Source organism: Pseudomonas sp. 3JA (assembly GCF_036961705.1).
GTDB lineage: Bacteria > Pseudomonadota > Gammaproteobacteria > Pseudomonadales > Pseudomonadaceae > Aquipseudomonas > Aquipseudomonas fluorescens_Q.
On record NZ_JBAMDJ010000002.1, the window covers coordinates 1 to 57149 of the forward strand.

General features: G+C 58.7%; 52 protein-coding genes and 4 pseudogenes. 43 read left to right on the forward strand and 13 right to left on the reverse strand.

The genetic code is table 11. From position 1 onward, the window contains the following. Nucleotides 1-48 precede the first annotated feature (48 nt). Together V7773_RS01545 and V7773_RS01550 are read right to left on the reverse strand one after the other, a co-directional pair. Entirely contained in the window at nucleotides 49-1596 is a 1548-nt protein-coding gene (locus V7773_RS01545; protein WP_336071931.1) for an acyl-CoA synthetase, read from the reverse strand. Between the two features lie 74 nt (nucleotides 1597-1670). Next, nucleotides 1671-3119, reverse strand: a complete 1449-nt coding sequence (locus V7773_RS01550; RefSeq protein ID WP_336071933.1) for an aldehyde dehydrogenase family protein — start codon at nucleotides 3117-3119, stop codon at nucleotides 1671-1673. Between the two features lie 143 nt (nucleotides 3120-3262). Between V7773_RS01550 and V7773_RS01555 the strand changes: the two genes are divergently transcribed. Genes V7773_RS01555 through V7773_RS01575 form a run of 5 tightly spaced genes read left to right on the forward strand, consistent with a single transcriptional unit; the run spans nucleotide 3263 to nucleotide 7452 of the window. Continuing rightward, nucleotides 3263-4414, forward strand: coding sequence for an acyl-CoA dehydrogenase family protein (locus tag V7773_RS01555; RefSeq protein WP_203417420.1), 1152 nt, complete (start codon nucleotides 3263-3265; stop codon nucleotides 4412-4414). Nucleotides 4415-4440: 26 nt separating this feature from the next. Beyond that, a complete protein-coding gene (locus V7773_RS01560; protein ID WP_336071937.1) occupies nucleotides 4441-5847 on the forward strand; it encodes a phytoene desaturase family protein in 1407 nt (468 codons plus the stop codon). Beyond that, nucleotides 5844-6551, forward strand: coding sequence for a hypothetical protein (locus tag V7773_RS01565; RefSeq protein WP_336071939.1), 708 nt, complete (start codon nucleotides 5844-5846; stop codon nucleotides 6549-6551). The genes V7773_RS01560 and V7773_RS01565 overlap by 4 nt, the downstream gene beginning before the upstream one ends. After that, on the forward strand, nucleotides 6548-7183 hold the full coding sequence (locus V7773_RS01570) for a cytochrome c oxidase subunit 3 (protein ID WP_336071941.1): 636 nt from the start codon (nucleotides 6548-6550) through the stop codon (nucleotides 7181-7183). The genes V7773_RS01565 and V7773_RS01570 overlap by 4 nt, the downstream gene beginning before the upstream one ends. Beyond that, entirely contained in the window at nucleotides 7180-7452 is a 273-nt protein-coding gene (locus V7773_RS01575; RefSeq protein ID WP_170861999.1) for a cytochrome C oxidase subunit IV family protein, read from the forward strand. Before V7773_RS01570 ends, V7773_RS01575 begins: the two co-directional genes overlap by 4 nt. Before the next feature lie 115 nt (nucleotides 7453-7567). Here V7773_RS01575 and V7773_RS01580 read toward each other — a convergent pair whose 3' ends face one another. The 4 genes from V7773_RS01580 to V7773_RS01595 all read right to left on the reverse strand — a co-directional run bounded on the left by V7773_RS01580 (nucleotide 7568) and on the right by V7773_RS01595 (nucleotide 11245). Then, nucleotides 7568-7888 carry a 2Fe-2S iron-sulfur cluster-binding protein gene (locus V7773_RS01580; RefSeq protein ID WP_336071944.1) on the reverse strand — a complete coding sequence of 107 codons (321 nt, stop codon included), beginning with the start codon at nucleotides 7886-7888 and terminating at the stop codon, nucleotides 7568-7570. Between the two features lie 31 nt (nucleotides 7889-7919). Further along, the gene (locus V7773_RS01585) at nucleotides 7920-9155 is read right to left on the reverse strand and encodes an NAD(P)/FAD-dependent oxidoreductase (protein ID WP_336071946.1); all 1236 of its coding nucleotides are present in this window, start codon (nucleotides 9153-9155) and stop codon (nucleotides 7920-7922) included. Nucleotides 9156-9490: 335 nt separating this feature from the next. Beyond that, nucleotides 9491-9985, reverse strand: coding sequence for an aromatic-ring-hydroxylating dioxygenase subunit beta (locus V7773_RS01590; RefSeq protein ID WP_092225420.1), 495 nt, complete (start codon nucleotides 9983-9985; stop codon nucleotides 9491-9493). Beyond that, nucleotides 9986-11245 (reverse strand): aromatic ring-hydroxylating oxygenase subunit alpha, encoded by a 1260-nt coding sequence (locus V7773_RS01595; RefSeq protein WP_092225418.1) that lies wholly within the window; start codon nucleotides 11243-11245, stop codon nucleotides 9986-9988. 417 nt (nucleotides 11246-11662) lie between these two features. Between V7773_RS01595 and V7773_RS01600 the strand changes: the two genes are divergently transcribed. The 15 genes and pseudogenes from V7773_RS01600 (at nucleotide 11663) to V7773_RS01665 (ending at nucleotide 23011) form a co-directional block, all read left to right on the forward strand. Further along, the gene (locus V7773_RS01600; RefSeq protein ID WP_336071952.1) at nucleotides 11663-12313 is read left to right on the forward strand and encodes a TetR/AcrR family transcriptional regulator; all 651 of its coding nucleotides are present in this window, start codon (nucleotides 11663-11665) and stop codon (nucleotides 12311-12313) included. Nucleotides 12314-12330: 17 nt separating this feature from the next. After that, nucleotides 12331-13221: a fatty acid desaturase gene (locus V7773_RS01605; protein WP_336071954.1), complete on the forward strand. Its 891-nt coding sequence runs from the start codon at nucleotides 12331-12333 to the stop codon at nucleotides 13219-13221. 14 nt (nucleotides 13222-13235) lie between these two features. After that, on the forward strand, nucleotides 13236-13397 hold the full coding sequence (locus V7773_RS01610) for a rubredoxin (protein WP_072339421.1): 162 nt from the start codon (nucleotides 13236-13238) through the stop codon (nucleotides 13395-13397). Nucleotides 13398-13512: 115 nt separating this feature from the next. Beyond that, nucleotides 13513-14352: pseudogene (locus tag V7773_RS30320) on the forward strand (MCP four helix bundle domain-containing protein); the annotation flags it as partial. A 78-nt stretch (nucleotides 14353-14430) separates the two neighbouring features. Next, nucleotides 14431-15210: a methyl-accepting chemotaxis protein gene (locus V7773_RS30325; RefSeq protein WP_442963438.1), complete on the forward strand. Its 780-nt coding sequence runs from the start codon at nucleotides 14431-14433 to the stop codon at nucleotides 15208-15210. A 275-nt stretch (nucleotides 15211-15485) separates the two neighbouring features. After that, on the forward strand, nucleotides 15486-16223 hold the full coding sequence (locus tag V7773_RS01620; RefSeq protein ID WP_092142536.1) for a hypothetical protein: 738 nt from the start codon (nucleotides 15486-15488) through the stop codon (nucleotides 16221-16223). A gap of 117 nt (nucleotides 16224-16340) precedes the next feature. Next, a complete protein-coding gene (locus V7773_RS01625) occupies nucleotides 16341-16994 on the forward strand; it encodes a cytochrome c oxidase subunit 3 family protein (RefSeq protein WP_336071959.1) in 654 nt (217 codons plus the stop codon). Nucleotides 16995-16998: 4 nt separating this feature from the next. Beyond that, entirely contained in the window at nucleotides 16999-17280 is a 282-nt protein-coding gene (locus V7773_RS01630) for a cytochrome C oxidase subunit IV family protein (RefSeq protein WP_336071961.1), read from the forward strand. Between the two features lie 98 nt (nucleotides 17281-17378). Continuing rightward, a complete protein-coding gene (locus V7773_RS01635) occupies nucleotides 17379-18452 on the forward strand; it encodes a phosphotransferase (protein ID WP_336071964.1) in 1074 nt (357 codons plus the stop codon). Between the two features lie 102 nt (nucleotides 18453-18554). Continuing rightward, the gene (locus V7773_RS01640; RefSeq protein ID WP_092142549.1) at nucleotides 18555-19499 is read left to right on the forward strand and encodes a DUF7064 domain-containing protein; all 945 of its coding nucleotides are present in this window, start codon (nucleotides 18555-18557) and stop codon (nucleotides 19497-19499) included. Nucleotides 19500-19837: 338 nt separating this feature from the next. Then, nucleotides 19838-20566: a hypothetical protein gene (locus V7773_RS01645; RefSeq protein WP_158265798.1), complete on the forward strand. Its 729-nt coding sequence runs from the start codon at nucleotides 19838-19840 to the stop codon at nucleotides 20564-20566. After that, nucleotides 20563-21183, forward strand: a complete 621-nt coding sequence (locus V7773_RS01650) for a cytochrome c oxidase subunit 3 family protein (RefSeq protein WP_336071968.1) — start codon at nucleotides 20563-20565, stop codon at nucleotides 21181-21183. Before V7773_RS01645 ends, V7773_RS01650 begins: the two co-directional genes overlap by 4 nt. Before the next feature lie 3 nt (nucleotides 21184-21186). Then, on the forward strand, nucleotides 21187-21462 hold the full coding sequence (locus V7773_RS01655; protein WP_072339448.1) for a cytochrome C oxidase subunit IV family protein: 276 nt from the start codon (nucleotides 21187-21189) through the stop codon (nucleotides 21460-21462). 716 nt (nucleotides 21463-22178) lie between these two features. Then, nucleotides 22179-22583, forward strand: a complete 405-nt coding sequence (locus tag V7773_RS01660) for a hypothetical protein (RefSeq protein WP_336071970.1) — start codon at nucleotides 22179-22181, stop codon at nucleotides 22581-22583. A 134-nt stretch (nucleotides 22584-22717) separates the two neighbouring features. Then, nucleotides 22718-23011: an acyl carrier protein gene (locus V7773_RS01665; protein WP_336071972.1), complete on the forward strand. Its 294-nt coding sequence runs from the start codon at nucleotides 22718-22720 to the stop codon at nucleotides 23009-23011. A gap of 331 nt (nucleotides 23012-23342) precedes the next feature. Here the strand turns inward: V7773_RS01665 and V7773_RS01670 are convergent, their stop codons facing one another. Further along, nucleotides 23343-23897 (reverse strand): hypothetical protein, encoded by a 555-nt coding sequence (locus V7773_RS01670; protein WP_336071974.1) that lies wholly within the window; start codon nucleotides 23895-23897, stop codon nucleotides 23343-23345. A gap of 683 nt (nucleotides 23898-24580) precedes the next feature. Between V7773_RS01670 and V7773_RS01675 the strand changes: the two genes are divergently transcribed. After that, entirely contained in the window at nucleotides 24581-25390 is an 810-nt protein-coding gene (locus tag V7773_RS01675) for an isocitrate lyase/PEP mutase family protein (protein ID WP_336071976.1), read from the forward strand. 156 nt (nucleotides 25391-25546) lie between these two features. Here the strand turns inward: V7773_RS01675 and V7773_RS01680 are convergent, their stop codons facing one another. After that, nucleotides 25547-25837, reverse strand: a complete 291-nt coding sequence (locus V7773_RS01680) for a DUF3144 domain-containing protein (protein ID WP_092142569.1) — start codon at nucleotides 25835-25837, stop codon at nucleotides 25547-25549. Nucleotides 25838-26512: 675 nt separating this feature from the next. Between V7773_RS01680 and V7773_RS01685 the strand changes: the two genes are divergently transcribed. Genes V7773_RS01685 through V7773_RS01715 form a run of 7 tightly spaced genes read left to right on the forward strand, consistent with a single transcriptional unit; the run spans nucleotide 26513 to nucleotide 34336 of the window. After that, nucleotides 26513-27250 (forward strand): FadR/GntR family transcriptional regulator, encoded by a 738-nt coding sequence (locus V7773_RS01685; protein WP_092142572.1) that lies wholly within the window; start codon nucleotides 26513-26515, stop codon nucleotides 27248-27250. Next, complete coding sequence (locus tag V7773_RS01690; RefSeq protein ID WP_092221645.1) at nucleotides 27247-28251, forward strand: ABC transporter ATP-binding protein; 1005 nt, start codon at nucleotides 27247-27249, stop codon at nucleotides 28249-28251. Before V7773_RS01685 ends, V7773_RS01690 begins: the two co-directional genes overlap by 4 nt. Further along, the gene (locus V7773_RS01695; RefSeq protein ID WP_336071981.1) at nucleotides 28248-29366 is read left to right on the forward strand and encodes an ABC transporter ATP-binding protein; all 1119 of its coding nucleotides are present in this window, start codon (nucleotides 28248-28250) and stop codon (nucleotides 29364-29366) included. Before V7773_RS01690 ends, V7773_RS01695 begins: the two co-directional genes overlap by 4 nt. Next, complete coding sequence (locus V7773_RS01700; protein ID WP_092142581.1) at nucleotides 29363-30865, forward strand: ABC transporter substrate-binding protein; 1503 nt, start codon at nucleotides 29363-29365, stop codon at nucleotides 30863-30865. The genes V7773_RS01695 and V7773_RS01700 overlap by 4 nt, the downstream gene beginning before the upstream one ends. Nucleotides 30866-30899: 34 nt before the next feature. Next, nucleotides 30900-31847 carry an ABC transporter permease gene (locus V7773_RS01705; protein ID WP_336071983.1) on the forward strand — a complete coding sequence of 316 codons (948 nt, stop codon included), beginning with the start codon at nucleotides 30900-30902 and terminating at the stop codon, nucleotides 31845-31847. Further along, the gene (locus tag V7773_RS01710; protein ID WP_336071985.1) at nucleotides 31844-32716 is read left to right on the forward strand and encodes an ABC transporter permease; all 873 of its coding nucleotides are present in this window, start codon (nucleotides 31844-31846) and stop codon (nucleotides 32714-32716) included. Before V7773_RS01705 ends, V7773_RS01710 begins: the two co-directional genes overlap by 4 nt. A gap of 24 nt (nucleotides 32717-32740) precedes the next feature. Beyond that, nucleotides 32741-34336: a gamma-glutamyltransferase family protein gene (locus V7773_RS01715; protein ID WP_336071987.1), complete on the forward strand. Its 1596-nt coding sequence runs from the start codon at nucleotides 32741-32743 to the stop codon at nucleotides 34334-34336. A gap of 210 nt (nucleotides 34337-34546) precedes the next feature. Here V7773_RS01715 and V7773_RS01720 read toward each other — a convergent pair whose 3' ends face one another. Next, entirely contained in the window at nucleotides 34547-35320 is a 774-nt protein-coding gene (locus V7773_RS01720) for a GntR family transcriptional regulator (protein ID WP_336071989.1), read from the reverse strand. Between the two features lie 70 nt (nucleotides 35321-35390). On the opposite strand from V7773_RS01720, the gene V7773_RS01725 reads away from it, so the two are divergent. The 7 genes from V7773_RS01725 (at nucleotide 35391) to V7773_RS01755 (ending at nucleotide 44319) form a co-directional block, all read left to right on the forward strand. After that, the gene (locus tag V7773_RS01725; protein ID WP_336071991.1) at nucleotides 35391-36683 is read left to right on the forward strand and encodes a M20 family metallopeptidase; all 1293 of its coding nucleotides are present in this window, start codon (nucleotides 35391-35393) and stop codon (nucleotides 36681-36683) included. 93 nt (nucleotides 36684-36776) lie between these two features. Further along, on the forward strand, nucleotides 36777-38348 hold the full coding sequence (locus tag V7773_RS01730) for an ABC transporter substrate-binding protein (RefSeq protein ID WP_336071992.1): 1572 nt from the start codon (nucleotides 36777-36779) through the stop codon (nucleotides 38346-38348). A 15-nt stretch (nucleotides 38349-38363) separates the two neighbouring features. Continuing rightward, a complete protein-coding gene (locus V7773_RS01735) occupies nucleotides 38364-39311 on the forward strand; it encodes an ABC transporter permease (protein ID WP_336071994.1) in 948 nt (315 codons plus the stop codon). After that, complete coding sequence (locus V7773_RS01740; RefSeq protein ID WP_336071995.1) at nucleotides 39304-40137, forward strand: ABC transporter permease; 834 nt, start codon at nucleotides 39304-39306, stop codon at nucleotides 40135-40137. Before V7773_RS01735 ends, V7773_RS01740 begins: the two co-directional genes overlap by 8 nt. Then, entirely contained in the window at nucleotides 40134-41768 is a 1635-nt protein-coding gene (gene nikE / locus V7773_RS01745; protein ID WP_336071997.1) for an ABC transporter ATP-binding protein, read from the forward strand. The genes V7773_RS01740 and nikE overlap by 4 nt, the downstream gene beginning before the upstream one ends. Next, nucleotides 41758-42975 carry a M20 family metallopeptidase gene (locus V7773_RS01750; RefSeq protein WP_336071998.1) on the forward strand — a complete coding sequence of 406 codons (1218 nt, stop codon included), beginning with the start codon at nucleotides 41758-41760 and terminating at the stop codon, nucleotides 42973-42975. Before nikE ends, V7773_RS01750 begins: the two co-directional genes overlap by 11 nt. Before the next feature lie 96 nt (nucleotides 42976-43071). After that, nucleotides 43072-44319: an OprD family porin gene (locus V7773_RS01755; RefSeq protein WP_336072000.1), complete on the forward strand. Its 1248-nt coding sequence runs from the start codon at nucleotides 43072-43074 to the stop codon at nucleotides 44317-44319. Between the two features lie 37 nt (nucleotides 44320-44356). On the opposite strand, the gene V7773_RS01760 is transcribed toward V7773_RS01755, so the two are convergent. Further along, complete coding sequence (locus V7773_RS01760; protein ID WP_336072002.1) at nucleotides 44357-45322, reverse strand: AraC family transcriptional regulator; 966 nt, start codon at nucleotides 45320-45322, stop codon at nucleotides 44357-44359. A 186-nt stretch (nucleotides 45323-45508) separates the two neighbouring features. On the opposite strand from V7773_RS01760, the gene V7773_RS01765 reads away from it, so the two are divergent. Together V7773_RS01765 and V7773_RS01770 are read left to right on the forward strand one after the other, a co-directional pair. Beyond that, on the forward strand, nucleotides 45509-46693 hold the full coding sequence (locus V7773_RS01765) for an aldo/keto reductase (protein ID WP_336072003.1): 1185 nt from the start codon (nucleotides 45509-45511) through the stop codon (nucleotides 46691-46693). A 251-nt stretch (nucleotides 46694-46944) separates the two neighbouring features. Beyond that, nucleotides 46945-47670, forward strand: coding sequence for a hypothetical protein (locus tag V7773_RS01770; protein ID WP_336072005.1), 726 nt, complete (start codon nucleotides 46945-46947; stop codon nucleotides 47668-47670). Here the strand turns inward: V7773_RS01770 and V7773_RS30330 are convergent. The 3 genes and pseudogenes from V7773_RS30330 to V7773_RS01785 all read right to left on the reverse strand — a co-directional run bounded on the left by V7773_RS30330 (nucleotide 47667) and on the right by V7773_RS01785 (nucleotide 49697). Beyond that, a pseudogene (locus tag V7773_RS30330) lies at nucleotides 47667-48456 on the reverse strand (alpha-hydroxy acid oxidase). The gene V7773_RS01770 and the pseudogene V7773_RS30330 sit on opposite strands and share 4 nt — an antisense overlap. Nucleotides 48457-48777: 321 nt before the next feature. After that, nucleotides 48778-48983, reverse strand: a pseudogene (locus tag V7773_RS01780) (DUF7740 domain-containing protein). 330 nt (nucleotides 48984-49313) lie between these two features. Then, nucleotides 49314-49697 (reverse strand): hypothetical protein, encoded by a 384-nt coding sequence (locus V7773_RS01785; RefSeq protein ID WP_336072008.1) that lies wholly within the window; start codon nucleotides 49695-49697, stop codon nucleotides 49314-49316. 614 nt (nucleotides 49698-50311) lie between these two features. Here V7773_RS01785 and V7773_RS01790 point away from each other — a divergent pair. From V7773_RS01790 to V7773_RS01815, 6 genes and pseudogenes are all read left to right on the forward strand, one after another. After that, nucleotides 50312-51864, forward strand: a protein-coding gene (locus V7773_RS01790; protein WP_152032000.1) for an IS3 family transposase whose coding sequence is annotated in 2 segments (ribosomal slippage) — nucleotides 50312-50774 and nucleotides 50774-51864 — 1554 coding nt in all. Because the reading frame shifts where the segments join, the coding sequence is not laid out codon by codon here. 606 nt (nucleotides 51865-52470) lie between these two features. Beyond that, a complete protein-coding gene (locus V7773_RS01795; protein ID WP_079443452.1) occupies nucleotides 52471-53244 on the forward strand; it encodes an SDR family oxidoreductase in 774 nt (257 codons plus the stop codon). 150 nt (nucleotides 53245-53394) lie between these two features. Next, a complete protein-coding gene (locus V7773_RS01800) occupies nucleotides 53395-53664 on the forward strand; it encodes a hypothetical protein (RefSeq protein WP_079443451.1) in 270 nt (89 codons plus the stop codon). 16 nt (nucleotides 53665-53680) lie between these two features. Then, nucleotides 53681-55399, forward strand: a complete 1719-nt coding sequence (locus tag V7773_RS01805) for a monovalent cation:proton antiporter-2 (CPA2) family protein (RefSeq protein ID WP_336072013.1) — start codon at nucleotides 53681-53683, stop codon at nucleotides 55397-55399. A gap of 115 nt (nucleotides 55400-55514) precedes the next feature. Next, nucleotides 55515-55985: pseudogene (locus V7773_RS01810) on the forward strand (DUF924 family protein); the annotation flags it as partial. Between the two features lie 68 nt (nucleotides 55986-56053). Further along, a complete protein-coding gene (locus V7773_RS01815) occupies nucleotides 56054-56962 on the forward strand; it encodes a LysR family transcriptional regulator (RefSeq protein ID WP_079443450.1) in 909 nt (302 codons plus the stop codon). Nucleotides 56963-57149 lie beyond the last annotated feature (187 nt).

Consider the following 57149-nt stretch of genomic DNA (forward strand, 5'->3'; position numbering starts at 1 on the left):
ACTGACTGGCATTAGCCCTTGGGCGGCCTTTTCGTTATGGCACGGGGCTCAGGCTAACCGGGCACGGTATTCGTCACGCAGCAGGCGCTTGAGCAGCTTGCCGTTGGGCTCACGCGGCAAGCTCTCGGCGAAGTCAATCACCCGCGGACACTTGATCGGCGACAAGTGCTCGCGGCAGTAGGCAATCAGCTCATCGACCAGCGTAGGGGAAGGTTCCACGCCCGATTCCAGTTGCACCACCGCGCGCACCTCCTCACCAAAGTCACGGTGAGGCGTGCCGATCACCGCCACGTCGAACACCTTGGGGTGAGTGATCAGTACGTTCTCGGTCTCCTGCGGGTACACGTTGACCCCACCGGAAATGATCATGTTGTTTTTGCGGTCGGTGAGGTACAGGAAGCCATCGGCATCCACATGTCCGATATCGCCCACCGTGGCCCAGCCGGCCGCATTGTAGGCCTCGGCGGTTTTCTCCGGGTCCTTGTGGTAGCTGAAGCGCGGGCCGTTGGCGAAATACACCAAGCCATCCTGACCCACCGGTAGCTCCTGACCGTCCTCACCGACGATATGCAGCTCGCCAAGAATGGCGCGACCGACAGTGCCGGGACGCGCCAGCGCGGTCTTGCTATCGACCATGGTGGAACCGATGCTTTCAGTGCAGGAATAGAACTCGGCGAGGATCGGGCCCCACCATTCAATCATCGCCTGCTTGGTCGGTACCGGACATGGAGCCCCTGCATGCACCGCAACCTTCTGACTCGACAGGTCATAGCGCTCACGCACTTCCTGCGGCAGCGCCAGCAGGCGGTGGAACATGGTCGGCACCCACTGACTGTGGGTGACGAGGTAGCGCTCAATGGCTTTGAGGGCGTTTTCGGAGTCGAACTTCTCCGCCAGCACCAAGATGCCGCCCAGGATGGTCATGCCTTGCCCCCACTTCATTGGCGCGGCGTGATAGTAAGGCGATGAAGAGAAATACACCGACTCTTCGTTAACACCAAAACCGCGCTGCATAAGACCTGCGATTACCGCCGTACTACCCAAAGGCAAACCGGTAAGGTTCGGCTTCACCCCCTTTGGCCGCCCAGTAGTACCCGAGGAATAGAGCATTTCGCTACCTTCCACGGCATCACGAATGGGGCTGCCATCGAACGCTGACAACGCGTCATCGAATAGCTTGACGCCAGGCACCGGGTCGAGGCTGTAGATCTGCGGTGGCCTTGGCAAGGCGCGCACGGCATCAAGGATCGCCGGTGCTGTCTTGGCACTGACCAGCAGTACCTGGGCTTCGCAGTCAGCCACGATATAGGCCGCCTCGAGAGCAGTCAGACGCGTACTGATAAAGGTGTAATACAAGCCAGCATAATGCGCTCCCCACTGTACTGCTGGACACTCCAGGCGATTTTCCAGGCAATAGGCCACGTGATCACCTGGCTTCAGACCCAACCACTGGTAAAGGCGGCCGAGCCGGTTGGCATAGGTATCCAGTGCGGCGTAGGTCAGCGTGGCGCCTGTTTCAGCCATGATCACGGCGGGTTTTTCCGGCATACGCATTGCATGCACGCCTGGGTACAGTTGGGGTTGCTTGTCGCTCATTGCAGCGGCCTCTTGACAGTTGGCATTGCTTACGCTCGTGTGGCTGCACACGATTATGGTTGTTATGCAGTGGTTCACAGATGCTTGAGTATCCAGCCGAGTATCTTGCGCACTCGTGGCTTGTAAGGCGGAAAGAACATAGTCGCCAAAAGCACCTGCGTCTTGACGATGGCGCGCTCATGGGAAAATGCGCGAATACCCCATTCGCCATGGTAACTGCCGATGCCGGAGTTATTGACTCCACCAAACGGCAGGTTGTGGTGCAGAAAGTGTGCGGCAATGTGGTTGACACAAGTACCACCAGCACTGGTACGGACAATCAGCGCATCGACACTGGCCGGGTCGCGACTCCAGATATACAACGCCAGCGGTTTGGGCGCTGCGTTGATGCGTTCGATCACCTCATCCAGATGATTGAAAGCGATAATTGGCAACACTGGCCCGAAGATTTCTTCTTGCATGATCCGCGCGTCATCAGGTACGTCCCCCAACAACGTCGGCGAAACAAAATGCGCGCCGACATCCACTGCTCCGCCATAAATCAGTCGCGCACCGCGGGTCTTGGCGTCGTCGATCAGGTCGGCCACACGCTGGGTGTGACGCACGTTGATAACCCGTGACAGTTCAGCATCCATGGCGGCCAGTCCCTCGCCGTACCAGGTGTCAAGGTGGGCGCAAACGCGCTGCACAAACTGCGCACGGATGCTGCTGTGAACATAAATGTGGTCTGGCGCGATGCAGGTCTGCCCGGCATTGATGAACTTGCCCCAGGCGATGGTCTTGGCCGCAAGCTCGATGTCAGCGCTCTGGTCGACCACCACCGGCGACTTGCCGCCCAATTCCAGGGTGACACTGGTGAGATGCTTGGCTGCAGCGGTCATCACCACCTTGCCAATCGACGGCGAGCCGGTGAAAAAAACATGGTCGAAGGGTAGCTCGAGTAGCGCCTGCGCCACACTGGCATCTCCCTCAAACACAGCCACTTCAGACTCATCGAACACTTCACGAATGATCTTTACCAATACCGCCGACAGGTTTGGTGCAATCTCCGAGGTTTTGATCATCGCCGTATTGCCACTGGCAATGGCCGGGATCAGCGGCCCCAGGGTCAGCGTTACCGGGTAATTCCATGGCGCCAGAATCAGACAGCGCCCCCGCGGCTCATAGCGAACCCAGGCGCGAGTTCCCAGCATCATCATCGACTGTCGCACACGGCGTGGCTTTAGCCATTTCTTCAGGCGCCTGCAATAGTCCGAGATATCCATGATCACCGGCATCAGCTCGGTGAAATCGACCTCCACCGGTGGCCGTTTGAAATCTTTCCCGGCGGCCTCGACTATGGCTTCGCGATGCATCATCAGGACCTCACGCAAGCGTCTCAGCTTGGCGATGCGCTGCTCGACAGTGGAGCTGCGCAGGCTTAGTGCCGTCTGGCGCTGAATCGCAAATATCCGCTGGATATCCGCCGCCAACTGCGGCGTCAGTGTCTCGGTAGGGAAGATCGGTGCCGGGGCAGCGGACATGGCGCAACTCTCTGGTATAGGACTGACTGACCCTCATCATCGCCAACGTTTCAAAGATGGAAATCGTCGTAAACGACGACACTGAACAATCCCCCCTTGCCTAGCATGCAGGCATCAGCCCAAAGCAAAGCATGGACATTCCTATGATCGACAGTTACCAACCGCGCTGGATGAACGAAGAGCTTCTGGCGCTGCAAGATCTTGCCAGACGTTTCACCGCCGAAGAAGTTACCCCCAATCAGGAGCGCTGGTACGAACAGGGCGCCACCGACCGCGAAGTCTGGCTCAAGGCCGGTGCCGCCGGCATCCTGCTACCGGACATCTCCAGCGAGTACGGCGGTTCCGACGGCACCTTTGCCCACGAAGCGGTACTGGCCCAAGAACTGTGCTTGGCCGGTGATACCAGTTGGCGCTGTGGCCAGCAGATCCATGTGATCGCCGCCCACTACATCGAACGCTACGGCAGCGAAGAGCAGAAACAGCGTTATCTGCCAGGCCTGGCCAGCGGCGAACTGATTGCCGGCATGGGCATGACCGAACCCAGCGGAGGCACCGACCTGCAGAACATGCGCACCCGCGCCATCAAGCAGGGCGACAAGTACATCATCAACGGTGCCAAGACCTTTATCACCAACGGCTCCATTGCCGACATCCTGGTGCTGGCGGCAAAAACAGACCCCAAGCAAAAAGCCAAGGGCGTCTCGCTGTTCATCTTTGAAACCAACAACCCGGGCTTTCGCGTCGGCCAACGCCTGAAGAAGATCGGCTTGCACGGCTCTGACACCTGCGAGCTGTTCTTCGAGGACTGCGAGGTGCCCGAAAGCGCGCTGCTCGGCGGCGTCGAAGGTCGCGGTTTCTACCAGATGATGCAGGACCTCACCTACGAACGCACCTTGACCGGCATCAACTGCGCCGCCGTCATGGAACGCGCTTTCCGCGTGACCCGCGACTATGCCCACGACCGCACCATGTTCGACAAGCGCCTGATCGATCTACAACACCCGCGCTTCGAACTGGCCGAGATCAAGACCGTGGCCACTATTGCCCGGGTGTTCTCCGACTTCGCCGTCGAACGCTATCTAGATGGCACCATCACCGCCGACATTGCCTCGATGAGCAAGTGGTGGATCAGCGAGCAGCAATGCGAAATCATCAGCCGCTGCCTGCAGTTGTTCGGCGGCCACGGCTATATGCTCGAGTACCCGATTGCACGCATGTATATCGATGCACGCATCGAACCGATCTACGCTGGCTCCAACGAGATCCTCAGGGAAATCATCGGCCGCGGCCTGTAACGCCCCCTTGGCGCAAGGAGACAATGATGTCGGATAACTTAGAATTTGACGCCTTAGTCATTGGCGCGGGTGCCGGTGGTCTGTTTACCGCAGCACTGCTGGCAAAGCGCGGCTACCGCACATTGCTCGTGGAGCGTCTCGGCGAAGTCGGAGGCCGCGCATCGACTCGTTACAAAGATGGCTTCGCCGTGAATACCGGGGCGCTCGGGATTGAAATAGGTACAGAAACTGAAGAGGTTTTCAACGAAGTTGGCGCACGGCTGATAGTGCGTCAACCCTCGCCAGGTATAGTTTGCCGGGTCTCAGGCAAGGATATAAACATCTCGGCGGGTCTTCCTGGCATGGCAAACCGTGTCGCTATAAAGCTACTGCGGCTTGCTCTCCACGTTATCCCACCACTCCAGCCCCGCACAGGTGAGTCCAGTCATGCCTGGGTTACACGCTTCACCAACAATCCGACGGCCCTGGGTCTACTTCACAACTTCATTGGATCAATCTTTGCCACCACGCCACACCTGTTACCCGCCGATCTTTTTTTGCATTACCTGACGACCAAAGGAGCATTCAAGCAATTCGGATTCCCTCCTGGTGGAACCGTAACGGTATGGCAGGAACTCCTCACTGCCTACAAACGTCACGGCGGCGAGATTTGGTTGAACGCGCAAGTAGAGCAACTTAGTTTTGCAGCCGACGGCACAGTGAACGGTGCAACGGTCAATCGCGATGGAATCCCACGGCAACTGACAACCAAGCTGACGGTGAGTGACATAGGGCCACAGGCAACCCTTGGCCTGTGCGGGGACGCAAACCTTCCCGCCGACTACAGCGCTACGGTAAAACGCCAGTGCCAACCAAGCGCTATCATCACGATTTACTTTGCCAGTACTACGCCCCTGGCCAGTTTCCCAGGATTTGCCTGCTTCAGCTCCACCCGGCGGCTCTGCTACGCAACGAGCTTCACGCCAACCTGTCCGGAAAACTCGCCGCCAAACTGGCATCTTTACTCTGGAGCCAGCGTACCGCAACCCTGCACCGGCGACTTCAATGAAACCAATGAAATAGAACTCCTGAAAGCCGACCTGCTAGACGAGTTCCCTGGCTTCGCGCAGGCACGCATTTTGGACGTGGTAGTGACCCGCGACGAGTGGCCCGCGCAACGAGCCATGGCTGGCGCGGACTTGCCGAATGAAACCCCCATTGCGAACCTCTGGAACGTCGGCGATGGCGTCAAAGAATGGGGTAGCGCGGCAACGACCGCCTGTGCCGAAACTGCCATTCTGGTAGCGGCCAAGATTGGACGAGCATACCCCAGGCAAGCAGCACAAGCGGCGCTCGAGTCCCAACAACAAGAACATGCAAAGGCCGTATCACCGCCCATCCCACAATCCCACGTTGTTGACCACACCAGCAATAGCCCTAAGGAAGCACGATGAACCAGCGCGTTTTCAGCATCAGCGCCTGGAGCGGTACTGCCGCATTAGTTGTCACCTGTGTCGGCTGGCTGATCGCAGGAATACTGCCACTCCCCCCAGGCCCCTCAACCAGCGCTATAGAAGTCGCCGCGTTCTTCATCGACGATGCGACGGTGACGAAGATGGGCTTTGTCATTGCTTCCGTCGGGGTTGGACTGATGCTTCCCATGTTGGCTGCCATCTCAATGCACATGTTGCGCATGGAAGGTCGTTACCCATTGCTCAGTTTTACCCAGATGATTGCCGGCGCAGTTACCGTGATACTTAACACCCTCCCCCAGTTACTGTGGGCGACCATCGCCTTTCGTACCGATCGAACACCCGAGGAGTATCGAACACTGAACGATATCGCTTGGTTGTTGCTGTTCACGGGGATCATACCTTTCATGATCCAAAACATTGCCATCGGCACAGCAGTGCTCAGCGCCCCCCACAGAGTATTTCCACGCTGGGCAGGGTTCCTCAATCTGTGGGTTGCACTGGCCTTTGTACCTGACGTACTCGCTTACTTCTTCATGAGCGGACCATTCGCCTGGAACGGGATCTTCGTCTTCTGGTTGGCATTGGGGGCTTACGCGGTATTTCTGGTAGGCATGGGCGTTGCAATCAAACACGCCAATGCACAAATCATTGCCCTCGCCAAAATGGAAAGCGCCTCTGCATGACCTCTCAGGTCCCGGACTTTCTCTGCAACGACGTCGCAATGCCCATAGAGGGTAAACCGTCGCATGCCACCGATAACAACCACCCTGGCGAAGCGGGAATCTGGGTATTCATCTTCGGTGACATGATGATTTTTGGTGCCCTCTTTTTGGCGTTCCTCTGGAACAACCGCCAAGATCGTAGTGCCTTTTCAAACGATGCAGGCAGTCTGTTTCAGAGCATCGGTGGCATCAACACACTCATCCTACTCCTCAGCTCATACTGGGTTGCGCTCGCTGTGGGCGCACAGCGTCGCGGTCATACCGTCCGCGCCGGCCGCCTGATACTAGGCGCTTTGGTCTGCGCGTTAGGATTCGCCAGCCTCAAGGCAATCGAATACAGCATTGAAGTAGCCAATGGGCATACACCTACAAGCGCCTTGTTCTTCACCTTTTACTTCGTTCTGACTGGCATCCACTTATTGCACGTTCTGATTGGCGTATGCCTGCTCAGCCTCTGGTGGAGCAGATGTCACAGCCAAGCGCCTTGGAGCGATGAGCGCGTCTTTGTCGAAATCTCGGCGGTCTACTGGCATATGGTCGATCTGCTGTGGATCCTCATCTACACGCTGCTCTATTTGGTATGCATCGCATGAGTGCTTCTTCGCAGCAACATGTGACCATCGTCTGGCTCTCTCTGGTATTAGCCACCTGCGCTACCTGGTGGCTGAGTACCAGCCATCCTTTTTCCGCCACCAGCGAACACCTGACGTCCTCCATTGCGATAGCCATCGCCTTCATCAAGGTCTATTACATCGGCATGGACTTCATGGAGCTTCGCGGGGCTTCTCGAGTACTGCGCCGCATTTTCATGGCCTGGATCGGACTGACTGGCGGTGCCGCAATCGCACTCTATGCCATCTAGGTGCAACCCTGGTTACCGCCAGGCCATCGGTCTTCGTGATCGTAAAGTGTGTTAGATCAATCCATTCAACTTCGTAACCTCGCTTGCTGAGGCAGACTTACAGGAAGTCTGCACATCAACCCTGGCTCACTGGAATCCTGACCACCAGCCCATCCCACGCCTCGCACATTTTCAATTGGCAGCCCAGGCGGCTGCTCTCATTGACCTCGAAGGCGCCTTCCAGCATGAAGGTTTCGTCGCTGCTGCGCGCCGGCAACAGTGACTGCCAGGCGGGATCGACATACACATGGCAGGTTGCACAGCTGCAGGCCCCACCGCATTCGCCGTCGATGCCCGGCACCAGATTGTCGACGGCGATCTGCATCAGCGAGCGGCCTGTCTCGGCCTCAACGCTGTGCACCACATCAGAATGTTCGATAAAAATGACTTTCGGCATAGTTCTACTTCCTACTGTTCTGGCAACGGCGTCAGAGCGCTGCGGCAAGTAACGACTTGAGGTCAATACTTTCGTCCGCCAGCACTTGTGGATCGACTTGAACCCGCTCGGCAACCAGACGCTTGCCGACCATGAAGTCCTGCGGCCGGTTGACCGCGTCGACGGACAACACCACCCCCTTGCGCAGGTAAAAGGCGCAGAAGGATTCAGCAGCCATATCGCCCCGCAGCACCAGTTGGTCGTAGCCCTGGGACAGGCCGACTATCTGCAGCTTGAGATCAAATTGGTCGGACCAGAACCAGGGTACGGCGATGTGTGGCAGGTTCTTGCCACAGATCGTATGAGCGGCCGTGCGCGCCTGCTCCTGGGCACTCGGCACCGATTCGATGCGGATGAGACAGCCGAGGAAACCGTTGACGTGTCGGGCGCAGTCGCCAACCGCCAGGATGTCTGGATCAAGGGTCTGCGCGTAAGAGTCGACGACGATGCCGTTGTCGATCTCCAGACCGGCGTCACGGGCCAGTTGGTCATTGGGCAAGATTCCGATGCCGACAATGACCAAGTCGACCGGCAACTCACTGCCGTCGCTTAGCTGCACCGACTCCACTCGCTCGGCACCCTGGAATACCTGCACGCTGGTTTCCGTGCGCACATCCACGCCCCGGCGGCGATGAACGCCCTCGTAGAACGCGGAAATCTCCGGAGCCGCGACCCGTGCCAGCACCCGTGGCGCCGCCTCCAGGACGGTGACCTGCAGGCCGTTCTTGATCCCGACCGAGGCGGCCTCCAGACCGATGTAACCGCCGCCTATCACCAGCAGACGCTTGCCCGCGACGAAGTCCGGCTGTAACCGTTCGATATCCGCCAGGTTACGAATGTAATGGACATTGGGCTTCTGCGCAGCCGGCTCCTCCAGGCGACGCGGTCGCCCGCCGGTGGCCAGCACCAGCTTGTCATAGGCCTGAGTCCGGCCGTCACTGAGCGTGACGGTCCGCTGCTCGCGGTCGATGGCGCAGACCTGCACGCCGGTCCAGCACGCCACCTGCAACTTGTCGTACGCGGCCGCACTGCGAATCAGCAACGACTCGCGGCTCGCCTCGCCGGAAAGGTAGGTCTTGGACAACGGCGGGCGCCGATAAGGAAGTTCGGGCTCATCGCCGATCAGGATAATCCGGCCGGGATAGCCGTTCTGACGCAGCGTAGCCACCAGTTCGGCACCTGCATGACCGGCGCCGACAATGACGGCAGTTTCGTTCTGTGGATACATGGGGCGGCTCTCTTCGAGATGACTATGGCTTGCATTTTTCAGTCATGCTCGCCCGCTGCCGGAAGCCGCACATCGTCGTTTGCGACGAACTCGTGGCGGCTCCCTTACCTGCCATCCAGGGGTCAGCAACGGGCTCACGCCTGGTTGATCGAGCCGCTTGAACAACGGGGGCTGCCCGGCGCAGGAAGGGGCTTCAGGCAGCAACTGCATGACGCACTGGTAGCAGCCCCAGCACGCCTCCCAGGCCTCGTAACCGACATTGATGACCCGCCCTCAACCCGCCGCCGTGCAGCCCCAGCACCTGCGCCAATCCATACTGCTCATGGAAGACGAACTCAGATTAGGAAAGACAGGGTGAAAAGGGCCTTGTCGTTGTTAACCAAGACCACTTTCTTGCGCGCCATGCGCAAGCCGCCTTCTTCTCGACGCAGCAAGTATTCGTTGCGGGTGCACCACACGGTGTCGGCGCGCAGGTTGGACTCGAAGACCATGGCATTAGCCGCCACTCGAATCTCGTCACCACTGGCCTCGATGATCTCGACGTTGGACAGCACCCGCCCCAGGCGCGAGCGCGGAGACTGAGTGTGGCGCTTGCCAGTATGGAACTGCTTGATCCGCAGGGCGATGCGCGAGCGGTTGTCATAGATAATCGACATCTGCGTTTCCGGGTCGATGTCATCGCCGTTGGCCGGCACCCAGTACACACCGTCGGTGGTCCATAGAGCCTCCCAGTCGTCGTACTCGTGAGTATCCTGCAGGCGGGCTTCGCGGTAGAGGAACTGGCTAACTTCGACGATCAGGTTTTTTTCCGGGATAACTGCACTGCCCATTTATTGCGCCTCCATCAGGGAGCGGTAGTGGCTCCAGATGCCACGGGTGGTCACTTCGTCGGTAGCGTCACCGATCAGGAAGCCGTCAGCATCGCGGCGCTCACGCGCCAGGCCGCGGCCGAGGTAGTTCCACTCCGGATTACGGCTGCGAACCCCACGCTGGGTGCGCTCGTACATTTCCGAGTCGTCGGCGAGCAGGAAACCAGCCGGCCCGACCGAGCCCATTGTCTGCTGGCGCAGGCGCCGATTGAGATCGGGCGCGCCCTTGAACTGCAGCGCGGTGACGTGTTGCACGGTCTCGTCGACCGCCAGCGGTTGGATCACGAAAATCTGGATTTCGGCGATGAACAGGTTGGGGAAGATCATGATGTGTGGCGTGCCATCGATCATGATTTCGTTGGCGCGCTCGGTGCCATAAGCTTCACGCATCTTGCTCACGTACTCGGGCAGGCGTGCTTCGGTGGTGCCAAACCAGCCCATGGGCTGGCCGATGCGGCGGAACTCTGGTCGCAGGTCGATCTCGGTGTGGCCACCGCCCATATCCCGGGCCACGGCAGTGGAGTCAGCACTGTACAGATCGCCGATACCGCTGGAGGCGACATCAAAGATCGAGGCATGAACGAACTGAGGATGGTAACCATCGGTCTCGTTCTCGACGATGAACTTCCAGTTAGACTTGGCCTTGTGCTGCAGGAAGCCGGCAGTGATTTCCACCTCACCCTCGGGCGACGTCACCACCAGCGCATCGAGCGCGCCACGGGCCGCACCCAGGTGCTCCTCCAGCGTCGGCCCCTCCACGGCCATGCTGCCGAACACAAAGCCCTGGTAAATGCCGATGCGCGCCACCTTGCCCAAGCCCAGAGTGCTTCGGTCGGTGCCTTCGTAGCCGGCCGCGAACGGATAACCGCGCAAGCTACCGGTATTGGAGAAAGTCCAACCGTGATAGGGACAGGTGAATGACTTGCGATTACCCGCATGCTCCAGGCACACCTGGTTGCCTCGATGCGGGCAACGGTTGAGTAGCAGATGGATCTGCCCCTCCCCGTCGCGGGTCATGATCACCGGTTGCGGGCCGATCGACTTGACCACGAAATCGTTGAGCTTGGGAACCTCGCTGACATGGCCAACGTAAACCCAGGTGCGGTACCAGATCCGTTCCAACTCGAGCTGGAAAAGCTCTTCGTCGGTGTAGACCGAGCCATGCACGCGGTCATGCTGGACCAGGTCATCCCAGTTACGGGTGGGAATTAATGTCGTCATCGCGAACCTCTGAAGGGGAGTGAAGACTCGATAGCCGGCACTGTATCGATGTCCCCGAAACCCCAGATCGTCGTTTTCGACGAATTCCCCAACACCCGCACCAGACAGTCCAGTCGCTGCCGACTAACTGCTTAATTGAACGACCCGTTTCTTAACCTCTTCAATACGACTCACGCTCCTGCATTCGCCCAGAAAACCAAGGGCGCCAGGGTCGAGCACACCCTACATTCCCGCTCGTCGGATTCGACGATTTTCAAACACCTGCCGAAACCGGCAAGCAGGCGAAATCGCTTTTTTATTCAGATAGATAGCAGCAGATCAGCGGCTCTCAAAGATTAACAACGTTATTTTTACACAGTTAACAATACTGAAAAATGCTGTTAATTTGGCCCCACACCCCACTGAACACGATGATCCATGGCCCGCCCAGTCTACTCAGCCGATGAAACCGAGAACCTCCGCCAGACCCTGGTGCGAGGAGCCCTGGAGTTGTACCTGGAAGAAGGTATGGACAACGTCACCCTGCGTCGGATTGCCAAGCGGGTGGGACTGAGCCACACCGTCGGCTACCGCTACTTCGCCAATAAGGAAGCCCTGGTCGCCGAGATGCGTCGCGCATGCCTTTTGGAGCTGAAGGCCGCGGCAATGCCGGCCAACGACGACGAAAGAGATCCGATCGAATGCATCCGCTCGACCCTTCGGGAGTTACTGGCGTTTGGCAGCAGCCAACCAGCCAAATACCGGCTCATTTTTTCTGACACTCAGCCGGATCTCACCGAATACCCATCGCTGCTGACAGAACGCTGGGAGTTTTTCGCCTCGTGCGTCGATCTGGTACAGACCGCCATTGACCAGAAACGCCTGCATGGCAATGCCCTGTTACTTACCCACGGTCTATGGAGCCTGCTACACGGGATGCTCTCTCTGCACACGGCTAACCAGCTGGTGCATGGCCTGTCTCTGCGCGAAATGGCATGGCCGCTGATCGACAGTTTTCTGCACGCAGGCGATATCGCCCCCCCAACAAAAAAACCGCAGCCACCGACTAGCCAGTCGTCGCATAGCTGATGTAGAGGAGAAGACCTGTGACTATCAATGCCCTGGCTCGCTTTACCGTCCCCCTGGAAAAGCGCGCGGCCCTCGAAAAATTGTGCCGTGTCCCCGGCGCTTCCCCCATGGTGCTTGGACTGCTGATCGCCTCCACCGGCGGCGTGATTGTTGCCGACATCCTGGCCGTGCTCGGCTACTTCAACCTAGGCTGGACCTGCCTGCTCAATACCTTCCTGATGTACTGGCAGTTCACTGTGGCCCACGACTCGATTCACCGTTCGGCGGCGAAGAATCAGAAGCTCAACGACCTGTTTGGCCATATCGGCATGGCCACCTTCGCACCGCAGATCAGCTTGGGAATTTTCCGTTGGGCGCACATCCAGCATCACCGTTTCACCAATGGCCCGAAAGATCCTGACAACTGGATGCACGGTCCCTGGTGGAGCCTGCCGGCACGCTGGTCCATGCTGGAAATTGGTTACCTGCTATTCATCATGAAAAACCGGGATCCGATCGCCATGCGCCATCTGCGCGGCACACTGCTCAATGCCGCGATCACCCTGGCCATAGCCGCGGCGTTGACCTACCTGGGTTACGGCATGCATGTGCTGCTGTTGTGGTTCATCCCCTCGCGCCTGGTCTTCATCTTGGTGGGCTGCGTGTTCTTCTGGCTGCCCCATGTTAAGGACGACGTGGAATCCGAGCAGGACTTGACCCTGGCTACTTCCATGCGCCTGGGCCACGAGTGGTTGCTGACGCCGCTGTGTCAGTACCACAACTACCACCTGATTCATCACCTGTTCCCGACCATGCCCGCGTATCAGCATGTGAAGGCCTGGCAGCTGCTGGAGCCGGAGCTACGACAGCGCAACCTGCAGATTCAGCATGGCTTCGCCATTCAACCCGTCATCCATCTGTCCACCTGAAGAGGAGCCCGACCATGAAACGTTGGCAATGCAGTTTCTGCTCACATATTTACGATGAACGTCTTGGTGATCCGGACAACGGCATCCCTCCCGGCACCCCCCTGGAAGACCTCCCTGACGACTGGATGTGCCCGGACTGCGGAGCCGGCAAAGCGGACTACTTCGAGGTTGTATGACTCATCATCGCCCGGGCCACGTTGGCCCGGTGTACCTGCACAAATGCGTTGAATGAGACTCCCCTACGCCCTCCAAGCTGCCCAGAAGCATCCGCCAGAAGCCAAGGAGCGTCATATGCGCAATTTATCCGTGCGTACAAAGCTGTACTTCCTGATGTTCTGCTTCATCACCAGCCTCGCCGTCGTAGGAACCGCCAGCCGGCTCGGTATCCACAATGCCGGCCACAGCATGGAAGAAGTCAGCGGCGCGCTAAGTGCCGTTGATGCCTTGGCATCTCTGCGTCACGCGCGACTGATCTCCATCGCCGCCATGCAGGAGGGCGCCAGTTGGCGCCCCGAGGCGTTCGACTCGATGAGCGACAAGAGCGACGCCCTGGCCGAGGCTCACGACCTGTTCAACGACATCCTCACGCGCCACCGCGAAGCCTTGACGCAGGCCGAGCTGGCGTTCAAAGCCTACGATACCCAGACCAAAAGCAGTGAAGAGCAGGCCCTGTGGCAGGAATTCAGCGCGCTGTGGAACGAATTCCAAAGCGCCGACCAAGTGCAGACCGAAATCTGCGAGACCCTCGCTCAAGCGAAGAGCTGGGACGACGTACATATTCGCTCGTTGGAGCTGGTAACTAACACCCTACCCTGGGCAGCGGCGATCCACGCCTCCAGTGAGCCGCTGGAGAAACTGCTCAAGCTCGGAGTCACCGATGCCGCGCAGGCGCAGGCTGGCGGCGAGTCGGTAATCGCCACCGCCAACAGCCTGATCGCCAGCGTACTAGGGGCCACCATGCTGATCCTCGGTATTCTCGCCGCCCTGATCGTACGCAGCGTGGTCAATCCGCTGCATCAGTTGCGCTCGACCTTCGAACAGGTGCGCAGCAGCAACGATTTTTCCCTCCGTGCACTTAACCATGGCCGCGACGAGGTGGCGCAAGCCGCCAGCGCATTCAACGCCTTGCTCGAACGGGTGCAGACTGCCTTGCTCGAAGTGATGGTCGGCGCCAATCGCATCGACCAAACGGCCCAACAGACCAGCACCATGGCTAAACAGGTGGCCAAGAGTTCGGTGCAGCAGAACGAAGCAGCCACAGACATCGCCAGCGCTATCGAACAGATGAGCGCGTCCATCGGCCAGATCAATGCCAGTACCCGCGATGCTCACGCCCGAGCCCAGGATGCTGCGGACGCCGCCGGTTGCGGCGCGCAGGCAATCAGCCGCACAGCAGAGGAAACCGACCAGGTGACGCGCCAGGTCGGCCGAGCGAGCGAGACTATCAGCGCACTGGGCAACGAAACGGATCGCATCACCACCATCGTCGAGGTGATCAAGGCGGTTGCCGAACAGACCAACCTGCTCGCCCTTAACGCCGCCATCGAAGCAGCAAGGGCCGGCGAGCAGGGCCGTGGCTTCGCCGTGGTGGCCGATGAGGTACGCCAGTTGGCCGAGCGCACGCGCACTTCGGCCGAGGAGATCCGCGATATGGTCAATTCCATGCAGGCCTCCGCCCGCCAGGCCGTCGCGGAAATGGCCATAGTCACCAGCCGCACTCGGGAAAGCCAGGCGCTATCGGAAAACGCGGCGGCCAGCATGAACGAGATCCTGCAGAGTGCCAGCCTGGTATCGGAGGGAATCAGCGCGGTTTCCCAGGCACTGATCGAACAGGACCGCACCACCCAGATAATCGCCCAACGGATCGAGGCGGTGGCGCAGATGAGCCAGGAAAATTGCAGCACCGGCGAACACGCCGCAGCGGTCTCCCGCAGTTTGGACGGTGCCGCTGCTGACCTGCGCCAGGCCATTAATCAGTTCAAGGTCTGACCCCCATTAATTCGTCGATTTCGACGACGCCGGGTGAACGTCAGGGGAAGAGGATAATACCTAAGTAACAGTGCTCACGATTCATCGCTCAGGGAACGCCTGAAGAAGACTTACCGAATTTAGTGAAATGCGCCGATCTCGTTGCCCGGACTTTTTGACGATGCAGACCGTCTTCCGACCGACGCAAGCTGCGCGAAACTATATTCACCCTGACAGGCCGCATACTGAATTTCATGAAACAAATACAACAAGCGCATAGCCATCGGAGAAAAACCATGAAATCCATATACAACATCCCCCAACGCCCCCACTTCACAAGTTGGCGCTGGTGCGGCTGGGCAGGTTACCTATACTGCATTATCGTCCTTATAGCCTGGGCTGGAGTTGCGGGCTTTTTACCGCCTCCCGCACAGAGCCTTAGCGTAGATGAAACCCATCAATACTATATTGACAACAGCCTTCGCATCCGAATCGGCATGCTAATGATACTTCTATCCACCCCCCTCTATTACATATGGGGCAGTGCAGTTTCTAGAACCATGCAATATGTCGAAGGCCCTAATGGCACACTTTCCCTCATACAATTAATGGGGGCCTTCGGCACTGTAGTGGCGACCTGGGCCTCATGCGTAGGCTGGGAGGCATCCGCCTATGACCCCGAACTGAAGACAGCACAAGACATAAAATTGCTGGCCGATTACTCTTGGTTGTGGTTTGACACCACAGTCATGGTATCCGTCACCCAGTTTGTTTCATTTGGCTGCCTGTGCCTAATTGATAAAAACCCAAGACCGCTATTCCCCAAATGGCTGGGATGGTTCTCGATTGCCATGGGTCTGTCGTTCCTTATGGCGGTATTAATTCCGTTCTTCCGGACAGGCCCATTCGCGTGGAACGGTCTTCTTTGCTACTACGTTGGCCTGTTTGATTTCTTTATATGGATCATCATCGCCACTCACTATGTACTGAAAGCCATTAAGCGCATCGAGCAGGATTCTATTGGCATCGCTTGACTGCAATTGTTTACCGAGCACCATTGATTCCCTGCAAAAAATGATAGAGCGACCGTCCTATTGCACACTCGCGGGCGTGCAATTGGGCTTCAAACTTCCATAATAGAGCGATTTGAAATGGTTGCCAGCATTGAGAAAGTAAAAAACAGACAGTCCAACTACCCGCTCGGAGCACTACACAGCTCTCGCCCAGAGCAACATGAAACTATTCCTATTCGAACAGAAAACAAGCACGCCCCTGGCGAGGAAGGAGTGTTCATCCTTGTCCTGATGGACATGATGTTATTTATGATTATTTTCTGCTCTTACTTTTATGAAAGAGCCAAAAACCCTGACAGCTTCATTCAATCTCAATCGTCGTTATCCGTAAATGCGGGAATTTTCAACACGCTCATTCTCTTAACCAGCTCATGGTTTATCGTATTGGCCATACGCAGCCTGTCCAAGCTGAACCGGCGCACCTGCATGGTGTTTATTCTCCTGACTCTAGCGTGCAGCTTGGCTTTCACGATTTCAAAGATCCTAGAGTACAAAGAAAAACTGTCTGCCGGCATAAGCATGCTCACCAACGACTTTTTCATGTTTTACTACATGATTACCGGCCTGCATTTTATGCATGTACTCATTGGATCAATTGTTCTAATCGTCATGTTTTTTCGCATAAAAAATGGCTCATCGGGCGTTCACGGACTTGAAAGCTCCGCCACCTTCTGGCACATGGTGGATTTACTGTGGATTATAATCTTCCCCCTGCTCTACATCATGAGATAGAAAGATGACTTACTCATTCACATCTCGCGAAACTTTTGTCTGGCTGCTTCTGATAATGGCCACGCTAGTGACTTTTTATTTCTCGGGCAGCACGCTTGGCAGTGCGTTCACCAGTAGTGAGAGCCGCTTGATCATGATCGCTATTGCAGCATTTAAATGCAGGCTAGTCATGCGGGAATTCATGCAGATCAAGAACATGGCACTGCCATGGAAATTAGCGTTTGATGGCTGGCTGCTTCTTGTTTCCACAATCATATTTATTGGACTCAGACTAGGCCAAGATTAAACACTTCACTTTCAGCAACCCAGTAAAAAATGCAATCCAAAGCGTTTATTTATACGCCTCACCGACCCAACCGATCACGCACAAATTGAAGGGGCAACATGAAACCTATCATTCGCAACCCTGCAGAGTTTACCCCAGCCTGGTTAACAGACACCCTTACCAAGGCCGGTGCGCTTACAAAAGGACATGTGTCCAATCTTACGGTGGAGACCGTTGGCACAGGGCAATTGGGCTCTGTCGTACGCCTGACGCCTACTTATGAGGGAGCCGATGAATTTGCCCCCAATACCATTATTGCCAAACTGGCTTCCGTAAGTGAGACCAGTCGTCAAACGGGCGTTGCCATGGGAGTGTATGAAGCCGAAGTACGCTTTTATCAGCAAATCAGTCGCACCGTTGAAATCAGAACGCCACGCTGCTGGTTCGCAGAGTTCGACCCGACCGAAGGCTGGTTCACTTTGCTGTTCGAAGATCTTGGTACCTACAGTGTGGGCAATGTCATTGAGGGAGGAACCGTCGAGCAAGCACGTCTCGCGCTACAACAACTTGTCAGGTTACAGGAACCGCGCTGGAACGACCCATCGCTCCTGGACCTGCCATGGCTCGCGGACCAACGACGCACCGTGGGCTTGTTCTCTCTCTTCCCTGGTGCTCTGGATGGGTTTTCCAAAACCTTCGCGCCCCTTATCGACCCCGAGCTGATTCGCCTGGCGGAGCGCGTAGTGCCTCGCTCAGTCGAATACATTAGTAGGTTGGACGGCCCCCGAGTCATACAGCATGGTGATTACAGGCTCGACAATATGCTCTTCGGTCACGATAGCGAGCATTCGCCATTGATAGTTGTTGACTGGCAGACGGTGCGCTTAGGGTCGCCGATGGTCGACGCCGCGTTTTATCTCGGAGCCGGCCTCTCCACGAAACTCCGCCAGCGCCATGAGCAAGAGTTAATCCGTGACTATCACGAACAGCTGCTTGCCATGGGAGTAAAGGACTTTTCTTGGCAAGCCTGTTGGGATGGCTATCGCCTGCATGCCCTGTATGGCTTTTTCATGGCGGTGGGTACCTCCATGCTAGTTCAACAGAATGAGCGCGGCTTAGCGATGTACAAAGCTTCGCTGGAGCGTCACGGCGCGCATGTTCTCGAGCTGAATGCAGAAGCACTCTTCAACTAAAACTGAAGTGAGCATCCGTCGAGAACTGCGTCATACGTCCGGACAGGCAGCACTCTGTAGCAAGGCGCTGCCCTGTAAATACGATAATAATCAGGAGTGGACATGAACAAGGTAGGTAATAAGTCTTCAACAGCAGCATTTTCCCTAGGACCGGAACACGACCTCCGTCATAAATTAGGTAACGAATCCCATGCGCGCGAGTCGCTGGTTTTCATGTTGCAGCTTGCCGAAGAAAACATCGCCGCTTTCATTTACACCTGGGTGAGCGGGGACAATAAAGCAGGCGCCGCCTTGAGCGTTTACGGTTCCGGCGTGGGCAAAGAGCCCATATTTGAGATTTGCGACGGTATTCTTGTACCCAGTGATATGGATTTTGACGATTGGCACGTGGGGGATGTCCAAGTCCGCCATCGCTTACCGCTTGAGTCTGCGGAAGTTCACTACTCCGGCCAGAAAGCCAGTATCGAATACCAGTTCGAAGCGATGCACCCAGCCTACAACTACGGCTCCAGCCCGGAAGGATGTCCAACTTGGATGGCGACAGACCGTTTTGAGCAAAGTGGGCGCGTAAAGGGCGTGCTTCGCCTTGGCGAGCGCACGATTCCCTTCGAGACGTTTGGTCATCGTGACCACTCGTGGGGGACGCGTGATTGGGGGCAAGTGCAGCAGTCGAAGTGGCTCGAAGCTCAGGCGGGCCCCGATGTGGCCTTGAATGTCTTTCAGTACATGGCTGTTGGCCGCACTGGCTTTATGGGATACATCCAGAAAGAGGGACGTATTGAGCAGGTGACGGACGTGCGGGTCGACTTCACGCTAGACCCGATGTTTTATCACACCGAGATGGCCTTTGTTATCGAAGATGCAGCCGGACGCGTCACCACTGTGCGTACCAAGCTATTTGCCTTGTTTGAGTTCGAAGTCAGCCCTCTGTACACCCTTAACGAGGGTTCGATGATTGTGGAGATTGATGGTGAACCAGGTGTAGGTCACGTCGAAATGGGGTGGTCGAAGGCTTATCTTGATTATCTGCGTCAAAGTGAAAGCTAAGAACCAGAGCTGTAAATAGAGTTTTGCACGTAACGGCGGGATCACCCAACAAGGGGATGCTTACCAGCGCTGGATAGTGGGTTTTTCATGGGTAGTTAGCAGATACCGTGTCAACCACCTGTGTTGGCGCCGCATATTTTCGAACTATCAGCAAACAATCCAGCGCTGTTACACCCAATCGTCGTAACCGACGATTGGCCACGCAGCGGAATCGCACTCATCGGGCCGACCTACACATAAACCAACGAACTCCTCGAGAAATTGATCGAACGAACTCTACGGTGCTTTCGCCAACCCAAGAAGAACTGACTATTCGCCATAAAAAAGGACCTGTCGCAATGACGACCGAACGCTCGGCAAGTTACCGAATCCTGCATCTGTGCAACTACTCTGTTCTGATCGTCGCGCTTGGTGGACTACTTGGGTTTGCTGTATTCGCGGGCTTCTGGCCCCCGCCTCCGGCCTACCTCAGCGCAAGCGAAATCAGCAGCTATTTCCGAGATAATAGTTTCGGTATTCGAGTGGGCATGATGGTCATGTTCGTCTGTATGCCCTTCTACCTGACCTGGACTGCGGTCATGGCCAAAATCATGGAACGCATCCTGACGGACTCCATGAGCGTTCTCTCGCAGGTGGTGCGTACTAGCGGCGTAGCTGCCATGTTGACCTTGATGCTGCCTGCACTCTACTGGATGACCGCCGCCTTTCGGCCCGACAGCCGCTCCGATGGGGAGATCCAGATGCTCTACGACCTAGGCTGGTTCATGTTCGATCCACCCTTTGTGATCTTTGCGATCGAGTGGTGCGCCATTGGCATCTGCATGCTGATGGACAAGCGGGAGCAGCCCCTATTTCCATCCTGGATCGCGTGGTTGGGTTTCTTCACCTGCGCAACTTTCATCTCGGTCCTACTGATTCCTTTCCTGACCACCGGCATCTTTGCATGGCACGGCCTGATCACCTTCTGGCTCGTGTTCGTGACGTTCTTCGTCTACCTCTTTTGCCTTGTGCCGTTGACCCGGAAGGCTTTGCTGCGACTCGAAGCGGAAGATCGGGGGAAGAATTGAAGTTAATTCCGTCACGCCAGCGTGTTACCGCCAGGCTCATCTCGCCCCCCATGTGCACGCCACAAGTCCGTCGCCTGCCGGGTTTGGAAGGTATCTGGGTATTCGTCGGCCTGGACATGATGATCTTCGCGCTGCTGTTCGGCTCATTCATGGTCGAACGTCTAAAGAATCCCGACACCTTCGAGGCTTCACGTCAGGCTCTAAACCTCCACTTTGGAGGAGGCAACACGCTGATCTTACTGACCAGTTCCTGGTGCATGGTCCGCGCCGTCCAGGCGGCGCGCCGGCGCACCGCGGTCGGTCCGTGGCTGGCGGCCGCCCTCGCCAGCGGCATCGCGTTTGGCATTTCGAAAATCTTTGAATACATGGGGAAGATTCAGGCCGGCTACACCATGCTGACCAACGACTTCTTCATGTTCTATTTCGCGCTGACCGGCATCCACCTCCTGCATGTCGTCGCCGGCTGCGTGGCGCTTGCCGTGTTCTGGACACACGCTCGGGCGGGGACATACGCCAGAGACAGCAACCTGGTAGGTATCGAGAGCATGGGAATCTACTGGCACATGGTCGATTTGCTTTGGATCGTCCTTTTCCCGCTACTTTATCTCATGAGGTAATACATGGACCGCGCACAACGATGGGTGACCAGCGTGTGGTTGTTGCTGAGCATCGCGACGATCGTCACGACCTGGGGCTTGTCGAAAGACAGCGTCACCGCAGCGACCGCCACGATCGCGACGATATTGATTGCCGCCTGGAAGGTGCGTATGGTCCTGCTCCACTTCATGGAACTGGATCACGCCCCCTGGGGGGTGCGGCTCTTGTTCGAAAGCTGGACGGTGCTGGTGGCCGTCGTCATCCTCGTTCCCTATTTCCTTGCTCCGCTGTTGGCGTGACGCGCGCCAATGACCGCTCTGCTCGAAAAGTCTGACCCATTCTTCAGATCATGACCTGCGAACACAGAATCTCGATCTGCGCCTTGGTTCAGCCCTGTTTAGCCAGAATCTGGTCGTCCTTCTCGCCGGCGCGAACGGGACCATGGGCCACGCGTGGAAGAGTAAGGCTGGACAGCCTGCGCGGTCGACTCGAACGAAATGGCCACCACCTGCCAGGAAGCCAAACAGCCAGTCAACCTGCTGTCCCAGGCGGACTGCCCTCCCCCGAAGAATTGAAGCGCCTGGGCGTTAGACGACTCAGTGCGAGTTCAAGAATCGCCGACCTCTCACACCACCGTCCAAACGAACTTGCTCAAGCTTAATGACGCGATAGAGGCGACGCATGCCGGAGAGGAAGCGATCCTCAGGCTTGCGTGGGGCATTTCGCCTATAAGCCATAGTTGTGCTCATCCTCAACACTACCTGTTTCGCGTCGCGCAAACGCCAGTCGCCGTCGCCGTCGCCGCAGTGAGCTTCGCCCAGATACCACTTCCATCCGTCGAAACTTAGTGTATGAGTGGTACTACCCCCCTCCGCGCCTTTGGTAGTAGGCGCCTTTGTACAATTGACGCTTCTGGTCAGCCCTCCCAATACTTCACGCCGCAAAACCAGCCAGTCACAACAATAATAATTACTGCCGGGCGCCTAGATGCGCCGATGAGACAAGGAGTTCTTAAATGCTTGGTTACTATGCGCAATACAGCAAGGAATACATCACAACCCTGATGGTGGTGACCACCCTCTTCTTTGCCTTACCCATCTTTTTCGCCCCGCTCCAATGGGCCCGGCTCATGCGCTGGACCGTCCCCGAACACGAACATCTGGCTATCTATTTCGGTCGTTGCCTCGGTGCGTTCATCCTTGTCGTTGAAGTAGCGATGTTACGCTCGGCCACCACAGGCACCAGTTTCAGCTATGCCTTCGATATACTTTTCGTCGTCTTCACGCTGATGTTCGTTGTGCATGTCTTCGGCGCAATCAAGAAGATCCAGCCTATTACCGAAACACTGGAAATCGGTTTCTGGATGATCCTATTCGTACTCAATATTTTGTTCTACCCCACCCCCAACATCACGCTGTAAACCTTCGCCGGACCGCGGTCGGAAGTTTGCCGGTCGCCGTTCAACCCCATTGAAAGTCCGCATTGCCTGGCGCCTTCGCGTCGGCGGCCCCGTGTCCGCCGAACGCTGCGCCATAGTCAGTTCAAGGGGTGAACATGATCCAATCCAGGGAAGACGCCGTGCTCAAGCCGGCGCTCAAGGAATTAGTGCGCGACCTGCTCCTGCAGGCCACCGGACTGGCCCCGGCATCGCTGCACGATGAAGCGCCGTTTCATGAGATCGGCCTGACCTCCCTGGCGATCCTCGATTTCAACGAGCGAATCCAGCCGGTGTTCCCCGGCCTCAACAAGACCTTGCTCTTCGACTGCCGCCATCTTGGCGGTGTGGTCGAGCACCTGCTGCGCGAGCATCCCGAGGCCTGCAACCGCTACTTGCAACTGCAGCTATAGAACATACGCCTTTCCCTGTGCCTCCACATTTTCCAGCCCGAGGGCTTGATCGATCGCGCTCAGTGCGCGCAGCATGCACGGTCGGCACGCTTGAGATCGTCTTGTGAGGTGGCGGATGTCACCGGACCGGTGATCGTGAGATTGCCTTCGCGCAACAGCTGGCCACTGACGTGACCACCCCGCGGTGCACCACGTCGGGTACATAGTCGCGGCGCGGGCGGGTCGGGGAGCACAACACCGAGTTGACAAGCTTTGCGCACGAGATCATGCGGGCTCCATGTGATGGGCAGACCGTCGGGAGCCGACAGCCTACCATCCGGAAACCTGCGGTTTACTTGCCCAGAATGTTCTTCAACGCAGCGGTATGGCCGGCCGGGTCGTTTACGCTGGACATCACTTCGATGATGGTGATCTCCTGATCGTTCATCGTCATCAACGAGGCCATCAGTAGTTTCAGGCCGTTGAAATCGTCGGTGCCGTCCAAGCGGTACATCTTCAAGCCGTTCACCTGAATGGTCTTCTCGCTAGTCATGCGAAAGTTGGGTGACGCGGCCTGCTGCTTTTCGTTCAAGGTATCCACGGCAAGGCGAAACGCAGCGTCCGGGGTAGTGCCCGCAGTCGGCGCCGGACCTTCAGTAACGATGATGGCCCGCTCGCTTTTCGGATCGAAGTACATCGTGCCGCCGTTCTCGCTGTTCAAGGTACGGGCCTCGACACCTTTCAGCACGAACGTCAGCTTGCCGCCTGCCAGGGACACCGATTGCGTGTCCGATGCCGCCGTAGCGGTTTTTTCAGGCGCGGCGGCAACTGCCATGGTGACCGCGCCGCTCAAGGCAGCAAGCACGCACAAGGAACGGGTCCAGCCCAACAGCAAATGTTTCGACATTGATAGCGCCTTTGTTTTCAGGCCGTCGAATACCAACGGCCAGTCGTGCGAACAGCCTAGCTTACTTGCCTGCTCACTTGCCCAGGATGTTGTTCACAGCCGCGGGTGACCGCGTCTGACTACCCGACAACCAGATACAGCCTCGGGCGCTGGGGCGCAAGAACTGGCTCTTTGCTGGGTCGCTACGCAGCGGGCGAGTGAGATTGCAGCGCTGCTACCGCATAGGTGGCGTCCGGCTTAGTCGTGCAAGACGGTTTGCCCGTGCGCTTACAAATAGTCCCCCTATTGCTGGTTCCAATGCATGGCGGTTGCTCAGAGGCAAGGGCGAGGGTCGTGGGACCTTTTGCGCTCCTTTCGCTCTCCAGAAAAGCGCGCGCCCACCGATTGAACTATTACTCCTGCTGACCCAATGCGGTTGTTACCCGAGGAGAAGACACAATGGAGAGTAAATCTGCTGTTGCGCCTACAGAAAATCACCTCAAGGAAATGCTGAGGTATTGGAAAGCAGCTGCGAGTCGTAGATCGCTCCCCGCCGGACCTGGCGCTTTTAACTCCAACCCTCCCCGAAGTGGCATGCTTACGTCACAGATGCCCCATACTTAAGCAACGTGCATTGCACAACCGGCCTCTAACACACCGTCCCTCGCCACTAAAGGCACAACTTTCAAAGGAATTGGATTGTCATGACTGCACTGGATACCGCTTTTCACAATCTGCATCAGAACGGACTACTGGTCTTGGCCAATGTGGCCGATGCGGGCGGTGCGCGCATCGTCGAAAGCTTGGGCGGCAAGGCGGTAGCGACCAGCAGCGCGGCCATGGCCTGGTCCCACGGTTATCAGGATGGCAACAAGTTGCCTCTCGACCTGCTGAGCACCACCGTCAAGTCGATGGCACGGGTGCTCAGCGTACCGCTCACTGTGGATATCGAAGGCGGCTACTCCGACGAGCTGGAGCAGGTCGGCCGAGTAATCAACACAGTCATCGCCGCCGGGGCGGTCGGGATCAACATCGAAGACGGCCTGGGCTCTCCAGAGCTGCTTGTTCGCAAGATTGACGTCGCGAGAACGGTGGCAAATCAGGCGGGCGTCAAGTTGTTCATCAACGTACGGACCGACGTCTACCTGAAGAACCTTTTCCCCGCCGAACAACGCCTGGAGGAACTCCTGAAGCGCACCGCACTGTATGCCAGCGCCGGGGCGGACGGCCTGTTTGCCGCTGGCGTGGTCGATCCGAACGAAATTGCCACTATCTGCCAGGAGACCAAACTACCCGTCAACCTGCTGTCCCGGGACGGACTGCCCTCCCCTGACGAATTGAAGCGCCTGGGCGTCAGGCGACTCAGCGCGGGCTCCAGCATCGCCGAGTTTCTGCACGGCGCCATGGGAGCATTGGTCCGCAGCTTCCTGGACAATGGCCAACTCGACACCCAAACCTTGAAAGCCCACACATACGGCGAATTGAACGCTTTGATGGCGGTTAAAACCGAGTGATGCTGTCCTGCGGACGAGGGGCACAATTCGTTTACTCGCCCGACGGGCCAACGATTTTTCTGGCCATACCCCACGTTGCACTGATCGATTCCAGGGGCTGACGGGAAGGATTCAGGAGACCCACAGCGTATGGTTATTGGTTTCCGTCCCGACGGCCTACTTGCCCAGCCTGTACTGACCGAAATTATTGATGTGATCATCCAAATTATCCTCAAGCATCATCCGATACTGATCACAGAAATACTTCAGCAATGCCTCCCTCGCATCGGCCATTTCGGCACCGGAATTGAAGTTCTGCGCACTGGCCCATGCGTTGAAACGTGATGTGCCAAACATCATCGAGGCGCTGATCTCACCGAGGTTTCCATAGGTTTTAAGCTGTTCGTTTGACAACTCAATATGGGCGTCTGCGCGGTCATAGAAGGCGTGGTCCGTAGCGTCGGCCATGGTAAAGCTCCGGTAAGCAAATGAGGGGCGTCATTGGAACATAACCGCCGGCAGGATTGCAGATGCCTCAAGAGGTATTGATCGCTCATCAGTGCGAGCGTTGATCGTTTAAGCCCGATACCGGCCAGACATTGGCACCCCTTTCGCGGCCAACCCAAGCGGCCGAGTGGGCATTACTAATTTGGTGTTCACTGGTGTGGTCACCCGTTGCTGTATCGAGCCAAACCTTACCTTCGCGGCTGAGCATTCCCCGGAAACGTTGATGTTTAAAGTCGATCTATCCCCATTCGCACAATTTTTGCGCACTGTGTGAAAGCTTAAAAGGGGACGTGCATGGCGGACAGTTGCATTGCGAAGTCTATGTTTAGGTATTAACAGATCAATACCAAGCACCACCCCGGCGCACTACGCACGAATCGATGCACAATCTACATAAGCAGCGGAAATTGGTTCAATGATCCACGAACCAATCCTCTTTAATCCCCTGAACCAACCCGACGAACCCTGCTTATCGGCCCCCGCCGCCGCTGCTCCTGAGTAATAGCTAAGCACATAGCGCTAATCCCGAGGCGAACCAATTTCAATTGGCATCACGCTTGCACTTACCCTTTTGCCTCGATCTCCTGCCCACAGTCAGCTCGGAGCCGTTTTTTATACTCTGGCGCGAGTACCACGATGCAAAGGTTCGACCCTGACACACCCATCGACAACACTTCGAAACTAGCGCTGGATGCCTTGCGGCAGATGGTTGCGCAACATGCTGCCTTCCCGCACCGGGCATTGCCGACCGAGCGGGACCTGGCCGCCGATTTTGGCCTCAGTCGCCGGGCCATCCGGCGGGCGCTGGCGGTGCTGGAAGCCGAAGGGCAGATCTGGCGGCGTCAGGGCAAAGGAACCTTCGTCGGCCCTACTCCACCCAGTGCGGCCATGAGCTTTGCCCGGTTATCCGGGCGGACTAACTTCAGCGAGGTTATGGAAGCGCGCCTGCATCTGGAGCCTGCACTGGCGTCCCTGGCGGCGGTTCGAGCCAACGGCGACCAGATAGCAATTTTGCGCCGCCTTGCCGAACGCACCAGACACCAACAGGCCGCCGAGCCTGCCGATGCCGAGGGCATTGAGCTGTGGGACAGCGCCCTACACCGCGGGATCGCCGAGGCCGCAGGTAATCGCCTGATGCTGGATATCTTTGAAATGCTCGATGCGATCCGGCTCGACCCGGCCTGGCGTGACCTGCGTCAGCGGGCTCGCAACGCCGACCGCCTCGACGCCTACAGCCACGACCACAACGACATTGTCGACGCTATCGAAAACCGTGATCCGATCAAGGCCGCCACGGCCATGCGTGGCCATTTGCGCGCGCTGCAACAGGCGCTGGACAACGTCATCAATCAAGATCTGGAGGCAAGTTTATGAGCACCACAACTCAGGCCACCGACACGGTATTGAGTGTCAGCAACTTGACCGTGTGCTTTGCAGGCGCACCCGCCAATGTCGTGGACGGCGTCTCGTTCGCGGTCCAGCGCGGCAAGACCCTGGCCATCGTCGGAGAGTCCGGGTGTGGTAAAAGCGTTACGTCCATGGCGCTGATGGGCTTGCTGCCCGACACCGCCAAGATCGCCGCCCGTACGTCCGCCCTACTCGATGAAGCCTTGTTGGGCATGCCCGACGAGCGCTTGCTGGATGTGCGCGGCAACCGCATGGCGATGATTTTCCAGGAGCCCATGACCTCCTTGAACCCGGTCTTCACCATTGGCGAGCAGATCGCCGAAAGCGTGATCCGCCATCAGGGTCTGTCGGCCAAGGACGCCCGTCAGCGCGCCCTGCAAATGCTCGAAAAGGTCCGCGTGCCTGACGCCGCGCAACGCCTGGACGCCTACCCCCATGAGCTGTCCGGCGGCATGCGGCAGCGGGCAATGATTGCCATGGCCCTGGCCAACGATCCGGCGCTGATCATTGCCGACGAACCCACCACCGCCCTGGACGTGACCATTCAGGCGCAGATCCTGTCGCTGATCGCCAATCTGCAGGCTGAAACCGGCACGGCCATGATCCTGATCACCCATGATCTGGGCGTGGTCGCCGAAGTCGCTGACGACGTGATGGTGATGTACGCCGGGCGAGTGGTGGAAAGCGGTCCGGTAAAAACCCTGTTCGATGACCCGCAGCACCCGTACACCATCGGCCTGATGGGTTCGATGCCATCGATTGGCCCGCGTGAAGGTCGTCTGGCAACCATCAATGGTCGCGTCCCGACGCCTGCGCAAATGCCCACCGGTTGCCGATTCGCCGGGCGCTGCCCTTTTGTGATTCAGGCATGTCGCGAGGCGCGCCCGCCGCTGCTTGAGCTCTCCCCCGGACATTTCGCCGCGTGCATTCGTGCGCCACTGGAGCAGCATATGGGAGTCAGCGCGTGAGCCTTTCTGAACGCCAAATAGTTGAGCGTGCAAGCCCTGAGATCATTCTCGACGGTATCGACCTGAGCAAACACTTCGGGGTGGAAAGCAGCTTGTTCCAGCGCAAGAAGCCGCCGGTGCAAGCGGTCAACCAGGTCAATCTGTCGGTGCGCAAAGGGGAAACCCTGGCGCTGGTGGGTGAGTCCGGCTCGGGTAAATCAACCCTCGGCCGCCTGCTGCTCAACCTGCTCAAACCTACGGCGGGCGACGTCATTTATGAAGGCCGTAACCTGGCCAATCTGACCCCGGAAAAGCTGCGCCAGGTGCGGCGTAATTTGCAGATCATCTTTCAGGATCCGTTTGCCTCGCTCAATCCGCGCATGACGGTGGAATCCATCGTCGGTGAGCCTATCTGGCTGCACAGCGATGCCAGCCGCAGCGACCGCCAGGCCAAAGTCGCCGAGTTGCTGCGCACCGTGGGCCTGGCGCCCGAGCACGGCGGCCGCCACCCTCACGAGTTCTCCGGTGGCCAGCGTCAGCGCATCGGCATTGCGAGGGCCCTGGCGTCTGACCCGCGTTTGATTCTGGGTGATGAACCCGTGTCCGCGCTGGACGTTTCGGTGCAGGCGCAAGTCGTCAACCTGCTGGAAGACCTCAAGCATCAATTCGGTCTGACCCTGGTGATTGTCGCCCACGGCCTGGCCGTGATCCGCCACATGAGCGACCGGGTAGCCGTGATGTACTTGGGGGAAATCGTCGAACTGGCGCCGGTCAACGGCCTGTTTGAAAACCCTCTGCACCCTTACACCCAGGCGCTTATGGCCGCCGTGCCGGTCAGCCACCCGGACCTGCGCCGGCCACGCCCATTGCTGGGCGGCGACATGCCGAGCCCGAGTCGCCCGCCATCGGGTTGCCGCTTCCATACCCGCTGCCCGCACGCCCGGGCGCTGTGCAAAGAAGTGGTGCCGGTGATGGAAACCGTCGAGGCCGAGCGTCAGGTGGCGTGCCACTTCTGGCGTGAAATCGCCCATGCCGGTGCAGGCACCCTGATTTTGCCGACACCCAGCGCTGCCTACACCCAGCGCCTGAATCTGTTCAAGAACCATCAATCCCTTGCAGTGGAGAGCCAGCCATGAAAATTGCACGCGTCATGACAGGAACCTTGTTATTGCTGGCTGCCAACGCCGCCTTTGCCGAATCCACCCTGCGCATCGGCATTCAGGACGATCCTGATGGGCTCGACCCGCATCGTTCGCGTACCTATTCGGGCCGTCTGGTCTATACCGCACTGTGCGACAAGCTGGTGGATGTGAACCCGGACCTGACCTACGTCCCACAACTGGCCACTGCCTGGAACTGGAGCGAAGACGGCAAGACCCTGACCATGACTCTGCGCGAAGGCGTGACTTACCACGACGGCGAAGCGTTCGATGCTGCCTCGGTGAAGTTCAACCTGGACCGCGCTCGCACCCTGCCCGACTCCCTGCGCAAGAGCGAGCTGGCCTCGGTGGACAGCGTTGAAGTGATAGACGCCAAAACCGTTGCCATCAAACTCAAGCAAGCGGACGCCACCCTGGTCTCCCAACTCTCGGACCGCGCCGGAATGATGCTTGCGCCGAAGGCCGCCCAGGGTGAGTTCGCCTCCAAACCGGTGTGCTCCGGCCCTTACAAATTCGTCCAGCGCGTGCAGCAGGATCGCATTGTGCTGGAGCGCTTCGACAACTACTGGAACAAGCAGGCTTATCACTTCGACAAGGTGATTTTCCTGCCGATTCCGGACACCTCGGTGCGTCTGGCCAACCTGCGTTCCGGCGACCTGGACATCATCGAACGGGTTGCCCCCACCGACGTGAAAACCGCCAAGGCGGACAGCAAGCTGGCGGTCTATAACACGCCAGGACTTGGCTACATGCAGTTGATGTTCAACATTAACAACGGCGAAAAGGCCAACTCGCCGATGGGCAAAGACAAGCGTGTGCGCAAGGCATTCGAGCTGTCCATCGACCGTGATGCGATCAACCAGGTGGTGTTCGAAGGCCTGTATGCGCCGAGCGCCCAGCCGTTTCCGAAAAACAGCCCGTACTACGACAAGGATCTGCCGATCCCGACCCGCGATGTGGAAAAGAGCAAGGCCTTGCTGGCCGAAGCAGGCGTGAAGCTGCCACTGGCAGTGGACCTGAAAGTCGCCAACAACCCTATCGCACAACAGGTCGGGCAGATCATTCAGGCCATGGCTGAAGAAGCGGGTTTCAAGGTCAATCTGATTGCCACTGAATACGCCACCATGCTGAGCGAACAGCAAAGCGGCAACTTCCAGATCGGCATGAGCGCCTGGTCGGGCCGTCCTGATCCGGATGGCGACATTCACCAGTTCGTGACCTGCAAGGGCGGCCAGAACGACGGCAAATACTGCAACGCCAAACTCGACGAGTTATTGAACAAGGCCCGCACTGTCAACGATGTTGCCCAGCGCCAGGCCCTGTACAACGAAGCCCTGCGTTTGCTGGCTGACGAAGTGCCGACCGCGTACCTGTATTTCGATCCGCGCATCATGGCCATGCGTAACAACGTGACTGGTTTCGTGCCAAACCCGGATGGCCTGATTCGTCTGAACAACGTCGCGTTCAAGCCATGACTGTGAATGATCGCCGCAAAAACGAGGGGCCGGTATGCTGATGTTTATCCTGCGACGCCTGTTTAGTGCGATCCCGACACTGATCCTGGTTTCGCTCTTCGTCTTCACCCTGCAGAAACTGTTGCCGGGTGACCCGGTGCTGGCCATGGCTGGTGAAGAGCGCGATCCGGCGGTGATGGAATACCTGCGCGACAAATATCGACTCAACGACCCGATCCCCGTGCAGTACCTGAGCTGGGTCGGCAATGTGCTGACCGGCGACTTCGGCACTTCGCTGCGCACCGAACAACCGGTGACCACGCTGTTGGCGTCCAAGTTGCCGGTGACCGTAGAGCTGGCAGTGCTGGCCTTGTTGATCGCACTGCTGATCGGCATTCCCACTGGAATTATCTCGGCCGTACGCAAAGGCACCGTCGTGGATTACGGAGCCAATGTCATCGCGCTGTCGGGGATCTCGATTCCGCACTTCTGGCTGGGGATCCTGCTGATCATGGTCTTCGCCGTGAAACTGCAATGGCTGCCGGCCTCGGGTTTCGTGCCCATGGGCGAGGACTTCGGGCAAAACCTGAAGACCTTGATCCTGCCGGCCTTCGTGCTCGGTGCAGGGTTGTCGGGGATTCTCATGCGCCATACCCGCAGCGCCATGCTTGAAGTGTTGCGCACCGACTACGTGCGCACCGCCCGGGCCAAGGGCCTGCGCCCGCGCACGGTGATCCTCAAGCATGCCCTGCGCAATGCATTGATGCCTATTGTGACCCTGACAACCCTGCTGTTTGGTGAACTGCTCGGCGGCGCGGTGCTGACCGAGCAAGTCTTCAGCATACCTGGCTTCGGCAAGATGATTGTCGACGCCGTGTTCAATCGTGATTACGCCGTGGTGCAAGGCGTGGTGCTGTGCATCGCAATTGGCTTCCTGCTGCTGAACCTGCTCGCCGACGTGCTGTACCGGATGATTAATCCGCGTCTGAGGACTGCTTCATGACCGCTATTTCCAGCCTCCCTCTTAGCGTGATCGCACCCCGCAGCCGCTCGCCGTTCGTGAAGAAATTCCTCGCCAACAAAGGCGCGGTACTCGGCGCGGCGGTGTTGCTGCTGTTTATCCTGGCGGCCTTGCTGGCGCCCTGGATTGCGCCCCATGACCCGCTGAAAGCCAACTTTCTCGCGGTCCGCAAGGCACCATCGCTGATCTACTGGATGGGCACTGACGAACTGGGTCGCGATCTGTTTTCCCGTCTGCTCTGGGGCGCACGCAGTTCGTTGCTGGCCGGTGGTGTTTCGGTGGTCATCGCCATGGCCATCGGCGTGCCTTTGGGCCTGTTGGGCGGTTATTTCGGCGGTAAACTCGACGCGGTGATATCCCGTGTCATGGAAGCGCTGTTGTCCTGCCCGTTTCTGGTATTGGCGATTGCGCTGGGCGCCTTCCTCGGCCCGAGCCTGACCAACGCAATGATCGCTATCGGCCTGTCAGCCATGCCGATCTTTGCCCGACTGACCCGTGGTCAGGTGCTGACCATCAAACACGAAGATTACCTGGAAGGTGCTCGTGCCATTGGCTTGCAGGATCGCTGGATCATCCTGCGCTACGTGCTGCCCAACGTGATGTCGCCATTGGTTGTGCAAGCCACCTTGACCATCGCCTCGGCGATTCTGGCTGAAGCCAGTCTGTCGTTCCTCGGCCTGGGCCAGCAACCGCCCTCGCCTTCCTGGGGATCGATGCTCAACACCGCGAAAAATTTTATGGAGCAGGCACCCTGGATGTCGATTGCGCCTGGCGTGGCGATCTACATCACGGTCCTGTGTTTCAACCTGCTGGGGGATGGTTTGCGTGATGCGCTGGACCCCAAGGGCTAACTTTTCTGCCAAAGAGAAACGCTAATGTTTGATGATCTGGATTACAGCCAACCCTACGCTTCGGCACGCTCGCCAGTGATGGGCAGTAACATGGTCGCCTGCTCCCAGCCATTGGCCGCCCAGGCCGGGCTGGACATGCTGCGCAAGGGCGGCAACGCCGTCGACGCGGCCATCGCAGCCGCCATGGTCCTGACCGTGGTCGAGCCCACCGGTTGCGGGATCGGCAGCGACGCTTTCGCTATCGTCTGGGACGGCAGCAAGTTGCAGGGCCTGAATGCTTCCGGTCGCGCACCGCAAGCCTGGACCCCTGAGTTTTTCGCCGGACAGAGCAAAATGCCCCAGCGCGGCTGGCCAGCGGTGACTGTGCCGGGCGCGGTTTCGGCCTGGGTCGAGCTGTCCGAGCGTTACGGAAAACTGCCTTTCGCCACCCTGGCTGAACCGGCCATCGGCTATGCTCGGGATGGCTACCAAGTCACCCCGGTCATAGCCCGGCTGTGGAAGCTCGGCGCTGAACTGCTCAAGGATCAGCCGGGTTTTGCCGAGTGCTTCCTGCCCGACGGCCAAGCACCACAGGCCGGGGAGAAAATCCGGCTCAAGGATCACGCCCGCACCCTGGAGCTGATCGCCCAAACCAAAGGCGAAGCGTTCTATCGCGGCGAACTGGCCCAAGCCATCATCGCCCATGCCAACGCCAATGGCAGCGTCATGAGCCTCGACGATCTGGCGACCCACACTGTGGACTGGATCGACACCCTATCGGTGCCCTACGCCGGCGCCGTGGTTCATGAATTGCCACCTAATGGCCAGGGCATCGCTACCCTGTCCGGCCTGACTATGCTCGAAGCATTGGGCGTCGGCGAGCATCCAGTGGACAGCCTGGAAACCGTGCACCCAGTGTTGGAAGCCATGAAGCTGGCCCTTGCCGACCTGAACGAACACGTGGCGGATAACGACCACATGCGCGTGCCTTCCGAGCATCTGCTGGACAAAACCTACCTGATGGAGCGCGCCGGTCTCGTCACCGACAAGGCCGCCAACCCGGGGCATGGTTCGCCTAAACCGGGCGGCACCGTTTACCTGTCGGCGGCCGATGAAAGCGGCATGATGATCTCGTTCATCCAGTCCAATTACATGGGCTTCGGCTCAGGTGTCGTGGTGCCTGGCACCGGTATCAGCCTGCAAAACCGTGGCGCGGCCTTCTCCTTGGATCCGCAGCACGTCAACTACGTTACACCGCGCAAACGTCCGTTCCACACCATCATCCCCGGCTTTGTGATGAACACCGACGGCACGCCGTTGATGTCCTTCGGCCTGATGGGCGGCCCGATGCAAGCACAGGGTCACTTGCAGATGATGATGCGCATCCTGCGCTACAAACAGAACCCGCAAGCCGCCGCAGACGCACCGCGCTGGAGGCTCGAATCTGGCCTGAAAGTCGCAGTGGAACGTGCATTCGACCCACAGGTGGTCGAAGCCTTACGTGCCAAAGGCCACGACGTAGAGGTCGAAGAACCTAACGGCGTATTCGCCTTTGGCGGCGCGCAGATTATCCAGCGCACCACTCATGGTTATGTGGGTGGCACTGATCCCCGGAAGGATGGTCTGGTGGCCGCGTACTGAAATACGAAGATCCTACGCGTAACTTAGTTGCGCGTAGGATTACTCTCTTAAACCGCTAACTCTCATCCCACCGCAAGCTATTGCCAACATGCTTTCTCACCTGGGACTCAGAACTGTGGCGAGCTTGCATTGGGTCTTGCAGCTAACCACCTTAAGGCGCTGTGTGACGCGACATGCCCGAACGTGCCAGTTCGCGCCGTTCATGGCAACTTAGCGGATTTCATTGACGTACATGAAGTGCTCAGTGCTGACACGCTGGTGGGTCATCATCACTGGCGTGGCAGCCTGATCGAACGACACGGCGTCGATAATCATCACCGCGTGCGGCGCGGTCAGTTCCAGCAGGCGGCAATCCTCCTCATTGGCCAACCCTGCAGTCAGTTGCTCGCGCACTGCGGCCACCCTTAGCCCGTACTGCTCAAGCAGGTAACGGTAAAGCAGCTCTGGCAACTCGGCGGGGCCGGGGAAGTCCGGTACTTTGCTGGCGACCACGGTAAACCGTTCGTGCATCGCGGCCACACCGTCAATGCTGCGCAAGCGGTGCAAGCGATAGACCGGGCTGCCCTCGTCGATCAACAGCTTTTGCGCATCCAGCGCGGTGGCCTCGCCCATTTGGTAATCGAGCAAGGCAGTGCGCGACTTCAGCAGTGCGCCTTCCTTGTTGTGCAGACGGAAATACTGGAAGAAGTAGCGCAGGTTGTGCAGAGGCGCCCAGCCCGTCACCACCGTACCGGTCTTGCGCCGACGCATCAGCATGCCCTCCGACACCAGTTCGGCCAGCGCACGCCGCACTGTCCCCACGGATACACCAAAATCATTGGCCAAGGCATTTTCGCTGGGTATGACTGTGCCGCTGGGCCACTCCCCGAGAAGGATCGCTTCCGAGATATGTCGCTTGACCACCTCATACAGTGGCGCACTGTCGTGCTCGCTCAGGCGCGAAAAAGAACTGGCAGGCGCAGACGGCGCGTTGCTATCGGTCATATTTTTTCCTTGACGGGCTCTACCGAGATACTTAACTATAAACTATATAGAAATACTACGAGACTCAAAAATGCCCTCCCATGCAGCGCTGACGCAGGCACTCGAGTCGATCGAGGCGGATCATGATTCGCTGATCGATGATCTGCAACGGATGATCGCAGTCGACACCTGTTTTCCACCCGGCGCGGGCTACGGCGCGTTTGCCGACCTCATGGAAACGCTTGTCGCGCCGCTGGGCCTGCAGACCCGCCGCGTCACCGTGCCAGAAGCGTTATGGCAGACCCGCAGCGGTGAAGCCCATGGCGAGCGCATCAACCTGATCGCACGCCAGACCGGCGAACAGGAAGTGTGCAGCCTGTACTTTCACGTCGACACCGTACCGCCAGGCGATGGCTGGACCCAACCGCCGCTGCAACTGACCGAAGTCGACGGCAAGCTGATCGGGCGCGGCACCGCCGACATGAAAGGCAGTGTGGCGGCCACCCTCGCCGCCCTGCGCGCCGCCCAACGCTTCAACCTGCCGCTGCGTTTCTGCCCGTCCCTGTTGCTGTGTACCGATGAAGAAGGTGGCCTGTACCCCGGCATTCGCTACCTAGCCGAACAGCAGTTGGTGGAAGGGCACATCCTCAGTTTTAACGGAGGCGCCGCGCCGCGTATCTGGGCGGGTTGCTTTGGCAGCATTGACCTGAAGATTACCGTCAAGGGGCGCTCATCCCATTCCGGTGAACCGGTAGATGCAATCAACGCTATCGAACAAAGCCTGCCGCTGCTCAATGCTCTGTACGGCCTGAAACAACAGGTGCAACAGCGCGCCTGGCCGATGCCGGCGCCGCCCCACTACAACGGCGCGCCACTGATTTCACGCATGACCCTCGCCGCCGCCCACGGAGGCAGCAAGGGCTCTACCGTCCCGGCGCAGTTCGAGATATTGATCAATCGTCGCTACGCACCGCAAGAACCGTTCGAGTCGGTGATGGCCGAGTTGCAACAATGCATCGACACCGCCATGGCCGGGACCGAAGCGTTGTCCGTGGAGCACGAAGTGATCGGCCATCTGGCGCCAGTCGCCGACCCGACAGGGCCGCACTGGCCACGTTGGCAGGCGGCGCTGGGCGTTGGCTTCGGTTTTACCGCAGAACAATTCCAGTGCTACGGCTCCTCCAGCAGTTCGGACATGGGCTGGGTCCAGCAAGCCGGGATTCAGGAAATCCTGCTGGGCGGGCTGATACGCCCGGAAAGCCGAATACATGCCGCCGACGAATACACCACGCGCAGCGACCTGGTCGCCCTGGCGCAATCGATCCTTGCCTACCTGGCCGAAGATTTCACCCCGCAAACCATCACCGCCGCACAGTCTGGCTGAGCGATGAGCCCCCGAAGACTGGCGCCAAGACTGGTCATCGGCTTTTTTACGTAGCTGCCCCACGCTTCTCTCATTGTCATGTGGAGTATTGCCATGAATACCGTCTTCAGGCTGAACCGCCGTCGCTTCCTGACCACTTCCGCCATTGTCACCGGCACCGCCATGCTGCCGTTTTCCACGACCTTGTGGGCCGCTGCGACTGCGCAAAAAGGTGGGACCTTGCGCATCAGCGTCGACCAGGCGGTCGGCATGCTCAACCCACTGCTGGCCAGGGTCAACCCCGAGTATCTGCTCAGTGAATTGCTCTACAACGGCCTCACCCGCCTGAGCCAGGACATGCAGGCCGAGCCCGACCTGGCGCAGTCCTGGAGCCACAACGCCGACCTCACCGAATGGACCTTCACCCTGCGCGGCAACCTGCGCTTCCACGATGGCAGCGCCTGTACCGCCAAGGACGTCGCCGCCAGCCTGCAAGCAGTGCTCGATCCTAAAACCGCCTCCCCTGGCCTGCGCAACATCGGCCCGATCAAGCGCGTCGAGGCGCTGGACGACCTGCACGTCAAGCTGACCACCACCGCCCCCTATGCCGACTTGCCAGTCAGCCTTGCCTACCCGGACGCCAAGATCGTCCCGGCCGCGATCCTGCAAAGCGACATGGCACGACTGTCTCGCGAAGCCGTGGGTACCGGGCCGTTCAAGCTGGTGTCGTTCGAGCCGGAACGTATGGTGGTGGTCACCCGCAACGAACACTTCTACGACCCGCAACGCCCGCACCTGGACCGCGTCGAAATCCGCGTCTACCCGGACCCGGCCTCGGAAGGCTCGGCGTTGATGTCCGGTGATATCGACCTGATGCTCTCGGCCCAGGCAACCGAATTCAGCCGACTCAGTGAGGCCAACGGTGTCAAAGGCCTGCGCGTGGCGTCCGGGCAGTTCCTGAACATCAACATGGCTTGCGATCAGCCGCCCTTCAATGACGTGCGCGTGCGCCAGGCGTTGTCGCTGTGCGTCGACCGTTCGGCCCTGGTCGATTTTGTCGCCGAAGGCTTTGGTACCCCGGGCAACGACACGCCGCTGAATGCCGCCTACCGCTATCACACCGACATCGCGCTACGCCAAGCCAACCTGACCCAGGCGAAAAAGCTGCTGGCCGACGCGGGCTACCCCAACGGGCTGGACATCACCCTGGTGGCCTCGGACAAACCCTCCACTCGTACCCAACTGGGAATTGCCGTACGCGAAATGGCCAAGCCTGCCGGTTTCAACATTACCGTCGCGACCATGGCCAACAGCACCTACCTGGACCAGGTGTGGAAGAAAGGCAATTTCTACGTCGGTTTCTACAACATGCAGCCCTCGGCCGATGCGGTTTTCTCGCTGCTGTACACCTCGGATGCGGCCTGGAACGAAACCCGCTGGAACAATGCCGACTTCGACGCTGCCGTTGCCGCCGCCCGCGGCACCGACGATCCGGTCAAGCGCACCGCGCTGTACGCCACCGCGCAACAGTTGATGCACGAACAAGTGCCGTCACTGATCCCCACCTTCTTCGACGTGCTGGCCGCCCAGCGCACTTACGTCCAGGGCTATCAACTGCATCCACGCGGCGCAGTCTTCCGTCTGGACCAGGCCTGGCTTGACGACAGTGCTCCAAAGCGCGGATGAACCGAGGATGAACCTGTGACTGCTGCTTACCTGACCAAGCGATTGCTGTTGGTGGTGTACACCTTACTGATCGTTTCACTGTTGGTCTTCGCGATTACCCAACTACTGCCCGCCGATGCGGCGGTTACGCTCCTGGGCCAAAGCGCCACGCCCGAAGCCTTGGCCGCCCTGCGCGCCAGGCTCGGCCTGGATCAGCCCGCCTGGCGGCAATTCGGCCATTGGCTGACGGCTGTGTTGCAAGGCGACCTGGGCGTGTCGATGCGCAATGGCCAGCCGGTGCTGGGCTCGCTGATCGATGCCCTCGGCCGCTCGCTGTTGTTGGCGGGTTGTTCATTGCTTTTGATGCTGATGATTGCGATCCCGCTGGGCATCGTCGCCGCCGTGCGCCGTGGGCGTCCGGTGGACCTGATCATCGGCGTGCTGTCGTACATCGGCGTGTCATTGCCGGAGTTTGTGACGGCCACGCTGTTGATCCTGCTGTTCGCCGATGTCTGGCAACTGTTGCCAGCGACCGGTTATGTGCCCCTCGGCGATAACGTTAGCGAAGGCATTCGCCATCTGATCCTGCCGACGCTGACGGTGTCGATGATCATGGTGGCCCATGTGTCGCGCATGGTGCGCTCGGAAATGATCGACGTGCTGGAAACCGACTACATCCGCGCCGCACGCCTCAAGGGCCTGTCGCGGCGCCGGGTGCTGCTGCGCCATGCGTTGCGCAACGGTTTGCTGCCGACCATCACCATCGTCGCCCTGGACGTCGGCTACCTGTTGGGCGGGATTGTGGTGGTCGAAGAGATCTTCAACATCCCCGGCATTGGCCGCGAACTGCTGGTCGCGGTAGCCGCCCGCGACCTGCCGGCGATTCAGGGGGGCGTGCTGATCCTCGCCGCCACCTACTGCCTGGTCAACTTCGTGGCTGACCTGACCTATGCCTATCTCGACCGGCGAATTCAATATGCGTAATATTTTTTATCGCCTGCTGGCGACTCCCCAGGGTTTTCTCGGCAGCCTGGTCCTGCTGCTGGCGCTGGTGTTGGTGTGCGCGGGCCCGGCGCTGGCGCCCTTCGACCCTGAAGCCATTTCGATTCTCGCGCGCTACAAGGCGCCAAGCCTGGTGCACTGGTTCGGCACAGACCAACTGGGCCGCGACATCTTCAGCCGCCTGCTGATCGGCGCCCGCGCGACGATCTCTCTGTCGGTCATGGCCACCGCCATGGCGATGCTCGTCGGTGCGCTGTTGGGCACCGTCAGTGGTTACCTCGGCGGGCGCATCGACGAAGCGCTGATGCGCACCCTCGATGCGGTGATGTCGATTCCTACCCTGTTGTTCGCCCTTCTGATCGTCAGCACCCTGGGTCGCAGCGACTTCAACGCCGTATTGGCGATCACCATTGCCTTCGTCCCGAGCATGGCGCGCATCGCCCGTAGCGTCGCCCTCGCTGCACGGCGCCAGGACTACGTGAATGCCGCTATCGCCCGAGGCGAATCGACGGGCTACATCGTGGTGCGCGAGATGCTGCCTAACATCGTCGCGCCGATCATCGTCGAAGCGACCATACGCGTGGCCTTCGCCATCATGCTTTTCGCCACCCTCAGCTTCCTCGGGCTGGGCGCGCAACCGCCGCAGCCGGAATGGGGGCTGATGGTCGCCGAGGCGCGGCGCTATTTCTTCCAGGCACCGTGGATGATGCTCATGCCGGGCCTGGCCATCGCCACGTTGGCGATCGGTTTCAATCTGTTGGGCGATGGCTTGCGCGATGCCCTCAATCCAAAGGGGCAGCGCTCATGAGTACCGTATTGGAAGTGGCGGATTACAGCCTCGACTATCAATTGCCCGGCGGCGCCCTGCACGTCCTGCAAAACATCGACTTCAGCGTGGCGGCCGGCGAAGTGGTCGGGTTGGTGGGCGAGTCCGGTTCGGGCAAGACCACCCTTGGCTGGGCAATCATGCGCTACCTGGCCGGCAACGCACGGGAAATCGGCGGCAGCATCCGCTTGCAGGGCGAGAACCTGCTACAGATGCCCCAGCGCCAGGTCGAACAACTTCGTGGTGGCCGCCTGGGAATGATTTTCCAGGACCCCAGCGCCTCCCTCAATCCGACGCTGAGCCTGGGCGAGCAGGTGGTGGAAGTCCTCACCCGCCACCGTAACCTGGGCTATCGCGACGCGTGGGCCCTGGGCGAACAACTGCTGGCCGACGTCGACCTTAAGGATCCGGCGGCCATGATGAAGCGCTTTCCCCACGAAGCCTCGGGGGGAGAAAAACAGCGTGTGCTGATTGCGACCGCCTTTGCCTGTCGCCCGCAATGCTTGATTTTCGATGAGCCGACCACCGCCCTCGACGTCATCAGCTCCGCGCAAATCCTGCAGCTGTTTCGCCGCCTGCGGGAAGAAACCGGAGTTGCCTCGCTGTATATCTCCCACGACCTGGCGCTGGTGTCGCAAGTCGCTGACCGAGTGTGCGTACTCAACCAGGGGCGCATCGTCGAACAAGCCCGTGGCGGTCGCATTTTCAGCGCGCCGAAGGATGCCTATACACAACGCCTGGTGGCGGCGGTGCCGGCCGCCGACAAGCGTTTGCTGGACGAACCGACGGCCAGCGGCGAGCCCCTGTTGCGCGTCAGCGGCCTCAACGTACGTTATGGTCGCCCCGCCCTGCTCGACAGCCTGTTGCGGCGCAAATCGGTGCCGTCCATGGGCGCTCGCGACATGAACCTGAGCATGGTGCGCGGTGAAATCCTCGGCATCGTTGGCGAATCCGGCTCCGGCAAATCGACCCTGGCCAAAGCCCTCACCGGCTTGACCCTGTTCACCGGAGCGGTGCATTTCGACGGGGCGCCGATCCATGGCCCGGCGCAGATGAACCGCGACTACCGGCGCAAGGTGCAGATCATCTTCCAGCACCCGGATGCATCGTTGAACCCACGGCAGACCATCGGCCAGATCCTTTCGCGGCCATTGCGTCTCTACGGCCTGAGCGAGGGTGAAAATGAAGCCCAGGCGATTGCCCGTCTGCTGCGCGAAGTGCGCCTGCCCGAAGACTTTGCCAGCCGCTATCCCCACGAGCTGTCCGGTGGGCAAAAACAGCGCGTGGCGATTGCCCGTGCCTTTGCCGCCCGACCGGAACTGGTGATCTGCGACGAAATCACCGCCGCCCTCGATGTCTCGGTGCAAGCCACGGTGATCGAGCTGCTGTTGGAGCTGCGACGCCAACACGGCACCGCCTACCTGTTCATCACCCATGACCTCAACCTGATCCGCCAGATCGCCCACCGCATCGGTGTGATGTATCGCGGCGACCTGCTGGAGATTCTACCGGCGGTGGGCATGGCTGACCGGGCCACTCATCCGTACACCCGCGCCCTGCTCGATGCAGTGCCGCAGCCTTTGAACGAATTGGACTCCCTTCATGACGCCTGACACGCTAATCGACCGAATTGACGAGACGTACTGCCTGGATTTTCTCGCGCGCATGGTGCAGCACAAAAGCTACAGCGCCACCCCTGAAGAACGACAGTTGGCCGAATACATGGCCGGCCAGATGCAAGAGCTGGGTCTGCACACTGAGCTGATGCCCGTGCCCGGCGAGCGTCTGAATGCCATCGGCACGCTCAAAGGCAAGGGTGGCGGTCACAGCCTGTTGTTCAACGGTCACCTTGACACCAACCCGGTGACCGAAGGATGGACCGTGGACCCGTGGGAGGGAAAGATTGATGACGAGTTCATCTATGGGATCGGCGTGTCGAATATGAAGGCCGGCGATGCCGCCTATTTCTGCGCGCTGAAAACCCTGATCGATGCCGGCATCGAGCTCAAGGGCGACGTGATCCTGACCTACGTGGTGGGTGAGTTACAGGGCGGAATCGGCACCATCGCCGCCATCGAACAGGGGGTGAAGGCCGATTACTTCATCAACTCCGAACCCACCGACCTGCAGGCCGTGACCCTGCACGTAGGCTCGCTGATGTTCGTCATCGAACTGACCGGCGACACCCGTCACCTGTCCAAGCGCGAAGAAGCGGTCGACGTGATCACCGCCGCCGTGCAACTGATACCACAGATCAATGGCATCACCTTCAGCGGGGCACGCTCGCCGGAACATGCCAAGGTCAATCGCGGGCATATCGGCGTGATCCGCGGCGCCCTTGGCCGAGACCTCGAAGAGTGGCGCCCACCGCAAGTCGCAGACTTCCTGCGCCTGCGCGGCTCGGCCCGCTACACCCCAGGACAAACCGTGGAATCGGTGCTGGCGGATCTGCAGCGCCTGCTCGATCAGCTCTGCGAGCAGTTTCCCGGCCTGCAGGCAACGCTGATCAATGACAGTGACAATCAGCCGCTGATGCCACCGTTCGAGGTGTCCCACGACTCGCCGATCGTCAAGGCTGTGAACGCTGCCTACCAGCAGGTGCGGGGCGCGCCACAGGCCACTGGCATCATCACCCCGCCGGCCTATTTCGGCACCGACGCCGCGCACTTCTATCAGCGCCTGGGCATGCAAGGCGTCGTCTGCGGCCCGGGTGGCAAATTCAACACCATGCCGGACGAGCGCGTGCACAAGCGTGATTACCTGGACATGGTGCGCATTTACATCCTGGCCATCCTCAACATCTGCGAGGTGGCTGAATAACCCTGATTCACAAGAAAGAAGCACGGATGCCAATAACAAAAACAACACATTGACCACTTCGCCATCTGCTGATTATTTTTGATAAGGGCGTAAACCATGAGATCAGCTTTCATGTTTGGCTGTGCAACGCTGTGCGCGACTATTTCCGGCGCGGCGTTTGGGGATGACATTCAGGACAATCCGTTCTTCAAGGACAGCACCACCTCGATCGTCGCGCGAAACTTCTACTTCAACCGCGATTTTCGCAATGCAGCATCCACCGCGCAAAGCTATCGCGAAGAGTGGGCGCAGGGCTTCATCGGGACATTTACCTCAGGGTTCACCCCTGGAACGGTTGGCTTCGGTATCGATGCAATTGGCCTTTACGGCATGAAACTCGATAGCAGCTCTGACCGTATTGGCAGCGGCTTGCTGCCGAGCAGCGGCAACCATGTCGCGGGAGTGGATCATGCGGCGGACAACTACTCGCGGGCTGCGGGGGCAGTCAAGGTGAAGATCTCCAAGACGGTGCTCAAATACGGCGGGCAAACGCTCAATCTGCCGGTGTTCTCGACCGGCGACAGTCGTTTGCTGCCGGAAACCACGGAAGGCTTCTACCTGAGCAGCAAGGAAATCGACAACCTGCGCGTGGACGTGGCGCACCTTACCTCCCTGAGCACCTATAACCAGAGCGCTCACAACGCCGGCGCCATGACGAAGGCGGATGTGGCGGGCGCCACTTACAACTTCACCCCCAACCTCACTGGCGCGCTCTATGCCTCCGATGTCCAGGACCTGTGGAAGAAGAAATACGCGGGTCTGAGCTGGGTTAAACCGATCGATACCAAACAGACATTCTCCACCGATTTTCGCTTCTATAACCAGAAGAGCATCGGCGCGGAGAACGGTGGTGTAATCGACAGCAACTCGTTCAGCATCAAGGGTGCCTACGCCTATGGTCCCCATAAGGTGACCCTGGCTTACCAGGCGATAACCGGTAAGAACGGCTATGTGTTCTATACCGATGGTGGCAACACCGATTACCTGGCCAACTACGTGCAATACGCCGAGTTCACACGTGAAGATGAGCGTTCGTGGCAAGCACGCTACGACTTCAACTTCGCCGCGTTCGGCCTGCCCGGACTTGACGTGTTTGCCCGCTACATCAAGGGCGATAACATCAGCCTGGCCAACGGTGCCACCGACCAAAACGAATGGGAACGCGATCTGGAAGCGGCCTACGTGATCCAGAACGGACCGTTGAAAAACCTGTCATTCCGCCTGCGCCAGGCGACCTATCGCAACTCGTTCAGTGGCGACGTCGACGACGTCAGGTTCATCACTCAGTACCCGATTAACCTGTAAGACGAAGGGCCCGGGGGCAGTCACCTCCGGGTTCCTTTCATTGTTCCCGTGCGCGCTTGATGTCTCTCGAGGGAGGCGCTCCAAAGCGCCGGGCATATTCGCGGCTGAATTGGGCGACGCTTTCATAACCTACTCGCAACGCGGCGGTGCTCACGTCTATCCGCTCGGTCAACATCAGGCTACGCGCGGCTTGCAGCCGTAGCGATTTTTGATACTGAATGGGGCTTGTGCCTGTCAGCTTGCGAAAGCGGTGATGCAGCGTGGAGCTGGCCATGCCTGATCGTTCGGCGAGGTCGGCCACCTGCAACGGTTTATCGTAGTGATATTTTAGCCATTCAACGGCTCTCACGATGCCCTTATCCCGGTAACCATCGCGAGTGACGCTACGCAACAAATCCCCCGCTTCACTGAGCAGCAGCCTGCCGTATATCTCCCGCTTGATAAGGCCCGACATCAAGCCTGCTTCAAGCGGCCGTTCGATCAGCGTGGCGAGTCGAGCGAACGCATCGAGCATCTCGCTCGTCGCCACCCCGGATACGAAGCCCCGCGCATCAGTAGCCATTTCCTGCTTTGGCGGTTCGAGGGTCAGGATCACCTCATTGAGCAGGGAAAAATCGAGCTTCAACACAACGGATAAATAGGGCGTTTGCTCGTTAGCCGCGGTAACGCGAGCCAGTGTGGGAATATCGACCGATGTGACGAAAAACGCCCCTTGCCCGAAATCACAGGCTTGCTCGCCGAACGAGATCTCCTTCGCCCCCTGCAGAATGATGGCCACGCAAGGCTCATAAATGCAGTACGTGGGCGTACCTAGCTCGGCTATTCGATAAAAGCTCAAGCCTGGAATCGACGTTTCGCAAACCTCGTTCAAGCCAATCTGCTGGGTGACTTTTTCGATAAGCCGTTGGAGCGCCTGGAAGCGTTCGGTGAACTGCACGGGATCGCGCAAGGTCAGGGAATGCACACGGCTGAAATCGAACTGCGAGAAGGAACCGCTCGTCATCACATGCCCCCCCAATCTACGGAAGGTTCGAGTCTGCTTAGAATACGTGACCAGCACAAGAGCATCGGCAGGATTGTGCAAAAGATATGGCGCATTAGGGTCACCCGGCCAACCCTCGTTGTTCTAACTTTTACGCGTACCGGCTTCGATGATCCCGTGAAACCTTGGTCGCGAAAGGAAAGTTGGATGGACAGACGAGATTTTCTTACCTATTCGGCAGTGGGTACTGTTGCAGCCGCTTTGCTGCCCGCATCGAGCATCGCAAGTTCGCTGGCTACGGCCCCCGTGCCCTCTTCGCTGACGGAGCCTGGAAGCGTGATGCGTACCGAAGGACGGATCGTGCGCGCAGACCTGCCCGTCAATTTACCCTCACATGCAATGAGGTACATGACGCCTCAACGCTTTGGCATGGGCGGGACGCAGATCGGCAATATCTTTGCGCCTATCAGCGACGAGCAGGCGGGTTCGGTTCTGCAGGCAGCTTGGGAGGCAGGTGTAAGGCTTTACGACACCTCGCCGTTCTACGGGTTTGGCTTGAGTGAATATCGTCTAGGCCGCTTCCTGCGCGGCAAGAATCCAGACGACTATGTGGTGTCCACCAAGGTCGGCCGCATATTGACGGCCGCTGGTGGCCAGCGCGCGGACCATGCTATCTGGAAGTCGCCGGCGCCCTTCAACTACCGATATGACTACACCGCGGCAGGCGCGCGTCGTTCCGTGGAAGACAGCCTGCAGCGGCTGGGGCTGCCGCGTATCGATATCGTCTTTATCCATGACATCTCGCCAGATAACACCGAACTGGAAGGCGGTTGGGAAACGGCGTATCGAATTGCGCGCACAGGGGCGATGGTTGAGCTGGAAAAAATGCGCGATGAGGGGCTCATCAAGGCATGGGGCTTCGGAGTCAATACGCCGAATGCCGTGGTTCAGGCAGTAGCCGGTTATGACCCGACTCCCGACATCGTGTTGCTTGCCTGCCAGTATTCCCTCCTTGACCACGGCGAGGCGTTGCGCAACACCTTTCCGGCGTTGAGCAGGAAGGGAACCAGCGCCGTGGTTGGAACACCACTGAACGATGGATTTCTGGGGGGGCGCAGCCGCTATAACTTCAGCCCGGATCTGCCTGCCGGAGCGGTGGAAAAGCGCGCGCGAATCATGGCGGTTGCCAGCCGACATGGCATCGACATTCATACTGCCGCCCTGCAGTTCGCGGCAGCACATCCGCAAGTGTCTGCGATCATTCCAGGTGCCCGCTCGCCGGGACAGATCGTTTCCAATGTGCAGGCGATGAAGGTCGGTATCCCAGCAGCCTTTTGGGAAGAGCTGAAGAGCCAGGGCTTGATCGATGCTCAAGCACCGGTTCCTTCCTAAGGGTCTACGCCCGTGCTACCTGCTGATGTGACGCTATCGTCGCTAGCCTCATTGAACCCGAGACGGGTTTCAAACTTATCCTCAGCGAAGCAGATAGCAGCCAGCCTTACTAGAGCTTTGCCGAAGCACGTTTGAAAGACTTATCGCGGCAATCACTTATACCCCTAACGTTGAGAATTAAAGGACCTTATTCTCCAGCAAACAAACTGCGCCCGCGTTCAAACAAGAACACGGGCCTAAGGTCGTAATAAATGAACATACGAACGTCTCTCATGATTGTCGGCGGCCTACTTGCGTTCTCCAGCAGTGGTCACTTATTCGCGGACACACTTGCGTTTAGCGTTCCATTGCCTGAGCCATTCCCGCAGATAAAGGTTCTGACGGTTCTTATAGGCATACATCTGCTCGGCATGTGCTTCGGTCTCGGCGGGGCGACGATGCTCGACCTCTGGATTTTGCGTTGGATGCGCAGGGGCAGCCTCCCCGTTGAAGTCGGACGCACTTTTCACTTCATCAGCGACGCGGTCACTCTTGGACTATGCCTCCTGTGGCTCTCAGGCCTTGGTTTCCTTGCCCTTTACGCGATAGAGTCACCGGGAAAGTTTGAAAATCCCAAACTCTGGGCGAAGGTCATTGTGGTGAGCGTCCTGACCCTCAATGGAATCATCATTCACGCGTTTGTGTTGCCAGAAGTACTACGCGACATGAGTCGGCCCCTGCTCTTTGGCGTGTCCCGCAAAAAAGCAGCCTTGTTTCTCGCCTCCGGTGCAGTTTCGGGTGTGTCTTGGTACACGGCTTTTGCCTTCGGCATTTTTCGTGAGTTAAATAATAGTGTCACACTCTCTCTGTTGGTCATTATGTGGCTTACGTTGATAGTGGCCGCCGCGCTTGCAGCCATTTTACTTTATACCTTCCTGAAGCCGTTGTTAGAAGTTAGAACCCACTGGAAGGCAGATGGCGATTTAGGTGAACTTTAATTCGTTAGTTCGATGATGCTAGCGCCGGACCACTGCTTGCGGATCTGGCGTACGTGCTCCCAGTTCAAATGGCCGCGGTCAGTGAAGTCACGCACAACGCTTGCAGACAAGACCGGCGCTCCCCGTATCGCGTAGTTATTCTCGAAGTGAGGCATTCCATGCTTCACGAACGTGCGCAGGAAGGTTCCAAACAACCAGCGCGGGTGCGTCACCCCTTGGTAAGCCAGCGCAACGCTTGGCCGAAGAGGAGTGGAGAACCCTGCTCGCAGATTATTTTCACTATTCGCCTTCACTGGCGTGTCGACCGTAATGACCAAGGTCTTGACACCGGCCTTGCGCACACGCTCGATCAGCGGCGCAATTTGTGCTGTATCGCCGGCAGGTAGACTGAAACCAGATATTGGGGGCGGCATCGACCACCTCTTCCAAGCGTATCAGCGAGGAGCCACTCATCACGAACGGCACATTGGCCGCCGCTGCCGCCTGCGCCAGAGACAGATCGCCCCGATAACCAGTCAGCGCGGCAATCCCCATAGGCGCGATGCCTACCGGCGCGCTGTAGCGATGACCAAACAGATCGACGGAAATATCTCGGGTTGATACATCCACCAAAACATTGGGCCTCAGGAAATAGTCGTCGAACACTTGAAGATTGGCATGGAGCGTCAGGTTGTCCTCGACACCGCCCTGCACGTAGGCGTAAAGCGTTTTGGGCAGCAGCTTGCGAGCGCTGATTTCGAAGTCAGCGAGTAAGAGGTGACGGGATCTCGACAGCGTGGAGCGCATCGCTTAGCTCTAGCGCGAGCGACAGGCCTGCCACTCCACCTGAAACCTACCCGGTGATCGAGCCAGCGCCCAAGGCAAGTTAGCCTGGTTGTCTACTGCCCAGCACCAACGCAATGCCCCCCCCAGGACCGCCACGGATGCTACGACCAGCCTGACGCCCAGGCTTTCGCCAAGAAAGACGATGCCCGCCAGCGAGGCCAGTATGGGCACGCTCAACTGCACCGTTGCGGCTTGAAACGCGCGAGAGTAACTCAAGGACTTGCGCGTGCCGGCGGCGACCTGAGCCGACGTTTGGTAATAATGAAAAACCGCAGACCACCGTTACGTATCCTGGTTCTGCGCAAGATAATCCACCTGCTCGAGCGGACTCCGGCTGTCGATCACCTTGTAGATCACCTTGTAGATCAGATCACGCTTGCTGCGAGGTAACTTCTTGACCACGCTCCTCGCCGAAGCCTGACGGCTTCGTCTGTTCCGTGAATACGTGCCGCGAGCAGCAGCACGAGCCTGGCGTCAGTGTGGTTCAAGGCAAGACCCAATTTCTCAGCGCAAAAAAAAGCCACTCATCTGAGTGGTTTTTTTCTGAATCTTGGAGCGGGAAACGAGACTCGTATCTAGCGTCCGACCCATTGAAATCTAAGGGGTTTCTTTTCTTGCCGGAGCAGGAAAAGACTCAATTCTGGACTCGTTTTTGGGGAGTATCAAGGGTCAAGCAGGCGGGGATTCCGGGCTGTGCCATTTCCTTTCTACCCATAGCCAGTCGGACGGCAAGCGTCCAGTCTGGACAGTTCACTAATTTCTTGGATAAGGACACCTGTTACTCCCTTCCCTTCGCTGGCTGAAGTAGCCTTGCAAAGTCATGCTGATCTCCCTGATGCAGTCATGAACACTGTTAAAGCCTCATCGGGATGGGCCTCTGCCACGCTATCGCCTTGAGACAGGACACATCGATCGTCCTTGACTAAAAAGCGGGTGGAAGCGAAATACAGACCCGCCCGATCCGGAAGGGCATCCGCAGACTGAGTGAAGGACGGCAGCAGCGGAATCAACGCTTCCAGATCTCCATCACTGAAAATGGAAACACCTCCAGGGGGAAACATGGATGTTGTTGTTCCACGAGATGGGCCGTTATCCGATCTGCTATCGAATGCCTCATCCGCCGATCTGGAAGCATTGGACGATCTCATCACTTGCAACGGTAAGGGCAGAATTGCCCTCGACAGCCCGATCACGAGCGTCATTCTGAATCGCCAGGCGCAGGAAAATCTTCAGTCCATCCCCGATGTCTTGGAGTCAGAGATCCGTGTGGTCGGAAGCAACAGCATCGCAAACCTCACGCATGCCTCCCCAATTGGAAAAGACACAATCTCCACGACTGATGCTGCGTGCCCTAAGCTTGTTTAGCCGCCGCTTTTCTGCTGCGTAAAGCCCTAACCTTCGCGATCGTTCCGCAAGCTCGATCATGCGGCCCCTTTAGTCATCCCACACCAGCATTTGCTCGAGTTACGAGTGTTATCAATAAATGGGCAACGACAATCCGGACAAATTTTCAGCTTAACGATTTCACCTTTGATAATGAGGTTCGCTACGACACATAGTAGATAACTGGCAACGTCACACTCATTTGACATCATGACGTTCACCGTCACCGAAGAGCCATGAAACACCACACCGATGTGAAGCCGTTTCTCTACTAGTAGCTCGGTTAGCCGAACGTCGGCCCTCGCCTCTCGCAAAATAAAGCAACGCAACGAATCTCGCACTTGGGCCAGTTCACTTCCCCCCGGTGTCAGGATAGTTGTCGCCTCTCCGGATTTACCCCCAAAAGCACACCGAGGGCGGAAAGAGACAGGTTGTGACGTACTATTCACGCGAACGTAAAGCCGCATTGCTCAAGATGTTGCTTCCCCCACTGAACCTCACCGTGGCCGAAGTTTGTCGGCGTGAAGGGGTCAGCGATGTATCGATGTACACCTGGCGCAAGATGGCCAGCCTTCAAGGAAGTAACGTGCCAGAAGACATACCGCTCTCTGATAAATGGTCTGCTGAAGCCCGGTTTGCCGCCGTTCTTGAAACGGCCAGCCTGACTCAGCTTGAGTTAAGCGAATTCTGCCGTCAAAACGGTCTGTACCCAGAGCAGCTCAACGCCTGGCGTCAAGCCTGTATCAGCGGTCAAGAGGCGGTGCAGGCCCAAAAAATGGCTGACCATGAGCAGACGCGCAAAGACAAGAAACGCATTCAGGAGCTGGAACGTGAATTGCGCCGTAAAGATGCTGCACTGGCCGAAACCGCAGCGTTGCTAGTGCTGCGAAAAAAGCTCAACGATTACTGGGGGACCGACGGCGAGGACAACTGACCTCTTTGCCGGAACGGCAATTGTTGGTGGGCTGGTTGATCGAAGCCATCGTAGCGGGAGCCCGACGAGTGCGGGCATGCCAAGAAGTCGGGCTATCACTCAGAACCTTGCAGCGTTGGACCCTGCAGCAAGAGCTGCAAGCTGATGCGCGCACGACCACCTTGCGGCCTAAGCCACGCAATGCGCTAAGCGAAATTGAGCGCCAAGCTATCGTAGCCCTGTGCAACAGCCCGGCGTATGCCCATTTGCCGCCAAGCCAAATCGTCCCCCGCCTGGCAGACGAAGGACGGTATCTGGCGTCGGAAGCCACGTTTTACCGGGTCTTGCGAGCAGCCGGCCAACAGCACCACAGAGGCCGTAGCCGACGACCTCGACGGGTTGTAATGCCGACAACGCACGTGGCTCAGAAGCCCAACCAGGTGTGGTCGTGGGACATCACGTATCTGCCATCGCCGATACGCGGTAAGTATTTCTACCTGTATTTGATCGAGGATATTTACAGCCGCAAGGCGGTGGGCTGGGAAGTTTATGCGGAAGAAAGTGGTGAAAAAGCGGCTGCGCTGCTGCAACGCAGCGTGATCAACGAGAAGTGCCTGCGTAAGCCGTTAGTGCTGCACTCCGATAATGGCGCGCCGATGAAATCGGTGACGCTGCTAAGCAAAATGTATGAGTTGGGGATCACGCCTTCTCGCGGTCGACCGCGCGTAAGCAATGACAATTCGTACTCGGAATCGCTGTTTAGAACACTGAAATACTGCCCGCAATGGCCATTAGAAGGCTTTGCCAGCTTGGACGCTGCACGGACTTGGGTGAGGGATTTTATGCGTTGGTACAACAACGAACACAGGCACAGCCGGATCCGCTTCGTCACCCCATCGGAGCGCCATAGTGGGCAAGATCATCAGATCCTGGCGCTCCGGCATGAGCTGTATGAGCGAGAGCGTTGGAAAAGACCTGAACGGTGGTCAGGACAAACACGCAACTGGGAGCCGATAGGAACGGTGCTGCTGAACCCGGATCGGGAACAGCAGACCGAGAAAAAAGCGGCATAGCAAAACGGTTGACGCGACAACTACCTTGAAAAACGCCGAAGGACGCCCATGCAGTTCGGTGGGTCTGCTTTGGGTCCAGGCTTTGTGAAAACGCGCAAAATTCGTCGAAACGGTGAGTCGCGAGGGTTGCCTGTGGAATCCGTGGGTGGAAGCGCGAATTACCTTAGTCAGCTACATAGACGTTCGTAATGCCGTTTGGGCCGCGTCAGTGGCCCAAACGGCTACTCACGGGCGAGCAAGCGGCTGGATTCAAGCCCTGATTGCCTCCATCAGTCCTGCGATACCCAAGATGCTCATGTTCGTTTGAGGTTTATAGACGAGCACATGAAGGCTCATCTCAGTGCTCACCCTTGGCAGGGTTTTGGTCAGAACTGCTTCGTCATCTCAAGCGAATGAAGAATGTACTGGCCACGACGGACAGTGCAAATGTCCCAATCACAGGCAATGTCTCATTGCGCTGACGATACCAATTGCACTCTACGGCAATGTCTGAACGATCTTAGAATTAGACAGATTTTATGGATAATCCATCCAGTCAAACCTGATTTATCCAGCGCATACGGGCGCCTATGCTGAAACTCCTTACACCCGTGCAGGAGATTTCCCATGGCAGACCATTCCATCAAGGGCAAGGTAGTACTGATCGCCGGCGGAGCCAAGAACCTTGGCGGCCTGATCGCCCGCGACCTCACCACGCAAGGCGCCAAGGCCATCGCCATTCATTACAACAGCGCTTCCTCCAAGGCCGATGCCGAGGCGACCGTCGCAGCCATTCAGGCCAGCGGCGCGCAAGCCGTGGCGTTGCAGGCTGATCTCACCACAGCGGGTGCCGTCGAGAAACTGTTTGCCGACGCGATCAACTCTGTAGGCAAACCGGACATCGCCATCAACACCGTCGGCAAGGTGCTAAAGAAACCCATGGCCGAGATCACTGAGGCCGAATATGACGAGATGACTGCGGTAAACTCCAAGGCCGCCTTCTTCTTTCTCAAGGAAGCCGGCAAGCACCTGAACGACAACGGTAAGATCTGCACCGTGGTCACCTCGCTGCTGGGCGCGTTCACACCGTTCTACGCGGCCTATGCCGGCACCAAGGCACCGGTCGAGCACTACACCCGCGCAGCATCCAAAGAGTTGGGCGCGCGCGGCATTTCGGTGACCGCGGTCGGCCCCGGCCCAATGGATACGCCATTCTTCTACCCGGCCGAAGGCGCCGATGCCGTGGCGTACCACAAGACGGCTGCGGCGCTCTCGCCGTCGAGCAAAACCGGCCTGACCGACATCGAGGATGTGGTGCCCTTCATTCGCCACTTGGTGAGCGACGGTTGGTGGATTACCGGCCAGACAATTCTCATCAACGGCGGCTACACCACCAAGTAAGCCACTCGGCCTGTTCCTTGTCTCGCCGGAAGCCGCTGGATAACGGGCACTACCAGCTTCATCAATGGCGGCATTATTTCGCCGATCAACTGACGGATTGAGGGAGAAGACGACCGGATTGAAGCCCATCAACAGACGAGGAAAATCGAAATGCATGTGCTGATGGTAATAAGCGGTGGGTTGGTTCTTTTGGGCGTCTTCGTCCTGTTCGGCTGGCTCTGGGGGGCGAGCGCCTTAGGCATGGCGCTGGCGGCCAAGGCATTTGTGCCGGTGTGGCTGCTGTTGGCGGGTGTGAACATGTGGGTGGGCGTCAGCCATGCCGGCTACAGCGCACGCGAGGAGTTTCCGATCCTGCTGCTGGTCTTTGCGCTGCCTGCCATCACGGCCGCAATTGCGGCCTGGCAGTTCGCACGCACCTGACTTTGGGGAACATGACATGTCGATCGAAGGCAGTGCGGGCGACCTGACCAAGTTCGTGACCTTGCTGGGTGCGGCAGTGGTCGCCGTGCCATTGTTCAAGCGTCTGGGCCTGGGCTCGGTGCTGGGCTATCTGGCGGCGGGCCTGGCAATCGGCCCTTTCGGGCTGGGGCTTTTCAGCGATCCGCAAACCATCTTGCACACTGCCGAACTCGGGGTGGTGATGTTCCTTTTCATCATCGGCCTGGAAATGCGGCCCTCCCATCTGTGGAGCATTCGGCGCGACATCTTCGGCCTGGGCGTTTTGCAGATCCTGGTCTGTGGCCTGCTGCTGACCGGAGTGGGTGTGGCTTTCGGTTTCTCGCCGGCGGTGTCCTTCGTCAGCGGTATGGGTTTTGTACTCACCTCTACCGCTATCGTCATGCAACTGTTGGGCGAGCGTGGTGACATCGCGGCCCCGCGCGGCCAGAAAATAGTTGCCTTTCTGCTGTTCGAGGACCTACTGATCGTGCCGCTGCTGGCGCTGGTGGCGTTCATTGCGCCCCTCGACCCAGCCTCGCCGGCGGCCGGCGCGCTGGCCGCACTGGTTGCGGCGGGTATCTGGCTGCTCAACCCGTTATTTCGCATCCTCGCCAACGCCAAAGCCCGTGAGGTGATGACCGCTGCCGCCCTGCTCGTGGTGCTGGGCGCGGCATTGCTCATGCAACTGGGTGGACTGTCCATGGCCATGGGTGCCTTTCTGGCTGGCGTGCTGCTGTCCGAATCGACGTTTCGCCACCAGCTCGAGGCGGACATCGAACCTTTTCGCGGCTTGCTGCTGGGCCTGTTCTTTCTCGGCGTGGGCATGTCGCTGGACCTGACCGCGGTGGGGCGTAACTGGCCCATCATCGTGACGGGCGTGCTGGCGATGATGCTGATCAAGGGCGCAAGCATCTACGGCGTGGCACGGTTGGCAAAAAGCTCGCACGCCGAGGCACTGGACCGCGCCGTGCTAATGGCCCAGGGCGGCAAGTTCGCCTTTGTGCTCTTCGCCGCCGCGCTGACCAGCCGCGTGATCGACCCGACCGTCAATGCCAACATGACGGCGATTATCGTACTGTCCATGGCGCTGACCCCGCTGGCGGTGATCGCACACCGGCGTTGGGGGCCGAGAACCGGGTTTTCCATGGAGGGCGCGCAGGCACCCAACGCACTGGCTACCAGTGTGCTCATCGTTGGTTTCGGTCGCTTCGGTCAGATCGCGAGCCAGCATGTGTTGGCGCTGGGGGCCGACATTTCCATCATCGACCATGACCTCCAAGTGGCGCGGGATGCCGGTGACTTCGGTTTCAAGGTGCACTACGGCGACGGCACGCGCGTCGATGTGTTGCATGCCGCTGGCGCGCACCATGCCCGAGCCATCCTGGTGTGCGTGGACGATGCGCGGGCCGTCACGCGGATCGTCGAACATGCCAAGGCGGCGTTCCCACATGCCCGGGTGCTTGCGCGCGCTCACGACCGCGAACATGCCATCGAGCTAATCAAGGCCGATGTGGACTACCAGGTCCGCGTCACCTTCGAATCGGCAATGGCTTTTGGCCGCGAAGCCTCGATGGCGCTCGGCGCCACGCCCGAGGCGTCCGAAGCACTCGCCGCGCAGATACGCCATACCGACGCCGAGCGCTTGGCCTTGGAGGTGTCGGGGGGCATCTATGCCGGCAAATCCCTGATTCAGGGCAATGCGCAACCGAGGGGCTGATGCGATGGCGACTACATCGTCTCCACACTCCGAGCTGCTGCTGGATACCGGTGAACGCGCGACCGACGTGGTCCAATTCTGGCAGGAAGTCGGCTCGGCTTGATGGTTTGATAAGGACCCGGCCTTGGATCAGCACTTTCGCGAACGCTTTTTCGACCTGCACCTGGCGGCGGCCCGGCGCGAGGTCGACCACTGGATCGGTGAGCCGGAAAGTGCGCTGGCGCTGATGATCCTGCTCGACCAATTCCCGCGAAATGCTTTCCGCGGCACTGGCCACATGTACGCGACCGACCCACTGGCGCGGCACTTCGCACGTATCGCCCATTCACAGCGGCACATGGACGCCGTTGATCCGGAACTGCGTTTGTTCTTCTGCCTGCCCTTTGCACATTCGGAAGACCTCGCTGACCAGCATCTGTCCGTGGCACTCAATACCCGGCTGGGGCCGAGCGCCCGCTCCCATGCCGAAGGCCATCGCGACATCATTCGCCGTTTCGGCCGTTTTCCGCACCGTAATCCGCTACTGTTGCGCCAGACTACGCCGGCAGAGCAAATCTTTCTGGATCAGGGAGGGTTCGCGGGGTGATCATCCTACCGTCCCACGAACGCCGACTCCGCGTCCGGGCTTGGCACCACTCCCAGGGTTGAATGCACATGGACAAACTCGATCAGTACCGCGTCTTCGTGCGGGTCGCCGAAATGGGCAGTTTCATCAAGGCCGCCCATGCGCTGGAGCTGCCTCGCGCCAGCGTTTCCGCAGCGATCCAGCAACTCGAGGAGAAGATCGGCGTCCGCCTGTTGAACCGCACGACGCGCCGGGTCCATCTGACAGCGGATGGCACACAACTGCTCGAGCGCTTGCGCCCATTGCTGGCGGACGCCGAGGACGTCGAGCAACTGTTCCAGAGCAGCCAGCGCCAAGTGGTTGGCCAACTCAGGATCGATGCGCCCAGCCGCATTGCGCGACGCCTCATCGCGCCGGCGTTGCCGGGTCTGCTGCGGCGCTATCCTCAACTGCAGTTGACACTCGGCTCTACCGACCGCGCCATCGACCTGGTGCAGGAGGGCGTCGACTGCGCGGTACGCGTGGGCACACTGTCGGACAGCAGCCTGGCGGTGCGACCGCTGGGCGCTATCGCCTTGATCAACTGCGCCAGCAAAGCCTACCTGCATGAACACGGCGTGCCGCAGCAGCCGAGGGACCTGGTCGCCGGGCACTGGGCGGTTGGCTACGCCTCTCCCACCACGGGGCGGGAATTACCCTGGGAGCACGCTCCGGCCGACGGGCAGGAGCAGACCAGTAACGTACCCAGCCGGGTCGTTGTCAACAATGCCGAGAGCTACATCGCCTGCTGCCGTGCCGGGCTCGGCTTGATCCAGATACCCCGCTTCGACGTGAAACACCTGTTGGACAGCGGGGAACTGATCGAGGTCATGTCCGAGTTCCGTGCCGCGCCGATGCAGGTGTCCTTGCTGTATCCGCACCGTCGCCAGAGAACGCGTCGGCTCGGGGCATTCATCGAGTGGTTCGAGGATCTGATGGGGCCGCACCTCGAACCGTGATACGTGTTCACACTCACGGCCAAAGGCTTTGCCTCGCACATCGGCCATCACGTTTCGCTCTTCAGCCAACGGAGGGTGTTTCTTAGAAATCTATTGTAACCATGAACAGCTACACCCAAAGGAACGTCCCGGAACGCCATTACCTTGCCAGTATTTACGCAGCGGTATTCTGAACTAACCTTGTCGT

What these genes read in the sequence shown, in the direction of transcription:
- V7773_RS01700 (WP_092142581.1), top strand. Translation starts at nt 29,363, where the DNA reads ATGAAAATTGCACGCGTCATGACAGGAACCTTGTTATTGCTGGCTGCC.
- V7773_RS01630 (WP_336071961.1), top strand. Translation starts at nt 16,999, where the DNA reads ATGACTTACTCATTCACATCTCGCGAAACTTTTGTCTGGCTGCTTCTG.
- V7773_RS01675 (WP_336071976.1), top strand. Translation starts at nt 24,581, where the DNA reads ATGACTGCACTGGATACCGCTTTTCACAATCTGCATCAGAACGGACTA.
- V7773_RS01800 (WP_079443451.1), top strand. Translation starts at nt 53,395, where the DNA reads ATGCATGTGCTGATGGTAATAAGCGGTGGGTTGGTTCTTTTGGGCGTC.
- V7773_RS01550 (WP_336071933.1), bottom strand. Translation starts at nt 3,119, where the DNA reads ATGTCCGCTGCCCCGGCACCGATCTTCCCTACCGAGACACTGACGCCG.
- V7773_RS01690 (WP_092221645.1), top strand. Translation starts at nt 27,247, where the DNA reads ATGAGCACCACAACTCAGGCCACCGACACGGTATTGAGTGTCAGCAAC.
- V7773_RS01710 (WP_336071985.1), top strand. Translation starts at nt 31,844, where the DNA reads ATGACCGCTATTTCCAGCCTCCCTCTTAGCGTGATCGCACCCCGCAGC.
- V7773_RS01815 (WP_079443450.1), top strand. Translation starts at nt 56,054, where the DNA reads ATGGACAAACTCGATCAGTACCGCGTCTTCGTGCGGGTCGCCGAAATG.
- V7773_RS01580 (WP_336071944.1), bottom strand. Translation starts at nt 7,888, where the DNA reads ATGCCGAAAGTCATTTTTATCGAACATTCTGATGTGGTGCACAGCGTT.
- V7773_RS01575 (WP_170861999.1), top strand. Translation starts at nt 7,180, where the DNA reads ATGAGTGCTTCTTCGCAGCAACATGTGACCATCGTCTGGCTCTCTCTG.
- V7773_RS01750 (WP_336071998.1), top strand. Translation starts at nt 41,758, where the DNA reads ATGACGCCTGACACGCTAATCGACCGAATTGACGAGACGTACTGCCTG.
- V7773_RS01725 (WP_336071991.1), top strand. Translation starts at nt 35,391, where the DNA reads ATGCCCTCCCATGCAGCGCTGACGCAGGCACTCGAGTCGATCGAGGCG.
- V7773_RS01635 (WP_336071964.1), top strand. Translation starts at nt 17,379, where the DNA reads ATGAAACCTATCATTCGCAACCCTGCAGAGTTTACCCCAGCCTGGTTA.
- V7773_RS01620 (WP_092142536.1), top strand. Translation starts at nt 15,486, where the DNA reads ATGAAATCCATATACAACATCCCCCAACGCCCCCACTTCACAAGTTGG.
- V7773_RS01600 (WP_336071952.1), top strand. Translation starts at nt 11,663, where the DNA reads ATGGCCCGCCCAGTCTACTCAGCCGATGAAACCGAGAACCTCCGCCAG.
- V7773_RS01685 (WP_092142572.1), top strand. Translation starts at nt 26,513, where the DNA reads ATGCAAAGGTTCGACCCTGACACACCCATCGACAACACTTCGAAACTA.
- V7773_RS01755 (WP_336072000.1), top strand. Translation starts at nt 43,072, where the DNA reads ATGAGATCAGCTTTCATGTTTGGCTGTGCAACGCTGTGCGCGACTATT.
- V7773_RS01660 (WP_336071970.1), top strand. Translation starts at nt 22,179, where the DNA reads ATGCTTGGTTACTATGCGCAATACAGCAAGGAATACATCACAACCCTG.
- V7773_RS01705 (WP_336071983.1), top strand. Translation starts at nt 30,900, where the DNA reads ATGCTGATGTTTATCCTGCGACGCCTGTTTAGTGCGATCCCGACACTG.
- V7773_RS01670 (WP_336071974.1), bottom strand. Translation starts at nt 23,897, where the DNA reads ATGTCGAAACATTTGCTGTTGGGCTGGACCCGTTCCTTGTGCGTGCTT.
- V7773_RS01565 (WP_336071939.1), top strand. Translation starts at nt 5,844, where the DNA reads ATGAACCAGCGCGTTTTCAGCATCAGCGCCTGGAGCGGTACTGCCGCA.
- V7773_RS01655 (WP_072339448.1), top strand. Translation starts at nt 21,187, where the DNA reads ATGGACCGCGCACAACGATGGGTGACCAGCGTGTGGTTGTTGCTGAGC.
- V7773_RS01765 (WP_336072003.1), top strand. Translation starts at nt 45,509, where the DNA reads ATGGACAGACGAGATTTTCTTACCTATTCGGCAGTGGGTACTGTTGCA.
- V7773_RS01805 (WP_336072013.1), top strand. Translation starts at nt 53,681, where the DNA reads ATGTCGATCGAAGGCAGTGCGGGCGACCTGACCAAGTTCGTGACCTTG.
- V7773_RS01640 (WP_092142549.1), top strand. Translation starts at nt 18,555, where the DNA reads ATGAACAAGGTAGGTAATAAGTCTTCAACAGCAGCATTTTCCCTAGGA.
- V7773_RS01610 (WP_072339421.1), top strand. Translation starts at nt 13,236, where the DNA reads ATGAAACGTTGGCAATGCAGTTTCTGCTCACATATTTACGATGAACGT.
- V7773_RS01560 (WP_336071937.1), top strand. Translation starts at nt 4,441, where the DNA reads ATGTCGGATAACTTAGAATTTGACGCCTTAGTCATTGGCGCGGGTGCC.
- V7773_RS01795 (WP_079443452.1), top strand. Translation starts at nt 52,471, where the DNA reads ATGGCAGACCATTCCATCAAGGGCAAGGTAGTACTGATCGCCGGCGGA.
- V7773_RS01555 (WP_203417420.1), top strand. Translation starts at nt 3,263, where the DNA reads ATGATCGACAGTTACCAACCGCGCTGGATGAACGAAGAGCTTCTGGCG.
- V7773_RS01680 (WP_092142569.1), bottom strand. Translation starts at nt 25,837, where the DNA reads ATGGCCGACGCTACGGACCACGCCTTCTATGACCGCGCAGACGCCCAT.
- V7773_RS01590 (WP_092225420.1), bottom strand. Translation starts at nt 9,985, where the DNA reads ATGGGCAGTGCAGTTATCCCGGAAAAAAACCTGATCGTCGAAGTTAGC.
- V7773_RS01595 (WP_092225418.1), bottom strand. Translation starts at nt 11,245, where the DNA reads ATGACGACATTAATTCCCACCCGTAACTGGGATGACCTGGTCCAGCAT.
- V7773_RS01545 (WP_336071931.1), bottom strand. Translation starts at nt 1,596, where the DNA reads ATGAGCGACAAGCAACCCCAACTGTACCCAGGCGTGCATGCAATGCGT.
- V7773_RS30325 (WP_442963438.1), top strand. Translation starts at nt 14,431, where the DNA reads ATGGCTAAACAGGTGGCCAAGAGTTCGGTGCAGCAGAACGAAGCAGCC.
- V7773_RS01760 (WP_336072002.1), bottom strand. Translation starts at nt 45,322, where the DNA reads ATGACGAGCGGTTCCTTCTCGCAGTTCGATTTCAGCCGTGTGCATTCC.
- nikE (WP_336071997.1), top strand. Translation starts at nt 40,134, where the DNA reads ATGAGTACCGTATTGGAAGTGGCGGATTACAGCCTCGACTATCAATTG.
- V7773_RS01740 (WP_336071995.1), top strand. Translation starts at nt 39,304, where the DNA reads ATGCGTAATATTTTTTATCGCCTGCTGGCGACTCCCCAGGGTTTTCTC.
- V7773_RS01625 (WP_336071959.1), top strand. Translation starts at nt 16,341, where the DNA reads ATGGTTGCCAGCATTGAGAAAGTAAAAAACAGACAGTCCAACTACCCG.
- V7773_RS01720 (WP_336071989.1), bottom strand. Translation starts at nt 35,320, where the DNA reads ATGACCGATAGCAACGCGCCGTCTGCGCCTGCCAGTTCTTTTTCGCGC.
- V7773_RS01665 (WP_336071972.1), top strand. Translation starts at nt 22,718, where the DNA reads ATGATCCAATCCAGGGAAGACGCCGTGCTCAAGCCGGCGCTCAAGGAA.
- V7773_RS01570 (WP_336071941.1), top strand. Translation starts at nt 6,548, where the DNA reads ATGACCTCTCAGGTCCCGGACTTTCTCTGCAACGACGTCGCAATGCCC.
- V7773_RS01730 (WP_336071992.1), top strand. Translation starts at nt 36,777, where the DNA reads ATGAATACCGTCTTCAGGCTGAACCGCCGTCGCTTCCTGACCACTTCC.
- V7773_RS01785 (WP_336072008.1), bottom strand. Translation starts at nt 49,697, where the DNA reads ATGACGCTCGTGATCGGGCTGTCGAGGGCAATTCTGCCCTTACCGTTG.
- V7773_RS01585 (WP_336071946.1), bottom strand. Translation starts at nt 9,155, where the DNA reads ATGTATCCACAGAACGAAACTGCCGTCATTGTCGGCGCCGGTCATGCA.
- V7773_RS01715 (WP_336071987.1), top strand. Translation starts at nt 32,741, where the DNA reads ATGTTTGATGATCTGGATTACAGCCAACCCTACGCTTCGGCACGCTCG.
- V7773_RS01645 (WP_158265798.1), top strand. Translation starts at nt 19,838, where the DNA reads ATGACGACCGAACGCTCGGCAAGTTACCGAATCCTGCATCTGTGCAAC.
- V7773_RS01770 (WP_336072005.1), top strand. Translation starts at nt 46,945, where the DNA reads ATGAACATACGAACGTCTCTCATGATTGTCGGCGGCCTACTTGCGTTC.